At 36.3% G+C, this 57,671-nt stretch carries 49 protein-coding genes (1 of these 49 running past the window's edge); 30 read left to right on the top strand and 19 right to left on the bottom strand.

What is annotated here, in order from left to right:
* From AC27VX_RS19430 to AC27VX_RS19410, 5 genes are all read left to right on the top strand, one after another.
* On the top strand, positions 1–1,577 hold the 3' end of the coding sequence (locus tag AC27VX_RS19430) for a T9SS type B sorting domain-containing protein (RefSeq protein ID WP_488697409.1). It extends 1,822 nt beyond the left edge of the window; the window shows 1,577 of its 3,399 coding nt (coding positions 1,823–3,399); its start codon lies off the left edge, out of view; the stop codon is at positions 1,575–1,577.
* Positions 1,578–1,870: 293 nt separating this feature from the next.
* Positions 1,871–2,665 (top strand): hypothetical protein, encoded by a 795-nt coding sequence (locus tag AC27VX_RS19425; protein ID WP_236856296.1) that lies wholly within the window; start codon positions 1,871–1,873, stop codon positions 2,663–2,665.
* A gap of 288 nt (positions 2,666–2,953) precedes the next feature.
* The gene (locus AC27VX_RS19420) at positions 2,954–3,718 is read left to right on the top strand and encodes a DUF6759 domain-containing protein (RefSeq protein WP_236856297.1); all 765 of its coding nucleotides are present in this window, start codon (positions 2,954–2,956) and stop codon (positions 3,716–3,718) included.
* 96 nt (positions 3,719–3,814) lie between these two features.
* Positions 3,815–4,492, top strand: coding sequence for a tRNA (guanosine(46)-N7)-methyltransferase TrmB (gene trmB, locus AC27VX_RS19415; RefSeq protein WP_236856298.1), 678 nt, complete (start codon positions 3,815–3,817; stop codon positions 4,490–4,492).
* Positions 4,493–4,582: 90 nt separating this feature from the next.
* Positions 4,583–5,017, top strand: a complete 435-nt coding sequence (locus AC27VX_RS19410) for a DUF6759 domain-containing protein (RefSeq protein WP_488697406.1) — start codon at positions 4,583–4,585, stop codon at positions 5,015–5,017.
* A 168-nt stretch (positions 5,018–5,185) separates the two neighbouring features.
* Here AC27VX_RS19410 and rpsB read toward each other — a convergent pair whose 3' ends face one another.
* The 3 genes from rpsB to rplM all read right to left on the bottom strand — a co-directional run bounded on the left by rpsB (position 5,186) and on the right by rplM (position 6,978).
* Positions 5,186–5,947 (bottom strand): 30S ribosomal protein S2, encoded by a 762-nt coding sequence (gene rpsB, locus AC27VX_RS19405; RefSeq protein WP_047488674.1) that lies wholly within the window; start codon positions 5,945–5,947, stop codon positions 5,186–5,188.
* 182 nt (positions 5,948–6,129) lie between these two features.
* A complete protein-coding gene (rpsI, locus tag AC27VX_RS19400) occupies positions 6,130–6,516 on the bottom strand; it encodes a 30S ribosomal protein S9 (protein WP_047373582.1) in 387 nt (128 codons plus the stop codon).
* A gap of 6 nt (positions 6,517–6,522) precedes the next feature.
* Positions 6,523–6,978: a 50S ribosomal protein L13 gene (gene rplM, locus AC27VX_RS19395; RefSeq protein ID WP_047385928.1), complete on the bottom strand. Its 456-nt coding sequence runs from the start codon at positions 6,976–6,978 to the stop codon at positions 6,523–6,525.
* A 345-nt stretch (positions 6,979–7,323) separates the two neighbouring features.
* Here rplM and AC27VX_RS19390 point away from each other — a divergent pair, with 345 nt between their 5' ends.
* Complete coding sequence (locus AC27VX_RS19390; protein ID WP_236856300.1) at positions 7,324–8,427, top strand: DUF3667 domain-containing protein; 1,104 nt, start codon at positions 7,324–7,326, stop codon at positions 8,425–8,427.
* Positions 8,428–8,464: 37 nt separating this feature from the next.
* On the opposite strand, the gene AC27VX_RS19385 is transcribed toward AC27VX_RS19390, so the two are convergent.
* Positions 8,465–8,797: a hypothetical protein gene (locus tag AC27VX_RS19385; RefSeq protein ID WP_236856301.1), complete on the bottom strand. Its 333-nt coding sequence runs from the start codon at positions 8,795–8,797 to the stop codon at positions 8,465–8,467.
* 262 nt (positions 8,798–9,059) lie between these two features.
* Here AC27VX_RS19385 and AC27VX_RS19380 point away from each other — a divergent pair, with 262 nt between their 5' ends.
* From AC27VX_RS19380 to AC27VX_RS19370, 3 genes are all read left to right on the top strand, one after another.
* The gene (locus tag AC27VX_RS19380; RefSeq protein WP_236856302.1) at positions 9,060–12,407 is read left to right on the top strand and encodes a methylmalonyl-CoA mutase family protein; all 3,348 of its coding nucleotides are present in this window, start codon (positions 9,060–9,062) and stop codon (positions 12,405–12,407) included.
* Positions 12,408–12,639: 232 nt separating this feature from the next.
* Positions 12,640–13,350 carry a Dph6-related ATP pyrophosphatase gene (locus AC27VX_RS19375; RefSeq protein ID WP_300686021.1) on the top strand — a complete coding sequence of 237 codons (711 nt, stop codon included), beginning with the start codon at positions 12,640–12,642 and terminating at the stop codon, positions 13,348–13,350.
* A 358-nt stretch (positions 13,351–13,708) separates the two neighbouring features.
* A complete protein-coding gene (locus AC27VX_RS19370) occupies positions 13,709–14,815 on the top strand; it encodes a serine hydrolase domain-containing protein (RefSeq protein WP_236856303.1) in 1,107 nt (368 codons plus the stop codon).
* Here the strand turns inward: AC27VX_RS19370 and AC27VX_RS19365 are convergent.
* From AC27VX_RS19365 to AC27VX_RS19355, 3 genes are read right to left on the bottom strand one after another with little or no spacing between them, the layout of a single operon-like run.
* Complete coding sequence (locus AC27VX_RS19365; RefSeq protein WP_300686016.1) at positions 14,799–15,413, bottom strand: hypothetical protein; 615 nt, start codon at positions 15,411–15,413, stop codon at positions 14,799–14,801. The genes AC27VX_RS19370 and AC27VX_RS19365 overlap by 17 nt on opposite strands.
* Positions 15,414–15,460: 47 nt before the next feature.
* Complete coding sequence (locus tag AC27VX_RS19360) at positions 15,461–16,186, bottom strand: hypothetical protein (protein ID WP_236856305.1); 726 nt, start codon at positions 16,184–16,186, stop codon at positions 15,461–15,463.
* Entirely contained in the window at positions 16,183–16,506 is a 324-nt protein-coding gene (locus tag AC27VX_RS19355) for a PadR family transcriptional regulator (RefSeq protein WP_236856306.1), read from the bottom strand. The genes AC27VX_RS19360 and AC27VX_RS19355 overlap by 4 nt, the downstream gene beginning before the upstream one ends.
* A gap of 81 nt (positions 16,507–16,587) precedes the next feature.
* Between AC27VX_RS19355 and AC27VX_RS19350 the strand changes: the two genes are divergently transcribed.
* From AC27VX_RS19350 to AC27VX_RS19330, 5 genes are all read left to right on the top strand, one after another.
* Positions 16,588–17,115, top strand: coding sequence for a 2'-5' RNA ligase family protein (locus AC27VX_RS19350; protein ID WP_488697401.1), 528 nt, complete (start codon positions 16,588–16,590; stop codon positions 17,113–17,115).
* Between the two features lie 119 nt (positions 17,116–17,234).
* Positions 17,235–17,789 (top strand): crossover junction endodeoxyribonuclease RuvC, encoded by a 555-nt coding sequence (gene ruvC / locus AC27VX_RS19345; protein WP_236856308.1) that lies wholly within the window; start codon positions 17,235–17,237, stop codon positions 17,787–17,789.
* 366 nt (positions 17,790–18,155) lie between these two features.
* Positions 18,156–19,226: a DUF4407 domain-containing protein gene (locus tag AC27VX_RS19340; protein ID WP_236856309.1), complete on the top strand. Its 1,071-nt coding sequence runs from the start codon at positions 18,156–18,158 to the stop codon at positions 19,224–19,226.
* A gap of 165 nt (positions 19,227–19,391) precedes the next feature.
* The gene (locus AC27VX_RS19335; RefSeq protein WP_236856310.1) at positions 19,392–19,985 is read left to right on the top strand and encodes a phage tail protein; all 594 of its coding nucleotides are present in this window, start codon (positions 19,392–19,394) and stop codon (positions 19,983–19,985) included.
* Positions 19,986–19,990: 5 nt separating this feature from the next.
* Complete coding sequence (locus AC27VX_RS19330; protein ID WP_488697398.1) at positions 19,991–20,677, top strand: T9SS type A sorting domain-containing protein; 687 nt, start codon at positions 19,991–19,993, stop codon at positions 20,675–20,677.
* 132 nt (positions 20,678–20,809) lie between these two features.
* Here AC27VX_RS19330 and guaB read toward each other — a convergent pair whose 3' ends face one another.
* The 7 genes from guaB to AC27VX_RS19295 all read right to left on the bottom strand — a co-directional run bounded on the left by guaB (position 20,810) and on the right by AC27VX_RS19295 (position 27,475).
* A complete protein-coding gene (gene guaB, locus AC27VX_RS19325) occupies positions 20,810–22,270 on the bottom strand; it encodes an IMP dehydrogenase (RefSeq protein ID WP_488697396.1) in 1,461 nt (486 codons plus the stop codon).
* 183 nt (positions 22,271–22,453) lie between these two features.
* The gene (locus AC27VX_RS19320) at positions 22,454–22,960 is read right to left on the bottom strand and encodes a DUF4252 domain-containing protein (RefSeq protein ID WP_488697394.1); all 507 of its coding nucleotides are present in this window, start codon (positions 22,958–22,960) and stop codon (positions 22,454–22,456) included.
* An 11-nt stretch (positions 22,961–22,971) separates the two neighbouring features.
* On the bottom strand, positions 22,972–24,258 hold the full coding sequence (locus tag AC27VX_RS19315; RefSeq protein ID WP_236856314.1) for a DUF4252 domain-containing protein: 1,287 nt from the start codon (positions 24,256–24,258) through the stop codon (positions 22,972–22,974).
* Positions 24,259–24,274: 16 nt separating this feature from the next.
* Positions 24,275–24,958, bottom strand: coding sequence for a hypothetical protein (locus tag AC27VX_RS19310; protein ID WP_488697392.1), 684 nt, complete (start codon positions 24,956–24,958; stop codon positions 24,275–24,277).
* The gene (locus AC27VX_RS19305; protein ID WP_236856316.1) at positions 24,933–25,442 is read right to left on the bottom strand and encodes an RNA polymerase sigma factor; all 510 of its coding nucleotides are present in this window, start codon (positions 25,440–25,442) and stop codon (positions 24,933–24,935) included. Before AC27VX_RS19305 ends, AC27VX_RS19310 begins: the two co-directional genes overlap by 26 nt.
* Before the next feature lie 100 nt (positions 25,443–25,542).
* The gene (locus AC27VX_RS19300) at positions 25,543–26,703 is read right to left on the bottom strand and encodes a putative sugar nucleotidyl transferase (protein WP_488697390.1); all 1,161 of its coding nucleotides are present in this window, start codon (positions 26,701–26,703) and stop codon (positions 25,543–25,545) included.
* Between the two features lie 520 nt (positions 26,704–27,223).
* A complete protein-coding gene (locus tag AC27VX_RS19295) occupies positions 27,224–27,475 on the bottom strand; it encodes a type B 50S ribosomal protein L31 (RefSeq protein ID WP_236856318.1) in 252 nt (83 codons plus the stop codon).
* Positions 27,476–27,660: 185 nt separating this feature from the next.
* Here AC27VX_RS19295 and AC27VX_RS19290 point away from each other — a divergent pair, with 185 nt between their 5' ends.
* The 6 genes from AC27VX_RS19290 to AC27VX_RS19265 all read left to right on the top strand — a co-directional run bounded on the left by AC27VX_RS19290 (position 27,661) and on the right by AC27VX_RS19265 (position 33,225).
* On the top strand, positions 27,661–29,070 hold the full coding sequence (locus AC27VX_RS19290) for a hypothetical protein (protein WP_236856319.1): 1,410 nt from the start codon (positions 27,661–27,663) through the stop codon (positions 29,068–29,070).
* On the top strand, positions 29,070–29,396 hold the full coding sequence (locus AC27VX_RS19285) for a nucleotide pyrophosphohydrolase (protein ID WP_099768987.1): 327 nt from the start codon (positions 29,070–29,072) through the stop codon (positions 29,394–29,396). The genes AC27VX_RS19290 and AC27VX_RS19285 overlap by 1 nt, the downstream gene beginning before the upstream one ends.
* A gap of 80 nt (positions 29,397–29,476) precedes the next feature.
* Positions 29,477–30,700, top strand: coding sequence for a 3-phosphoshikimate 1-carboxyvinyltransferase (locus AC27VX_RS19280; RefSeq protein WP_488697387.1), 1,224 nt, complete (start codon positions 29,477–29,479; stop codon positions 30,698–30,700).
* An 81-nt stretch (positions 30,701–30,781) separates the two neighbouring features.
* Positions 30,782–31,267, top strand: a complete 486-nt coding sequence (locus AC27VX_RS19275) for a hypothetical protein (RefSeq protein WP_488697385.1) — start codon at positions 30,782–30,784, stop codon at positions 31,265–31,267.
* A gap of 16 nt (positions 31,268–31,283) precedes the next feature.
* On the top strand, positions 31,284–31,964 hold the full coding sequence (locus AC27VX_RS19270) for a hypothetical protein (RefSeq protein ID WP_488697383.1): 681 nt from the start codon (positions 31,284–31,286) through the stop codon (positions 31,962–31,964).
* Between the two features lie 262 nt (positions 31,965–32,226).
* Positions 32,227–33,225, top strand: a complete 999-nt coding sequence (locus AC27VX_RS19265) for a phosphatidylinositol-specific phospholipase C (RefSeq protein WP_488697381.1) — start codon at positions 32,227–32,229, stop codon at positions 33,223–33,225.
* A 195-nt stretch (positions 33,226–33,420) separates the two neighbouring features.
* Here AC27VX_RS19265 and AC27VX_RS19260 read toward each other — a convergent pair whose 3' ends face one another.
* The 5 genes from AC27VX_RS19260 to AC27VX_RS19240 form a co-directional block, all read right to left on the bottom strand.
* Positions 33,421–35,247, bottom strand: a complete 1,827-nt coding sequence (locus tag AC27VX_RS19260; protein WP_488697379.1) for an alkaline phosphatase — start codon at positions 35,245–35,247, stop codon at positions 33,421–33,423.
* A 75-nt stretch (positions 35,248–35,322) separates the two neighbouring features.
* On the bottom strand, positions 35,323–36,831 hold the full coding sequence (locus tag AC27VX_RS19255) for a RagB/SusD family nutrient uptake outer membrane protein (RefSeq protein ID WP_236856325.1): 1,509 nt from the start codon (positions 36,829–36,831) through the stop codon (positions 35,323–35,325).
* A 27-nt stretch (positions 36,832–36,858) separates the two neighbouring features.
* Positions 36,859–39,747, bottom strand: coding sequence for a SusC/RagA family TonB-linked outer membrane protein (locus AC27VX_RS19250; protein WP_488697377.1), 2,889 nt, complete (start codon positions 39,745–39,747; stop codon positions 36,859–36,861).
* A gap of 312 nt (positions 39,748–40,059) precedes the next feature.
* Positions 40,060–40,467 (bottom strand): hypothetical protein, encoded by a 408-nt coding sequence (locus AC27VX_RS19245; protein WP_488697375.1) that lies wholly within the window; start codon positions 40,465–40,467, stop codon positions 40,060–40,062.
* Positions 40,468–40,474: 7 nt separating this feature from the next.
* Entirely contained in the window at positions 40,475–41,926 is a 1,452-nt protein-coding gene (locus tag AC27VX_RS19240; protein ID WP_488697373.1) for a hypothetical protein, read from the bottom strand.
* 169 nt (positions 41,927–42,095) lie between these two features.
* Between AC27VX_RS19240 and AC27VX_RS19235 the strand changes: the two genes are divergently transcribed.
* The 10 genes from AC27VX_RS19235 (at position 42,096) to AC27VX_RS19190 (ending at position 57,522) form a co-directional block, all read left to right on the top strand.
* Positions 42,096–42,884, top strand: coding sequence for an SDR family oxidoreductase (locus AC27VX_RS19235; protein ID WP_488697371.1), 789 nt, complete (start codon positions 42,096–42,098; stop codon positions 42,882–42,884).
* A gap of 190 nt (positions 42,885–43,074) precedes the next feature.
* Complete coding sequence (locus tag AC27VX_RS19230) at positions 43,075–44,649, top strand: BamA/TamA family outer membrane protein (protein WP_300685301.1); 1,575 nt, start codon at positions 43,075–43,077, stop codon at positions 44,647–44,649.
* Positions 44,650–44,879: 230 nt separating this feature from the next.
* The gene (locus AC27VX_RS19225) at positions 44,880–48,038 is read left to right on the top strand and encodes a SusC/RagA family TonB-linked outer membrane protein (RefSeq protein WP_488697370.1); all 3,159 of its coding nucleotides are present in this window, start codon (positions 44,880–44,882) and stop codon (positions 48,036–48,038) included.
* 20 nt (positions 48,039–48,058) lie between these two features.
* Positions 48,059–49,570, top strand: a complete 1,512-nt coding sequence (locus AC27VX_RS19220; RefSeq protein ID WP_236856332.1) for a SusD/RagB family nutrient-binding outer membrane lipoprotein — start codon at positions 48,059–48,061, stop codon at positions 49,568–49,570.
* An 83-nt stretch (positions 49,571–49,653) separates the two neighbouring features.
* The gene (locus AC27VX_RS19215) at positions 49,654–51,999 is read left to right on the top strand and encodes a phosphocholine-specific phospholipase C (RefSeq protein WP_488697369.1); all 2,346 of its coding nucleotides are present in this window, start codon (positions 49,654–49,656) and stop codon (positions 51,997–51,999) included.
* A 186-nt stretch (positions 52,000–52,185) separates the two neighbouring features.
* On the top strand, positions 52,186–52,764 hold the full coding sequence (locus AC27VX_RS19210; protein ID WP_236856334.1) for a hypothetical protein: 579 nt from the start codon (positions 52,186–52,188) through the stop codon (positions 52,762–52,764).
* Between the two features lie 105 nt (positions 52,765–52,869).
* Positions 52,870–53,670, top strand: a complete 801-nt coding sequence (locus AC27VX_RS19205; protein ID WP_488697367.1) for a WxL protein host-binding domain-containing protein — start codon at positions 52,870–52,872, stop codon at positions 53,668–53,670.
* The gene (locus AC27VX_RS19200; RefSeq protein ID WP_488697366.1) at positions 53,663–56,416 is read left to right on the top strand and encodes a COG1470 family protein; all 2,754 of its coding nucleotides are present in this window, start codon (positions 53,663–53,665) and stop codon (positions 56,414–56,416) included. Before AC27VX_RS19205 ends, AC27VX_RS19200 begins: the two co-directional genes overlap by 8 nt.
* The gene (locus tag AC27VX_RS19195; RefSeq protein ID WP_488697365.1) at positions 56,413–56,940 is read left to right on the top strand and encodes a hypothetical protein; all 528 of its coding nucleotides are present in this window, start codon (positions 56,413–56,415) and stop codon (positions 56,938–56,940) included. The genes AC27VX_RS19200 and AC27VX_RS19195 overlap by 4 nt, the downstream gene beginning before the upstream one ends.
* 12 nt (positions 56,941–56,952) lie before the next feature.
* Positions 56,953–57,522 (top strand): hypothetical protein, encoded by a 570-nt coding sequence (locus AC27VX_RS19190; RefSeq protein ID WP_236856338.1) that lies wholly within the window; start codon positions 56,953–56,955, stop codon positions 57,520–57,522.
* The last annotated feature ends 149 nt before the right edge of the window (positions 57,523–57,671 follow it).

The raw sequence follows: 57,671 nt of genomic DNA, 5'->3' as shown, positions 1-57,671 counted from the left end.
ATACATTCTGCGGAAACGATCCTGATTTCCCGGATTGTGAAACAATAACAGTGAACATTACGATCCAGGCACTCACTGTAACCAATGTAACACTAAATGCGTGTGATATAAACGGGCAGGGAACATTTAATCTGACCACGGCCAATGTAACTAATAATAATCCAGTTACCATTTCCTATTACCCGACATTAGCAAATGCCCAGACTGAAAACCCGACAGCCTTAATTACTTCCCCAAACAATTATACAGCACCTAATGGAACCATCATATATGCTGTTGTAAAAAATAGTATTGGCTGTAAAAGTATTGCTCAAATCACCCTATCTTTATTCAACAAAGCAATTATCCAGGACAACTATAATGGCATTTTTTGCGATGATAATCTGGATGGAACCGTTAATATCGTGCTGCCCAATATTACCGGTATTATCCTTAATAATCCTGCTTATTTTACCAATGTAAGATATTATGCAAATCTTGCGGATGCCACCGCCGGAAATACCAACACACTTCCTAATAACTGGAGCTATACTGCTACGACTACCATTTATATCAGAGTTGATTCTCCTGATGGATGTGCTTCAGTTATTAAGCCTTTGCTATTCAGTATTGGAGCAAGAATACAACTATTAACGCAAACGGTTACAGATAGCGTATGTGATGATGATCTGGATGGAATAAAAACAGTAAATCTGACGCAGTTTATTCCTCAGTTTACGTTAGATCCGAATGTCACGTACACGTTTCATTCAACGTTATCAGATGCTCAGAATAATGTAAATGCCATTCCGGCAGCAGTCAATATTACAACTTCCCAGACCTATTATATTCGTTTTGAAAAAAGTGGAGTCTGTCCGGAAGTAGCTTCTATAAAAATTAATATTAAAATTCCTAAAAAATCTGACCTGCTAAAAGATCAGGCGATCTGTCCAAAAACCTATACTACACTGGATGCAGGACCTGGATTTGAAAGATACTTATGGAGTACCGGAGAAACAACCCCTTCTATCACAAATGTTCCCGCAGGAAGTTATTGGGTAGAACTGACATCAAACGGCTGTGTTTATAAGCAGTACGTAAATGTCACAGAATTACCGAGTCCGATGATTACTTCTATTGAGATTGACGGCACCACTGTAAAAGTTGGAGCAAGCGGCGGTACACCACCTTATGAATACTCTCTTGACGCCGTAGTATGGCAAAGTTCAAATGTATTCTACAATGTGCCAAGAGGGCCTCATAATGTATTTGTAAGAGATTCTAAACTGTGTGAAGAAGTAAAAAAACCATTTGCTATCATTAACCTGATTAACACCATCACTCCTAATGGGGACGGATATAATGAAGTTATTAATTACTCAGCTTTGATGGCTAATGATAATCTTGTATTCCGGATTTTTGACAGATATGGGGCGGAAGTATTCAGAGGGACTCCTGAAAATCAATATACATGGGATGGAAGAATAGGCGGACGCTATGTACCTACTGCTACTTACTGGTATTTTATTACCTGGACAGAATATGGATCTACCCTTTCAGTAAAATATTCAAGCTGGCTGTTGGTAAAGCACAGATAAAAGAAAAAATGGAAAGAAAAAATTCCTAAAGTTGAAACAATAATAAAAATAGATTTTTAGGGATCGGCAGTTTATTTATAATTTTTTAATTAAATGATTTCAAAAATGATTTTCAACCTATTTAAGCTCTTTTCTACCTATTGCATTGCTGTTTCAGGGGAGAGTTACATAAAAAAATTAAACTTATAACACTCCTTAACAGTTTAATCCTAAAGTTTAATATAACTTTAACCTGAATTCATTATCTTACTATTGAAAAATTGCTTTATTTCTATGTAATTTTGCCAAATTATATGAAGAAACTGTTTACTATACTGCTATTGATTTTTCTGGCAAAAATTAATGCTCAAACATACTCCGGAGAGGTATTTCTAAGAGATAATTCGATTTTATACCTGAATCAGGTATATGTTACCAATTTGAATACTCAGAAAACCGTTCTTACGGATTTTAACGGTAATTTTAATGTTCCAGCCAATCCGGGAGATGTAATTCGTTTTACCTCTATCGTTACTGAAAGAAAAGACATTAAAATGACTCCCCAGCTTCTTGCACAGAAAAACCTGGTAGAGCTTAAGATTGCCTATTATGAAATTCAGGAAATTGTACTCAGCAGATTCAAACCCACCGGAAATCTTCGGTATGATGTAAACTCACTCCGAAAAGAAGATAAGGCATATGCCCTTAAAAAAGTAATCGGACTTCCGGAACCTAAAGGAGACGGAACTCCTACAGAGCTTCCTGTTGCCGGATTTAGGGATGGTGGACTTACCTTCAGTCTGGAAAGCATCTATGATCTTCTTTCCGGGGAAAGAAAGAAAAAACAGCGTTTTAAAGCTTATGAAAACATGAATAGTTCTGTCACCCAGATTAAAAATTATTTAGGGAAGGATTACTTTTTAAGATTTAAAATTCCTGAGAATTTAATTGATAATTTCCTTCAGTTTGTTTACACCTCAGAAAATATTCAACCTTATGTATTGGCAGGAAACTTCGAAGCAGTAAAGATTCCTATTGAAAAATATTTGCCGATCTATCAGAAGAGACTTAGAAGCTCACATCTTCAGGAGGTTGTAAGCAGCAATTAAAAATTCCGATAAAAAGTAAATCATACTATACAATAATCCATGTTTCGCGCATGGATTTTTTTTTATGAAACAATAAAAATTCAGCCCAGATCTTTACTACAATTCATAAAAAAATATATTATTCAATTTTTACAGCATATATATCTATAATATTCAAAAATATATTAAATTTATCTCACTAATAAGTGTTTAAAATAAAAATACTTATCTTTCGTTATCCTAATAAAAACTAACCAGTGCAAAACGTAAATTAAATGAGAAACACCAATTCTAACTTAATATTAATTAATGAAAAAAATACTTTTATTACTTTGTTCGGTTTTGTTTTTTATCATTTCTGCCCAAAAAAAAGGAAAAGATTACAGTAACATTCTGAAGAGCAACAATATTTACGAAATCAATGCTTTTTTAAGAGATGCCCACCCGGATGATCCACGGAGATCTGTACTGAAGCCCAGGGTAATGGATATGATGAAAGAATACATTAAGAATGCCCATCCGGCAGATCAGAAAGTAAAAGACATGCAGGAAATGCTTGCCTTACTAAGAAGAAGACCATCCACAAAAATTTCTTTTGAGGAAATGAATGCGATTATCAAACAGAAGCAGATTGCGAGATATAAAGCAGAGCTGGCAGCTAAACAATACAATCCTGTTTATACCCCAAGTACTGCCCAGAATACATTTGTTGTAAACACTGCTGCAAATTCTGCAATTCCTAATGCTGAAGCAGAAGAATTCAACATGCTCATGGCTGTCTCTCCCGTAGAACATAAAAACAAAACAGTAAAAATCCTCAATTCTTTATTTGATAATGATCCTAATGCCAAAGAGTGCATTGTCATGATTCAAAATAAATCAGACTGTAATATCATTGTAAGAATGGAAGGTGTAGGTACTACCAAATACAGGCTGGCAGTACCTGCTCAGGGTGAAGGTTCCATTGTTATAGAAAAAGGCCAGTATCTTTTCTCCAGTTTGGTATGCGGAGCACAATATGCCTCACAAAAAACGATACAAAGAGCCATTATGGTAGCTTTAGGAAGCCAATAGCCTCAATCATAAACGAATTAGTTATCTGTCTTTTACCTCCAAAAGGCAGAGATTCTCCATAAATTTTCACTATTTTTGCACTCATTTTATAACTCAATGGGCAAGAATAAATTAGCAAGATTTGCAGAAAACAAAGTATTACCAAATGTAATCCAACCTACCAGAGAAGACGCCTTAAACGGCTTTGAACTCAAAGGAAAATGGAGAGAAAATTTCTTTAAAAATAACAATCCTATTGTTCTGGAATTAGGTTGTGGTAAAGGAGAATATTCTGTAGGACTTGCAAAAACATTTCCTGAAAAGAACTTTGTCGGAATTGATATCAAAGGGGCAAGATTCTGGTTTGGAGCTAAAGAAGCAGTCGACAACAATATGAATAATGTTGCCTTTCTAAGAACACAGATCGAACTTGTTGATTATTTCTTCGCAGAAAATGAAGTAGACGAAATCTGGATTACCTTTCCGGATCCACAAATCAAATATAAAAGAACGAAACACAGACTAACACATCCTGACTTTTTAGCACGTTATAAAAAGTTCCTGAAACCTGGAGGTATTGTTCATTTAAAAACCGACTCAGAGTTCCTGCATGGCTATACTCTTGGATATTTACAGGGAGCAGGATACGAAATTGTCAGCGCTCACCACGATATCTATGGAGCCCCGGAATATGATCCTAATACAGAGCATTTAAGGGATATCAGAACGTATTATGAGGAACTGTTCTCCGCTAAAGGAAAAACCATTACTTATATCAAATTTAAAATAAACTGATAAAAGATAATCCCGGTACACATCGAACGCACTTCAAAGCTTTCAGATCTGGAAAATCATTGAAAATAAAATCACAAAAATAAAAGAGGTATGAAGAAGCTATTAGTTCTTACCGGAATTTTATATGTTCTTATCAGCTGTAACGCCAACTATGGAAGTTATCCGGTAAGGAACAGATATCCTGTTTATAATTCCGGCAGCCCGGCGAATACAGAAAGAGAATACAGCGAATTGATAAAAACCTACAAACCTGAGACTGCAGAAGTTCTTACTGATCTTTTTAATAGTGACGATCCAAGTAATTCTAAAACTTCTGTTTCAGTAACCAATAAATCTCCCTGCAATATGGTACTCACTATAAGCGGGAACAATTTTTTCAAGAAGATTCCGATTGGAGCAGGAAAAATAGGATATACAATGGTTCCTAAAAACCAAAATTACAGATTATCCGGAATGCTTTGTAATTCTACTTATCAATCTACAAAGTACATAACAAGTTCCTATTCAATATCCCTTTCAAACTAAATAAAACCGCAGAATTCTGCGGTTTTATTATTTTATAACTGTTATATTCAAATTACAAATTATCAGGACCCAATAAGGGCTTAAAATACTTTTGTTCTTATGTATATATCAACAAAAAAACGCTGGACCTAAATCCAGCGTTTTTCCTATATTAAAGAAAATCTTTAATTATTCTGCATCGAAATCAGCATCTGTATCAGCAGACACCTTTTCTCCTTCTTCTTTAGATTTTTCTTTATCAGCTTTTCTTTGAGACTGACCTTCTTTGATAGATTCAGAAACTACGCTAAGGATCATATCAATAGACTTAGAAGCATCATCGTTTCCTGGGATAACGAAGTCAACTTTTCTAGGGTCAGAGTTTGTATCAACGATACCGAAAACTGGAATACCTAATTTCTTAGCTTCAGTTACCGCGATGTGTTCTCTTAAGATATCAACTACAAATACAGCAGATGGAAGTCTAACCATGTCAGAAATAGAACCTAAGTTCTTCTCTAAGTTAGCTCTTTGTCTGTCAACTTGTAATCTTTCTTTTTTAGATAAAGTTTCGAACGTACCGTCTTTTTTCATTTTGTCGATAGAGTTCATCTTCTTTACAGCCTTTCTGATAGTAACGAAATTCGTTAACATACCTCCCGGCCATCTTTCTGTAATATAAGGCATATTAAGTTCAGAAGCGTGTTTTGCAACTACTTCTTTCGCTTGCTTTTTAGTAGCTACGAAAAGAACTTTTTTACCTGCAGAAGTTAATTTTTCTAAAGCGCTGCACGCCTCATCCAATTTAACTGCTGTTTTATGTAAGTCTACAATGTGAATACCGTTTTTCTCCATAAAAATGTATGGAGCCATATTTGGATTCCACTTTCTAGTCATGTGACCGAAGTGTACGCCAGCCTCTAAAAGGTCTTTTACATTTGCTTTTGCCATGTTTTCTGTTTTTGTTAGTTTACTTTCCGTCTTTTAAACAATCAACAACTTCTTTAGATGGGAGAAGCGTTTGGATGCTAAACGTAACGGGCAATTTTTTTGTTTTGATCAATAGATTTAGAGACAAGATAACAAATTGAATAAATTCTGAAATTTGAGATCTTGAATCTGAAGTCTGAAAATTAACGTTTTGAGAATTGGAATCTCTTTCTTGCTTTTTTCTGACCTGGCTTCTTTCTTTCCACCATTCTTGCGTCTCTTGTAAGTAAACCAGCTGGCTTCAATGCTAATCTGAACTCTGCGTTAATTTCGCATAAAGCTCTTGAAATACCTAATCTGATAGCCTCTGCCTGACCTGTATTTCCACCACCGAATACGTTTACGGTAACGTCATACTGACCAACAGTCTCAGAAAGGATGAACGGCTGGTTTAATTTGTAAACCATCACGTCTGTAGAGAAATATTCTTTAGCATCTTTACCGTTTACTGTAATGTTTCCAGAACCTGGTCTTACATAAACTCTTGCTACAGAAGTTTTTCTTCTTCCGATTTTGTGAACTATAGACATAATTAATTATTTAAATTCGTTAACATTAATTGTTTTCGGCTGTTGAGCTTCATGTTTGTGCTCAGTTCCTTCATATAAATAAAGGTTCTTAAGAATAGCAGATCCTAATCTGTTTTTTGGTAACATACCTTTTACAGACTTTTCTAATACTTTTAAAGAATCTTTCTTTTGAAGTTCAGCCGCAGTCATAGACTTCTGTCCACCAGGGTATCCTGTATGCCAGATATAAGTCTTATCAGCCCACTTGTTTCCGGAAAGTGTAATTTTCCCAGCATTCAAAACGATTACGTTATCACCACAATCTACGTGAGGTGTAAAATTCGTTTTGTGCTTACCTCTCAAAATCTTTGCAACCGTAGAAGCTAGTCTTCCTAACGGCTGTCCTTCAGCGTCTACCACAACCCATTCTTTATTAGCAGTAGCTTTGTTCGCTGAAACAGTTTTGTAACTTAATGTATTCACACGTTTTAGTTAAAGATTAAACATAATTTACCCCTAAAAGGGTGTGCAAAGGTACAATTTATTTTTGTAACCCAAAAACATATTTTATTTAATCTATATAATATCTGCTATCCGACTCTCTATCAATAGATATTAAGCTTATTTATTCCTTTGGCATACATCTTGTAAATAGTTGTGCCGATGAAAAAAAAACGTTAACAGATTCTAAAAACACAAATGATAAAGCAAAGAGTTTATTCCCTCGGCTCTTTCTTTTATTAATTTTACTTTAAAGATTTTCGTAAAAGTTTGTTGATATAATTTATTTATTCATTAAATAATTATATTTGCGCCAAACCCAGAACTATGAGCCACGGAAAAATCAGAGAAGATAAAACCTGCTTAAACTGCGGGCATCAGGTCGAAGAAAGATACTGCCCGGCGTGTGGACAGGAAAATATCGAAAGACGCCAGCCTTTCCATTTTCTTTTCACCCACTTCGTTGAAGATTTCACCCATTATGACGGACAGTTTTGGGGAACCGTAAAAAATCTACTGTTTAAACCGGGGAAGCTTACCAATGTTTATCTGGAAGGTAAGAGACAGAAATTTGTACCTCCGGTAAAGCTATATATTTTTGTCAGTTTCGTTACCTTTTTTGTATTTGCTCTTTTTCCAATGGTCAACGTTAACTTTGGCAACAGAGACGACGTAGCTTCCAGCAAAGGAAAGTTTATCGAAAAAATAACATCTATTGATACTCAGCAAATGCTGGATAGTATAAAAGCAAAAAAAAATCTGACCGCAGAAGACTCCCTGACTATTAAAGGCATAAGTGCCCTTCCAGATTCTGCTAAAATAGAGAATTTGCAAGAGACGTTCGAAATGGACAAAAAAATTGATGACAATATGGGTTATGGGGCATACAAAACAAGGAAGTCTTATGATTCTGCAACAGCTAAAAGTCCCTCATTTTTTGATTTTATTCAGGTCCCGATCGCTCATAAGTTCTTTGAACTGAAAGAAAAGGGAATAACAAAAGAGGAAATTCTCAAAAATATGATGGAAAAATCATTTCATAATTTACCCAAGGCTCTTTTTATATACCTCCCTCTGTTTGCATTCTTTTTATGGATTTTCCACAGTAAGAAAAAGTGGTGGTATTTCGATCATGGAATTTTTACGCTCCATTATTTCTCATTCCTTTTAATGAATATTTTACTCATATTCCTTATTGCTAAACTGATCAGCCTGTCAAATATTGGATTTATCAATCTTCTTCTATATGTACTATTGTCTGCTCTGCTGCTATACATTATAGCCTATTTCTTCATCGCACACCGAAGAGTTTACCATGCCCATGGAATAGTGAGCTTTTTCATTGGAAGTATGCTGTTTGCCCTTAATTTCTTTACCTTTATGGTTTTAGTTGTAGGGCTTGCTCTGATAAGCTTCCTGATGATTCATTAAAATATACAACAAATCTGTTTTTTAAACATCCTCTTTTTTATTTTCTTAAGGACTTGCTTCCTCTGAAGCTGGCAAATAAATAATAAGCGACAAAAACAGTAGAAAACTTAAGAATAGACGGAATCGCCAATTCAAGCTTAAAAATTAAAGTTCCAACAAGGACTAGAATTCCCATGGCTACAAATGACAACCCTAGCTTCTGAGGCAGTGTAAAGTCCGGAGAATCTAAATAATAAGCAGTCCCCCAGGCAGAACCGAAGGCAATAGCATAATAAAAATCCAGTCCGATATTTTCCGAACTTAAAAAGAAATAATTGATAAGGAAGCTTACTACAGTTCCTAATCCGAAATACATCAAAGCTTTTTGCATATCTGTAAAATATTTTGCAAAAGTAGAGAAATTAATTCTAGAATTTTAAGATAGGATAAATTGGAAAAAAACGGTGCGATTCATTATGCCCTGCAGCTCTGAGACTTTTAAATTCTGAAACCTCAGAACTCTCAAACCGAAAAAAGGGGAGATATAATTAAATAGGCTTAAACAAACAAATGAAAATCAATACGATATATTCAAACACAAGGTTCTTTTTTTATTATTATATTTGAGAACTTAGAAACTTTCTAGAATTTTTATGGAAACCCAAAAATATACTCCAACCAACAAGGTAAGAATTGTAACAGCTGCCTCATTATTTGATGGGCATGATGCTGCAATCAATATTATGCGTCGTGTCATTCAGGGAACAGGATGCGAAGTGATCCACCTGGGACATGATAAGTCTGCAGAGGAAGTTGTGAATACTGCGATCCAGGAAGATGCTAATGCTATTGCACTGACATCATATCAGGGAGGTCACAATGAATATTTCAAATACATCTACGACCTGCTGAGAGAGAAAAACTCACCACAGATTAAAATCTTTGGCGGCGGCGGCGGTGTAATTCTTCCCGAAGAGATTAAGGATCTGATGGATTACGGGATCGACAGAATTTATTCTCCGGATGACGGCCGTGAGCTTGGCCTGCAGGGAATGATTGATGATCTGGTAAAAAGATCAGATTTTGCAACAGGAAAAGACGTTACAGCAGGTGATCTGGACTCCATCAGCTTTGAAAACTCTACAAGTATTGCCAAAATCATTTCTGCTGTTGAAAACTTTTCAGAAGAAAAACCTGATTTAGTAAAGGCTATTGACGAAAAATCAAAAGATTTAAATATTCCCATCATTGGTATCACAGGCACCGGTGGAGCGGGAAAATCATCTTTAACAGACGAATTGGTAAGACGCTTTTTACGTTCCAATACTGATAAGAAAATCGCTATCATCTCCATTGACCCTTCTAAAAAGAAAACAGGAGGTGCCCTCTTAGGTGACAGAATTCGTATGAATGCGATCAATGATTCAAGAGTTTATATGCGTTCAATGGCAACCAGAGAAAACAATGTTTCTGTTTCTCCGTTTATTCATTCAGCATTAAATGTCCTTAAGCTGGCTCATCCTGATGTAATTATTCTTGAAACTTCAGGTATTGGACAATCAGGTTCAGAGGTTTCTGATTTTGCTGATGTTTCCATGTATGTAATGACTCCTGAATATGGAGCTTCCACTCAGCTGGAAAAAATTGATATGTTGGATTATGCTGATTTAGTTGCTTTAAATAAATCTGACAAACGTGGCGCTCTTGATGCTCTTCAGGCCGTAAGAAAGCAGTTCCAGAGAAACCATTTATTATGGGAAAGCCCATTGGATGACATGCCTGTTTATGCAACAAAAGCATCTCAGTTTAATGATCATGGAACGACAGAATTATACAACAGATTAATTTCAAAAGTAAACGATAAATTTTCCGATTTAAATCTAAAAACATTTGTTGAACAGGAAATTACTGAGGAAGTAACAATTATTCCTCCAAAAAGAGTTCGTTATCTGTCCGAAATTGTTGAAAACAACAGAATATATGATGCAACTGTTGAAAAACAGGCTGAATTGGCTAGAAAAATGTATCATATTGAAGGGGTAAAGAATATCCTTTCCAATGAAATTTTAGATGCTGAATATCAAAAAGCAGAAAAAGATCTTCAACAGGAAAATATTGACTTCCTGAAAACGTGGGACGATACGAAAAAAGCCTTTCATGAAGAGTTTTATTCTTATTTCGTTCGTGGAAAAGAAATTAAAGTTGAGACCTCTACAGAATCATTATCCCATTTAAGAATTCCAAAAATTGCTTTACCAAAATATACAGATTGGGGTGATCTGATCAAATGGAAAGGCCAGGAAAACCTTCCGGGAGGATTCCCTTTTACAGCAGGAATCTATCCTTTCAAAAGAACAGGTGAAGATCCTACAAGGATGTTTGCCGGAGAAGGAGGTCCGGAAAGAACCAACAGGAGATTCCATTATGTTTCTGCAGAAATGCCTGCAAAACGTTTATCTACTGCTTTTGACTCTGTTACTTTATATGGTCAGGATCCCGCTTTACCACCGGATATTTATGGAAAAATCGGAAATGCAGGAGTCTCTATTGCAACACTGGATGATGCCAAAAAACTGTATTCCGGATTTGATCTGGTGAATGCATTGACTTCAGTTTCAATGACCATCAACGGACCTGCCCCAATGCTTCTGGCTTTCTTCATGAATGCAGCCATCGACCAGAATGTTGAGAAATATATTGCTGAACATGGGCTGGAATCTAAAGTTGAAGCTGTTTTAAAAGCAAAATTTGATGATAAAGGATTAGAGAGACCAAAATACAATGGTGAACTTCCTCCGTCCAATAATGGTTTAGGATTAAAACTATTAGGAATTACAGGAGATGAGGTAATTCCTGCGGAAGCTTATGCTGAAATTAAGGCTAAAACGATTGCGACAGTTCGTGGTACCGTTCAGGCTGATATTTTAAAAGAAGACCAGGCTCAGAATACCTGTATTTTCTCTACTGAATTCGCCCTAAGGCTTATGGGGGATGTTCAGGAATATTTCATTACAGAAAAAGTAAGAAACTTCTACTCGGTTTCTATTTCCGGATATCACATTGCAGAAGCAGGAGCCAACCCGGTTTCTCAGTTAGCATTTACTCTGGCCAATGGTTTCACCTATGTGGAATATTATTTATCAAGAGGAATGGATATCAATGATTTTGCACCCAACCTATCATTCTTCTTCTCCAACGGTATTGATCCTGAATATTCAGTAATCGGACGTGTAGCAAGAAGAATCTGGGCAAAAGCAATGAAGTTAAAATACGGAGCAGACGAAAGAAGCCAGATGTTGAAATACCACATCCAGACTTCCGGACGTTCTCTACACGCTCAGGAAATTGATTTCAATGATATCAGAACAACGCTTCAGGCACTTTATGCGATCTACGACAACTGTAATTCTCTTCATACCAATGCTTACGATGAAGCTATTACCACACCTACAGAGCAGTCTGTAAGAAGAGCAATGGCCATTCAGTTGATCATCAATAAAGAATTAGGATTAGCTAAAAATGAAAATCCATTACAAGGTTCATTTATTATTGAAGAATTAACGGATCTTGTGGAGGAAGCTGTTTATACAGAATTCGACAGAATTACAGAAAGAGGCGGTGTTCTCGGAGCCATGGAAACCATGTACCAGCGCTCTAAAATCCAGGAAGAATCTATGCATTATGAATGGCTGAAGCATACAGGCGAATATCCTATTATCGGGGTTAACACTTTCCTTGGGAAAGACGGTTCTCCAACGGTTCGTCCGGGAGAGGTTATCCGTTCTACTGAAGAAGAAAAGCAGGTTCAGATTGAGACGCTTCATAATTTCCAGAAATCTAATGAAAATAAATCTGAGGAAGCCCTTAGAAAACTGCAATATGCTGCAATCAATCAACAAAACCTATTCGGTGTGATGATGGATGCGGTGAAGTATTGTTCTCTTGGGCAGATCACCAATGCTTTATTTGAAGTGGGTGGTAAGTACAGAAGAAATATGTAGTCCATAGCCGGACAGGCAATTTGAAAAATAAACCGTTTCACGACGGGAAAAATATAAATTAACAACCTCAAAGAGTTTTCTTTGAGGTTTTTTGTATTTTTATTCAGCCGTTGCCAAGATTCAAAAACCTTGACAAGAGTTGAAATTATTAAAAACTGTTAAGCATGAAAAAAGAACTTCCAATCAAAAAACATTTTAAAACTCCTTATTTTTGGGAGATTTTTATTTTTATATGAAACCAAAAGCCCTATTCAACTGGAGCAGTGGAAAAGATTCCGCCCTTACCCTTTACAAAACACTAAAAGAAGATCAGTACGAGGTCACTACCCTACTCACCAGCATCAATCAGGAATTTCAAAGGATTTCCATGCATGGCGTACATGTATCTCTTCTGGAGCAGCAGGCTTCTGCTCTTGGAATTCCTTTAGTTAAAATGGAACTTCCCAAAGAACCTTCTATGGAGGAATATCAGGATATCATGAATGGAACTATGGCTAAGGTTCAAGCTCAGGGTGTCACTCATTCTATTTTTGGAGATATCTTTCTCGACGATCTTCGTCAATACAGAGAAGATCAGTTAAGCAGAATTGGTATGCACGCTGTATTTCCACTTTGGAAACAAAATACATCATATCTCATTCGTGAATTTTTGAGTCTTGGTTTTAAAACTATCGTAACCTGTGTAAATGGCAGCTATCTTGATAAAAGCTTTGCAGGAAGGATTATTGACCAGCAATTCCTTGATGACCTTCCTGAAAATGTAGATCCATGTGGAGAAAACGGAGAGTTTCACACATTCACCTTTGACGGACCTATTTTTAAAAATCCTATTCAGTTTGAAATCGGAGATACTGTAAAAAAAACATATCCGAAACCAAAAACTGAAGCTGCAGAGGAAGATAACGAATATATTTTCTGGTTCTGTGATCTTATTTCAAAGTAACCCTTCATCATTTTAAATAAATCACCTCTTATTTTTTTATCACGGATGCATGATTCCTTTTTATTCATGCATCCGCAGCATAAAAATATTGAGCCACTAACTTTGCTAAATTGATCTGATTTTTCAGAGTCATCCCTTGTCTTATCAATCAGATAACCAATGTATATGACGTTTTTTTTCGAATATTCTTTTATCCTTTCCAGTACATCTATTACTGTTGAACACTTCTGAAACAGCCATTAAACGGATTTAAAAGAGAAATAATTATGCTTCTTAGCATACATTTTGCATCCTGTAAGGCTCTTGAATATTTCATATATTTAAGAGTACGAATTACAATATTAAAAATAAAACACCCGTGATCAAAAATTTAGTATTCCTCACCCTTTTTCTTTTTTTGTTTTCCTGTAAAACTGAAGTTCCTCAGCCTCCGGTTGACAAAAAAGCGATTATTGATTCTACCATAACAGCCTTCCAAAAAACACTTTTGGAACAGCAAATCGATTCTGTATTTAAAAAATATAATTTCAATGGAAGCATTGCTGTTTTTAAAGATTCATTGCCCCTTTACAGAAAAGAAAACGGTTATTCTGATTTTAAAAGAAAAATAAAAATTGACAGCAATACGGTTTTTGCTATCGGATCTATAAGCAAACAATTCACAGCTGTACTCGTTTTACTTCAGATGGAGCAGGGAAAACTTAATGTTACAGATAAGGTGTCAAAATATATAAAGGAGTTTCAGATCAAAGAATATGAAAACATCACGATTCATCAGCTCCTTAACCATACTTCAGGGCTTAATATGACGGGTGGAAAATTAATGTTTAAAAGCGGTTCCGATTTCTTTTATTCCAATGACGGATTTAATACACTTGGTAAGATTGTCGAAAAAGCCTCCGGGAAATCATATGATGACAATATTCTCGAACTTTTTAAAAAAGCGGGGATGACTCATTCTTCGACGGGAGATATTTTTAAAGGAACTCATTTTGCAAGTGCCTACCTTGGTACTGCCTTCAATTTTCAGGAAGTTCCGAACATGCCCAAAAGACTGGGTGGAAAAGACATTGGAACCCCTGCAGGAGGGGTCTTATCTACCATTCAGGACCTTCATACATGGAACAACGCTCTTTATGGCGGAAAAATTTTAAAGCCTGAAACGCTTCAGCAGTTTATGGCAAAAAGTGCAGAAAGACGTCATGCGATCTTTGGAAAAATGGGCTATGCTTATGGAATTATGCTTAACATCGGCAAGCCCAATTCTTACTTTCACAGCGGATATGTAAAAGGATCTCCTTCTTTAAACATTTATTATCCTGACACGAAGACTTCGGTGATAATCCTGTCTAATATCTCGGATGAAGGAAAAGGCAAAGGGCTGGTTTTTAAACCGCATATTGAAGTAAAGAAGATTACGGATAATCTTGAAAATATTCTGGCTCAGCTTAAATCAGGACATTAGTTTTTCTTGCTTTGAAATAAAGAAGCTGGATCTTAACAGCGATAGCATATAAAAAGAAAATTTTCATCACTTCACTTCCTACTAATGTTAAATCATTGTAAAAAAGGTATATCGAAGAAAAAATTATAATACCGGCGGCTGTATTTTTAAGAATCAATGGATGAAAACTTAACTGCATATAATCAAACAGCCTCATTTTTCTGAAAATAAAATTATACCCCAGCAAGCCTGTCATTATTACTAGTAAAGAAACCTGGAAATACATAAACATATCCGGACGGATAAAGATAACGCTTGAAAAAATTAACGAAAAAACAAGTGCATACCATGTAATATTCCTAAACCTCTTCTGAAGTATTTCTTTTTCCAGTCTGGTTATTTTCCTGAACGAAAGCAAGTCTGCTCTTACCATTTCGAGCTCCTGATTCCAGCTCAGTTTGGTTTTTAGGAAAGCTTCCTGAAATCCCACCTGCCCATCATCAATAAGACCTGAGATCTGTTCTGAAAAATGATCTTTAATCTCAAAAAATAAATCTCTGCTTAAATTCTTGGATAAAAGATAATGTACTATCTCTTTTTCTTGTAGTGTAGTTATCATGGAATAATAATTTTTGATATAATTATATTTGAATGTATTGCTTATTGTTATTGAGCAGATGATGTCAGAAAATTCTGCATTTTCACCAGATTCTTTTTGTGTTCAGAAAAATTGAACAGGGTAAAAACAACTCCTGCCTGTAATATAAAAGGGATAAGTAAAGTGAGCAGTACCGGTAAAATTTCACTGTGATTATGTTCTTTAAAGAACTGATACACGTAATTGCCATTCTTCATTTCAACCTGCATCATAGAAAGGCTGCAAATAACCATTAAGCTTATGTTCTGCTGATACATAGTATAAAAGCATTTCCCTTTATATTTAAAATCGGCTCTCATGTATTTCCAGATCTTAAAATTTAAGATCCATGCACTTCCTGCAGCCAATAAAAAGGCACCATTAAGCAGTCTAAAAAAAATCGTATACTCATATTCACTTTTGGCCATAGAAATCAGCATCAGATTAACCCCAAACGACAGCAACGCGATCATTAAGGATTTTTTAAGAAAAGTATTATATTTTTCTTTTATAATTCTCCTGGCCAGTAATGGAATCTTCATCGGGAAAAACAATTGATAACTGACCATTTTAAACTCTCCGCTCCAGGACTCTTTTACTCTCGTAAAGGCTTCCTCAAAATTAAGATTAAGTTCAATCTGGACGTCTATGATCTGCTGAATCATATGATCTCTGATCTCTATGAGAATATCGAGTGAAAGATTTTGAGAAACAAGATAATCTGTAATTCTCCCTTCCTGTACTTCGCTGATCATATGCTAAAGATGGTTTGCAGATTGACAAGATAACTTTTCATTTCACTCTCCTGTTCTGCCTGTTGCTTTTTACCTTTTTCAGTCAACAGATAATATTTACGGTCACGGCCATTGATCTTTTGTATTTCCGAAGTAATTATTCCGTCACCCTCCAGTTTGTGCAATAACGGATACAATGCTCCTTCCGTCATTTCAAGTTCCCCTTCCGTAAGTTCTTTTGCTCTTTGTGTAATCTGGTATCCGTACATCTTCGCCTCTTTTGAAAGCAATTTCAAAATAATATTCTGTAAAGTACCTTTATAAAGACTATTCTTTTTCATGAAATGATTTTAATACATTGCAAACATATGCATAATTTTCTTATGTATTAAAAATTAGTTTAAAAATTTTTAAATTGTTATATGAAAAAGCTCTATTTCATAGCGATTTATCCTCCCGAGGAAATTATTGAAGAAATAAAAGTCTTTAAAAAAGACCTTGCAATGGAATATGGAAACTCCAAAGCTTTGAAAAATGATGCCCATATTACTCTATTCCCTCCTTTTTCAAGAGAATTTGAACTTGAAGATGATGTTCTGACAGCATTTCAAAAAATCAATACCGGAGTTCTTCCTTTTGAAGTTGAACTAAATGGCTTTGGCAGTTTTCCTAATCCAAAAAATCCCGTGATTTTTGTAGAGCCACAGAATAACCTGAATTTAACAGAACTTTATCATCGGGTAAACCAACAATTCAATTTCATTACCTATTCTTTTCATCCACACATTACCGTAGGATATAGGGATCTCAAATGGGAACACTACCTTAAGGCGTGGGAAAAATACAAATTCAAAGAATACAAAACTAAATTTATAGTTGATAAGATTTCTCTTTTACGCCACGATGGAAAATGGATTTCCATTGCAGAGAAAAAACTGGAGCTATCATAAAAATACAATTGACTAGCATAAAAGGTTTTAGCCTATTTATAATTTACTGAATAAGAGTGAAAAGTATTTCCTATATTTTTTCATTCTTAAAAAACTTAGAAAGCCCTATCTTTGAGGCAATGATTTCAGAGAAAATAATTTTAGGTATTGACCCGGGAACAACGATCATGGGATTTGGTATTATCTCCGTTAAAAAAGGTAAAATGGAGATGGTATCCATCCATGAACTGATCTTAAAGAAATACCCCAACCACGAAACAAAGCTCAAATATATTTTTGAAAGAACTTTATCTTTAATTGATGAGTTCCATCCCGATGAAGTTGCTTTAGAAGCGCCCTTCTTTGGAAAAAACGTTCAGAGTATGCTAAAGCTTGGACGTGCTCAGGGAGTTGCTATGGCTGCCAGTCTTTATAGAAATGTTCCCATTACAGAATATTCTCCAAAGAAGATCAAAATGGCCATCACCGGAAACGGAAATGCCAGTAAAGAACAGGTTGCAGGAATGCTTAAAAATCTTCTTAATCTAAAAGAATTTCCCACCAAATATTTAGATGCTTCCGATGGACTTGCCGTTGCGGTATGTCATCATTTTAATTCCGGAACCATAGCTGATACTAAGTCGTATTCCGGATGGGATAGCTTTCTGAAGCAGAATCCGGATAGATTGAAATAAAAAAACAATTTTTAAATTATATAAAGAAAAATAGTATTGCTTTATAAAAGATAAGACCCACCTCAATTGCGATGGATCTTATCTGCAATACACCACAATCATATGTGGAAAATTCTATTTGATTTTGGGGTTGACTTTTTCTTTAAAGTCTCGTTTTCAATTGCTCACTCTTGTCTTTGGATAAATTTATATTGATAAATCTGTAACACCTTCTAATCCTTCACTTACTTTTTTCAAAGAAAATATAGTAAAACACTCATATTTTAGAAAGAAAATAAATACTGGGAAATAATTACTTGGCAAAACATAATACTATCTTTTACATTGGTATGATTTTTAATAGTACATTTGTATAAATTTTCAGGTATGAAAACAAACCAACAAACTATAAATCAAGGAACTCACAGAATAAATTGGTTCCAAAAGTTTCTCATGGTGTGTTCCGGCGGGAACATCCATATTTTAAGAAAGACTCCGAGTGAATGGAATAAATTTGCAGGAATTGGAGGAATTGTACTTTTCACAGCAGTGTTTGCTACACTGTCGGCAGGCTATGCTATGTATACTGTATTTGATGATATCTGGATTGCAGCTGGTTTTGGAGTTCTGTGGGGATTAATGATTTTTAATCTTGACCGGTACATTGTTTCTTCTATAAAAAAGACGGGAACATGGTGGAATCAAATTCTGATGGCCATCCCCCGCTTAATTTTAGCTACATTCTTAGGAATTATCATTTCTAAGCCTTTAGAGCTTAAAATCTTTGAAAAGGAAGTCAATAAACAGCTGAATACCATTATCCAACGGAATAAAAAGCAGCTGCAAGGTGAAATGAGCGGAAGAATTCTACAACAGAGCGGCCCTTTTGAGACTGAGAAAGAACAGATATCCGGAAAGATAGCACAGTATCAGAAGTCATATGACTCTGCATCAGTAGAACTTGAAAAGGAAATATTAGGAAAACAGTCCGGGCTAACCAGTGGAAAAGAAGGTTACGGGCCGAACGCTAAACGTAAACAGGAATTAAAAGAACAACGCAGACAAGATCTTGAGAATTATCAGAAACAGGCAGCACCAAGGCTTGAATATTTAGATAGGGAAATTTCGAAAGTATACACCAATCTGGAAACAGAGAGAAAGTCTACAGAAACATTTGAAGATAAATTCAATGGATTTGCGGCTAGGCTTCAGGCATTGGATGAGCTTGGTAAAAATTCTGCAATAATAGGATTGGCTGCCACCTTTATTATGGGACTTTTTATCTGTCTTGAGATCTCTCCCGTTTTGGTAAAACTAATTTCTCATGTAGGGCCTTATGATTATCTTTTAGAAAAAACAGAAAATGACTTCAAGCTGTATGCAAAGGAAAAGATTGAAAAAGGAAATGCTTTGACTGATCACCGAATTGAAGATTTTAAAGACAATTTAAAAAATTAGCGAATCATTGCAAACGACCCCTAAATAGGTTTAGAGAAAAAATCTATAAAGTTTCGAATTTTAATTAATAAAATCTAACCTTTCATCATATTTGAAAGGTTTTTTCTTTTAATAAACTATTTATGTAAAATATTTTCTAATTTTACATAAATAAATTCTTTTATCATGAAACACTTATTTTTTGCATGTACCCTGCTGGTATGCAGTATACTTGCTCCTTCCTTAAAAGCTCAGGCATCAGAACCATTTTTAGGTCAGATTGCTTTTGTACCCTATATGTTTGTTCCAAAAAACTGGGCAGAATGTAATGGACAGTTACTTCCAATTTCTCAAAATACAGCCCTATTTTCGCTCTTAGGTACCACCTATGGAGGAAATGGCACTACTACATTTGCCTTACCTGATATGAGAGGAAGAATGCTTGTTCATAATGGCCAGGCTCCCGGAGGGCCTACAACTTATACAATGGGACAGACCGGAGGAACTGAAAGTGTAACTTTAAATATAACACAGATGCCGGCACACAACCATACTGTAAATGCTGTAACAGCAGAGGGAAATCAAAACGTACCTACGGGCAGTCTCCCTGCCAATACCAAAGTACTTGATAAGGAATATTCTGATGCACCAACTGATACTACTATGAAAAGTACCATGCTAAGCAACACGGGAGGAAACCAGCCTCATGAAAACAGACCTCCGTTTATTACTCTGAAATGTATTATTTCATTGACCGGAGTTTATCCAGTACAAAATTAAACGTTATGAAACTTCTTTACCTTGCGGGTCTTATCATCGGAAATACAGTTTTTGCGCAGACTATAAATTTTAACGGCTGCCATAATCTGTTTGATGATCAAAACTTTGTTTTTAATAAAACCGGAGTGGATGCTTTTAACAAGAACATCTATATAACAACGCCTATTGACGGACAGCAGCCTTGTGGTGGATTGGGAACCTGCGAATTTAAAATTCAATGGAACAATACCCTTACAAGATGGGAGTTTCTTGCAGATGAAGGAAACGGAACATTTACCAGTCCTTATTTAATTTATTATAACTCTACATCAAATAATTCTCTTCCCTTACCTCCAAACAACAGTGTTGGAACATGGATTGAAAATACTACGGTAACTACCGGAGCATGTGGAGGGAGTCTTACAGCTGCCAATTCTACTATGACAGGTGACGTACAAACTACAACATTGGCAACTTCAGAATTCACCCAAAATAAAATACAGATCTTTCCGAACCCCGTTTCTGATTTCATCCGTATTTCAGGGATAAATAACGGACGGACACTTGAAATCTATAATGTGGACGGACGTCTTGTGAAATCTGAAATCTTTGATTCGAAGATTGATGTTTCACAACTTACTTCCGGAGTTTATATATTAAGGATTACCACCAAAAATCTTCAGCAGCATGAATTTAAATTTCTTAAAAAATAAAACCTATTAAGCAAATAAACTACAGTAAGCTTTCGGAATTTCCGGAAGCTTTTTTACTACTGAATATTAATATAAAAAATGGGACTGTCTTAACTTTAAGACAGTCCCATTTATATTTTAATTTTTTAATTCTTATAAAGAATAGTTTGGAGCTTCCTGTGTAATAATTACATCATGCGGGTGAGATTCTTTCAATCCGCTTCCTGTGATCATTACCAATTTGGAATCTTTTTGTAAAACTTCAATATCTTTAGCTCCACAATATCCCATACCTGCTCTTAAACCTCCTGTTAACTGGAAAATCACATCTTCTAATTTTCCTTTATGAGGCACTCTTCCTTCAATTCCCTCCGGAACGAATTTCTTAGCTTCACTCTGGAAGTATCTTTCTTTTCCACCTCTTTTCATTGCAGAAAGGCTTCCCATTCCCTGATAAGATTTGAATTTTCTTCCCTGGAAAATAATTTCTTCTCCCGGGGCTTCATCTGTACCAGCTAACAGTGAACCAAGCATTACTGCTCCTGCCCCACTTGCGATAGCTTTTACAATATCACCGGAAAGTTTAATCCCTCCATCAGCAATCACGGTTACATTTTGTGATGTAGCATACTCATAAACGTTATAAATAGCAGATAGCTGAGGAACTCCTACCCCGGCAACCACACGGGTTGTACAGATAGAACCAGGCCCCACACCTACTTTTAGAACATTAGCTCCTGCTTCAATTAGATCTTTTGCTGCTTCTGCCGTTACAATATTTCCTCCCACAATATCCAGATCGGGATATGTTCTTCTGATTTCTGAAATTTTATCCAAAACCCCTTTAGAATGTCCGTGAGCAGAATCAATAGCCACAATATCAACACCAGCATTCACTAGCGCCGCAATTCTGTCCATAGTATCTTCTCCTACACCTACTCCGGCTCCTACGATAAGACGACCTTTTTGATCTTTATTTGAATTGGGATACTCCAGCTGATTGTCAATATCTTTAATCGTGATTAAACCTACAAGTTTGTTATTCTGATCTACAATCGGAAGTTTTTCAACTCTGCTTTTAAGAAGAATTTCCTTTGCTTTCTCAAGGTTCGTATTTTTATCAGAAGTGATCAGATTTTCTTTCGTCATGATCTCCTCAACCTTCATTTCAAGGTTTTCCTGATATTTTACATCTCTGTTGGTAATGATCCCGATCAGTACATTATCAGTATCTACTACAGGAAGACCAGAAATTTTATATTTGGCCATTGTTTCCTTAGCTTCAGCTAAAGTATGATCTTTTGAAAGAGTGACAGGATCAGAGATCATTCCGTTCTCGGAACGCTTTACACGATTAACTTGTGCAGCCTGCTCAGCAATCGTCATATTTTTGTGGATAAAACCTAAACCTCCAACTCTTGCTAATGCAATAGCCAGATCAGCTTCTGTAACGGTGTCCATAGCAGCGGAAACTATCGGAACATTCAGCGTGATTTTGTCGGTAAGTCTTGATTTTAATGATACCTGGTTAGGTAAAACTTCTGAATAAGAAGGGACTAGAAGAACGTCATCGAAAGTGATGGCTGTCTCTACAATTTTGTTATGAATAGACATCTTTACTTTCTTTGCAAAATTAGGTTATTTTGACGAGATATAAAAATCCTTTTCAATAGTTTAAATAAAAATTAATAATCAATAACTTAAATCGAAAAAACCGTTCTTTTAAAAAGAACGGTTCATCACAAAATAAAGTTAATATATTCGAAACTACTTGTTATCGTTATGGGGAGGCTTTAATCAGTTGTTTACAGAAACAGAATTGATCATTTTTGAAATATCGCTGGTGGTAAAGTTTCCTTTCACATCCACAAATACCAATTCTTTTTGCTTTGAGCCTACGGTAATCAACATATTTTTTATTGTTTCACCATCCTGTTTTACGCGAATATTGATATTATCGCCTTCGTGTTTAATGGTAGCCCATTCTTCGTAATGATTATCACTTAGATATTGGTTATAATCATTAATCATTTTCTCGCTTCCGTTGGCTACAGTAAGAATCTTAATTTTGGAGGCTTTTTTTACCAGATTGATAGTTTCTTCATTTTCGCCATCCTCTTTTAAAGCTTTCTTGATATAAGATTTGGCCAGAGCTGTCGGAACATTAATACTCATAAATTTAACTCCTTTGAAATCATATTTCGAATTCGTGAAGAAATCTATATTCGGTTTTTCTGAGACAACACAGGATTGAAGCACCCCTATGGTCAATATAATAAGGAAAATGTTTTTAAGAGTTTTCATTGGCTTTGGTTTTATTTGGTTTGCTTAAAGCTCCCTCCTGAAACTTTATCTACTTTAGCATCCAGTTCCGGATCACCTTTTAGCTTCACAGAAGCTCCTGAAGAGACATTTACCTTCAGTTTATCTGTCACAAGCAAAGAAAGACTTGCTCCTGAGGTGGATTCAGCGACTGCTGTCCCAATTCTGAGATCATCTGCTTTACAGGAAGCACCACTGTTAATATCAATGACCGCAGATGCTGCCTGCCCTGATAAATTAACGCTTGCTCCACTGGAGATATCCAATGCTAATTTCGGAACTATCACTTCAGCCTTCACTACTGAACCAGAATTTACGGTAACTGATACTGCATTTCTGATATCAAATTTTCCTTTAACAATAGATCCCGATTCTGCTTCAATCAGCATGTTATTTTCTTCAACAGAATTAATAGCTGTGAAAGTACTTCCTGAAGATGTTTTAATTCCATTCAGATTAGGTGAAGAAACATTGACATTCAGATTTTTAAACCTAAGATTTCGCGCTCCTTTGTTGTCTACATAAATCTTTAAAACTCCGTTTTCTACTTTAGTGATAACATTCTGAAGCTTATCAGCATCAGCAATGACTTTTACGCTTTTTGTATTTTCCTGTTTATAAATCACATTCACCCCAACACTCACATCTATTTTTGAGAATTCTCCTACATTTCGGCTGTCTCCATTCAGGTAAGAAGAAGTATTGTCTGAAGTCAGATCATTCGTCAAAGAAGTTTTCACAGAACTCGCTGTAATATCACTTGAGTTAATAATCTTGTTAACATCGGACATCTTCATTTTTCCGTTGAGGATAAAAATAATATTCTCTTCTTTAGAATCAACGTTAAAAACCAGATTTTCTAGATAGTTATCTTTTTCGTCTTCAGCCAGAAACTTCATGGAAGTTCCATCGCTGTTCATTGACATCAGCTCATTGAAATTCAGCGATTTCAATGCTCTGTTAACTTTCTCTGATCTCTGTTCGTTGAGCTTTATATTCTCAGCGTTTTCTCCTTTCAAACCGTCCGGAAAGGTCGCTTTGGGAATGATCAGAATCTTAAGACCATCCACTTCGTTTAGGATAGGTTTTATTTTCCCAACATATGCATCGTTAACATCAATAGTATTCAAAAGCTTAAACATCGGCTTTTTAATATTGATAGAAGTAACTCCGCCATTTTTCTCAAAATCCTGAAAAAGCTGGTTCAGTTTATCAGTCTGTGCAGAATAAGTTGCAAAACTGTTCAGAATTATGGCTATTATAAAAAATATTTTTTTCATGAGATTGATCTGATTTTTAGTATTCACTGTCAATGTTTTCGTTTTTCTGAGAAGAAGCTACCGTTTTTTTGAATTCATTTCCCAGTTTCATAAAGGAATATTTGGCAACATCTATAGCTTCTTTTTCACTGCTGATCCTTTTACCGTTTACCGTAACATACGAGTCATTGTAAGCTGTAGAATCACTTATTTTTTTGTTGTTGTACGAAGAATTGCTCACATACCGCGGTTTAGCTTCCTTTTTCAGCCTTCCCCGTTTTGGCAGAATCTGATCCATCACATCTTTTTCCGCTACCTGATTATCCTGAAAAAGAGAATCTTTTTTTACGCCGGAAATAGAATCAGTATGGTTTACTGCTACCTGCTCCTGATGATCTCTGTTTTCTTCTATAAATCCGGACTTTTGCTTTAAGATTTCATCTTTCACCAACTTTTCTCTGTCCTGAACACCTGTATAGGAATCTTTATTATTAAGGAAAAATCCGATACCAAAGAGCAGCATTACACTGGCTGCCATCCAGAACCATTTGGGGAAAGAAGGTTTTTTCTTTTCTTCCAGAGGAATAATCGGGGCGGCATTCTTATCCGTTTCTTCACCTTCTGCCTTTTGAAGAAAATCTTCAAAGCTCCAGTCCATTTTTTCTTCCTTTATATTCTGGAAGATCTGGTCGTATTTATCTTGTAATTGATCTTTTTTCATAGCTCATCAGTTGTGAGATTTGTTCTTTTACTTTTTGTCTTGCCCGCATAAGGTTTACCCTTACCGCATTTTCTTCCATTTCCAGCATTTCAGAAATTTCAGAAATATCATACTCTTCTACATCTTTCAAATGGATAACCATTTTCTGTTTTTCCGGGAGCTGATTGATAAATCCTACAATATGTTCCTTAAGGTTATCAACTTCCATACTGTAGAGCTCCGAGCGATGCAGCTGCATATCCGCAAAACCGATCTTTACATCGTGATGCTTCAGCCGGTTCAGGCATTCGTTCCGGACGGACTTCAGCGCATAGGACTTAAAATTCCCAAACTGCCCAAGCTCATCCCTCTTTTGCCAAAACTTCATCATGAGATCCTGTACTACATCTTCCGCTTCATCACTGCTCATGACGAATCGCTTCGCAAAACGATACATCTCGTCTTTGAGAATAAACACCGTATCCTTGAAAGTTTCGTGGGTCATGAGTTTTGTTTCTTATAGGTAAGACAACTGCCGTTTCCAATCTATTACATCAAAAATAAAAAAACTTCAAAAAAAAATTGAAGTTTTTATTATATATAGATTAATACGTATCAAAAATATGTTTCAGAATAGCCTTATCCTGATCTGTTAAAGCCACTTTTCTTCTGGCCATGGCTCGCTCTGCCACTTCATAAGCTTTATCAAGCTTGAATCTTTCATCATCTTTCAATCCTCCCCATGAAAAGTTTTCCACAAGATTTGGGGGAAAACCTGGCTTGAAAACATTAGAGGCTACTCCAATCACAGTTCCGGTATTCAATTGTGTATTGATTGCTGTTTTCGAATGGTCTCCCATGATCAGCCCTGCAAACTGTAACCCTGTATCTTCGAAAACTTTTGTTCTGTAGTTCCAGAGTTTAACGTGGCTGTAATTATTTTTAAGATTGGAAGAGTTGGTATCAGCACCGAAATTACACCATTCTCCTATGACAGAATTCCCGATAAACCCTTCGTGCCCTTTACTTGTATATCCAAAAATAATAATATTATTAACCTCTCCTCCTACTTTACAGTGAGGGCCGATAGTAGTTGCTCCATAGATTTTAGATCCCAGATTAAATTTAGAATCTTCTCCAAGGGTAATAGGTCCCCGAAGATGGCAGCCTTCCATTACTTCAGCATTTTTACCAATATAGATTTTTCCGGTTTTGGTATTCAATGTTGAAAACTCAATCTCCGCACCTTCCTCTATAAACAGATCTTTCTTATCTCCCAGAAAACCATTGGTTGAAGACAGCTCCTTTGAAGTGCGTCCTTTGGTAACCAGGTCAAAATCAAAATCCACTGCATGATTGTTGTATGTAAATAGATCTTTTGGTTTTTTAAAGAAAATAAGCTCCTCTTTGATGTCTGTCATTTTTTCAATCTGATTCAGAGAAAAACCTTTCATATTGATTTTAGCTGCGATCAGTTCATCTTCATAAACCAATGCTTCTCCCGGTTTAAGGTCTTTGATCTGCTGAATAACAGTTTCTGTAGGAAGGAAATTCGGAACCAGAAAAAGGCTTTCTTTATCCTCAGGGCTTTTAAATTTATCCTGAAGGTACATTTCCGTGAAATAAGATACTTCTGTGTTTTCCAGAATTTTCTGCCATCTCTCGGAGAAGGTAAGGATTCCGCATCGCATGGCAGCCACCGGGCGGGTAAAAGTAAGCGGAAGAAAGTCTTCCCAATATTGTGCGTCTGAAAATACTAATTGCATTTTTTAGAAATTAGAGATTAAAGGTTAGGCATTACATGCTGAAAGTTCCAGTGGAGTTTTTTGTCCGGGGTGAATTTTCAGATTTTAATTCTATCTGAACAAAAATACGAAAAGATGTGAGAAGTCAGGATAGAGAGGTAATATTAAAAACCAAGACGTCAAGGTTCAGTAAATCCTGAACAATACCATTGAATATTTTTTTTAGAATGTAAAGAGTAAGTGATGCTGAGGTTTTACCTTAAGAAAGTAAGGAAATATAAGTTTGCAAAGAATCACTTTCGCTGATCATATTTTTATGTTACAAAATGTATTGATCATCCATCTCCTTAGCCCCGATAATAACGGTTACCCCGCAGCAAAGATGGCAATTTGGAGGGTTTGAAGAGGCAAAAGTGTGGCGCGAGGAGTATGAGTGGATAGCGGGATGAAGCTCCCAAACAGGACTAAAGCTCTGAAAATAAAATCATAAAAAAAGTCTCCCAAATTATTGGAAGACTTTCATATTTTAGTTATACAAAAATTACTTAGCGAATTTTTTGTATTTGTTCATGAACTTATCAACTCTACCTGCAGTGTCAACTAGTTTTACTTTACCAGTGTAGAATGGGTGAGAACTTGAAGAGATTTCCATTTTGATCAGAGGATACTCCTTTCCTTCGTACTCGATAGTGTCTTTTGTTTCTGCAGTAGACTTGCAAAGAAACACCTCGTCGTTACTCATATCTTTGAAAACAACAAGTCTATAATTTTCTGGGTGGATTCCGTTTTTCATAATACTATTTTTAAAAAAATTTTAAGGTTTGCTTTCGAAATAGTAATGGATATTTCTCTGCTAATTTTAGGTTGCAAAAGTACAACATTTTTTCTAATTTCCAAATACTGAATTCAATTTTTTTTATTGATAAGAAAATTAAAGTATTTTCGTTAAATTTGGAAATTACTTAAACTTTAATTTCAATGAAATTCAAATTATTACTGGCTTTTTCTTTCTGGATATTACTTGCAGCAGTATCATGTAATAAGGATGATATCACGTTTGACAGTCCTTCGCAGCAGCTAAGTTTTTCAAGAGACACTGTATTTTGTGATACCGTATATCATCAGGTACGTTCAGAAACCTATGTTGTAAAAGTATATAATAATGAGGATAAAGACATTCTTATTCCAAGAGTAAATCTTGAGAAAGGCGGTTCTTCATTATATAGAATTAATGTAGATGGAAAGCCCGGGTATGATTTCAAGAATGTTCCTTTGAGAAAGAAAGACAGTCTTTATATATTTGTTGAAATTTCACCGGAGGCAACCGGCCCGGAAGCTATTGCTGAAGATAAGATACTGTTCTCAGGTCCTGCCGGTGAGCAGCACGTTACTCTTTTCTCTGTAGTACAGGATGCTGAGTTCTTTATTCAGACTCCAACTAATCCTAATGTGATCACCAGCTCTACGACCTGGAATAACAATAAAGCTAAGATCATTTACGGAGATCTTACCATTAATCCTAATATTACCTTGGATATCAATCCGGGAACGAAAGTATATTTTCACAAAAACAGCGGAATGAAAGTATCTTCCGGAGCTGTTCTTAATATTAACGGCACACAGACCGATCAGGTGATTCTTCGGGGTGACAGAAATGATTCTTATTATGATACTATTTCTAAAAACTGGAACTCTATCAGAATGGCGGCCAATTCTACCCTTAATATGAAGCATACAAGGCTTTTCGGAGGGACAAGAGGGTTGGATATGAGACAAACGAATGCTACTATTACCAACTCGTTCATTCATACTTTCTTTGAATACGGAATTTATGCTGTAGGTTCTACAGTGAATGCCAGCAATCTTGTTATGAATAACTGTGGTTTATCCTGTATTGGTATTTTCAGAGGTGGAAAACACAGCTATACACATGCTACCATCGCTAACTATTCAAGCTCAATGGGAAGCTTTGACAGAAAAGGAATCTTCGCAACGAATGAATGGAAAAATGATGCGGGGCAAACGGAACAGGGGGCTTTACAGCAGCTTAGTATAAAAAACAGTATCATCTATTCGGACAGAGATAATTCTGTACATGTGGAACCCACTCCCGGACAGCAGTTTGAGTATCTTATTCAGAACTGTCTCCTGAAATATTCAGGGACATCGGAAGCCGGCTTCCCTTTTGATAACAATACCAATGTGGTGCAAAGTATCAAAAATACGGATCCTCAGTTTGTCAATTATTTTACGGCAAAAATGAATTTAAGAGTAAAATCCACATCTCCGGCTATAGGAAAAGGCAATACAGCAGTAGCAGCAACAGTACCTTTTGATATCGTGAATGTACCGAGAACGACAAACCCAACTCTAGGAGCTTATCAGTAATGGAAATCACTCAACTGCAACAACAGGTCGATGAATGGATAAAAACCATCGGCGTAAGATATTTTAACGAGCTTACCAATATGGCCATGCTAACGGAGGAAGTAGGCGAAGTAGCGAGAATCATCGCCAGAAGATACGGTGAGCAAAGCGAAAAAGAAAGTGATAAAAGCAAAGATCTGGGCGAGGAGCTTGCGGATGTACTTTTTGTAACATTATGCCTGGCTAACCAGACCGGAGTGAATCTGCAGGATGCTTTTGACAAAAAAATGAAAATCAAAACTGACCGGGATAAAGACCGGCATCAGAATAATGAAAAATTAAAATAATCTTTCTGATATCAGATTTCAGATCACGCAATCTAAATGTTTGAAATCTGATGTCAGAATTCTGAAAAACTGAAGAAATAATGAAGCTAGAAAAATCAACATTACTCAGCAATAAAACAGTACAGATCAGCGGTTCGAAAAGTATTTCGAATCGTTTATTGATTCTGGAAAGCCTGTTTAGCAATATAAAAATCGGCAATTTGTCTAATTCTCAGGACACCCAGTTACTGAAAAAGGCATTATCTGCGGATACAGAGGTGGTAGACATTCACCATGCGGGAACAGCAATGCGCTTTCTTTCCTCTTTTTATTCTATCCAGGAGGGAAAAACAACAGTACTTACCGGTTCTAAGAGAATGAAGGAAAGACCTATTAAGAATCTGGTTAGTGCGTTAAGAGATCTCGGAGCAGAAATTGAGTATATGGAAAATGAGGGTTTCCCTCCTTTAAAAATTACCGGAAAAAAGATCACTCAAACTTCGGTACATGTTCCTGCGAATATTTCAAGTCAGTTTATTACTTCCCTGCTTCTTATTGCGGGAAAACTTGAAAACGGATTGGAAATCCAGCTGGTAGGAGATGTTACATCAAGATCTTATATAGAAATGACGCTTGATATCCTGACAAAGATTGGGATAAAAAACAGTTTTGAAGGAAATACCATTAAAGTAGAACCTTTTACTCCGGAGATTGATGCAGCCGCCATCCATTATGAGGTGGAAAGCGACTGGAGCTCGGCATCATACTTCTACTCTATCTGTGCCCTGGGAAGAGAAACCATGCATCTGAAAAGTTTTTACAAAGAGTCTACTCAGGGAGATTCTGCAATTGCAAAGATTTATGAAGATTTCTTCGGAATTAAAACCACGTTTACCGAAGATGAGCACAAGTTAACTCTGGAACCTCAGCAGGGGTTTTCTTTCCCTGAAAAAATTATTCTGGATATGAACAACTGTCCGGATATTGCACAAACTCTTTGTGTAACTGCTGCTGCGTTAAAAATTCCTTTTGAAATTTCAGGATTGGGAACCTTAAGAGTGAAGGAAACCGACAGACTTCTTGCATTATATAACGAACTGAAAAAACTGGGTACCGAAACAACATTTACTGATTTAACAATTGAATCTATCAGTTTCGGGGAGCCTGAAGACTATATTTCAATCAAAACTTATCAGGATCACAGAATGGCAATGAGCTTCGCACCTTTTTGCCTGGTGAAGGAACTTAATATTGAAGATGAAGATGTGGTGGAAAAGTCTTACCCAATGTTCTGGGAAGATCTTGCCAATATCGTTAAGAATTAATTTAAAAGTTAACATGTAGTAATTTGGAAGCAGGCATATATTTTGATTTCAAATTACTACATTTATATATAATGCTGCTTGATGAAATACCTGATCTTACTGGCTTTATCTGTTCCCACCATTCTTTGGTCACAATATCTGCGGCCTAATGAAGAAATTATCTATTCCTTTGAAACGAAAACAGGAAAGAAAATGGCATTGGTAAAGGATAAAGAGAATGAATATATTCAATATCGATTTGGAATCAGAGATCATATAGAAATGGAATTTCCTAAGGAAAGAACCAAGGAAAGCTGGAAAAAATTCAAATACAATTCTTACCTAAGAGGCGGAGGAAAGCAAAATTCAGGAATGGACCTCAACTATCTGTCATTTACCAATAATGGCTATCAGTATCAACTGTTCAAAACTTACTATGCAGAAGATGAATCCTATTCTACAGGAATCACTATCACAGACTCTAAAGGTAAGGAAACGAATATTACCGGACTCTACAAAACAATAAAAGGCTGTATGTGCTATCTGGGAGATTCAGGATTGATAGAAAAAGAAGATTCCGGGTTATAACTTCAAGAATGTCTGTATGAAAAAACTTCTTCCTCTCGCTGCCGCCTTATTCTCTGCTGTTTCTTATGCACAGGAGCTTAAAGCATTCTCATTACCAAATGGTTATACAAAGATTACAGAAATTAAAGGTGATCTGGACAAGGATGGAAAAGATGAAATCATACTTGCCTTTGATACCAATCAAAAAGCATCAGTAAACGAAGACGGTTCTGATACTAACGATTACAAGAGAGTTTTCTATATTCTAAAAAATGAAAATGGAAATCTTGTCATCTGGAAAGAAAATACATCCTTACTTTTTTCAAGCGGATACGGCTTTTACCCTTCTGATAACAATCTTGATATCTCTATTAAAAATAACTGTCTGATTATAGGGCAGCAGTTTTCTACCAACTCCAGACATACACAGGAATACAAGCATACTTTCAGATTCCAGAATGGAGATTTCTACCTGATAGGTTCTTATGATAATTTCAATGACACCTGCGATTTTAATTTTACGAATGAAATCAATTTTCCAACAGGAAAGGTTATTATTGACGATGAATATTCTACCTGTGATGATGATGCCAAAGTACCTGAAAGTACTCACAAAGAGTTTACCTACAAACTCCGGACTCTGATAAAGATGCATGATTTCAAAATTGGAGATCACAAATTCAAAATTCCGGATTCCAGCAAAGAATTTATTTTTTAAAGCAGGAAGTTCTTTTCTGTAACTTTTTTTACCCTTACTGTTTTAAATGCAATTTCATTATAAGGACGTAAAAAATAGCTGTAAAGACATCAGGTTTTATAGATATTTCTTCCTGTTTTTATTTTTCAGCCCATTTTAAATTTAAAAATTCGTCATTTTTCAGATTCTTTATTGATAACAACTTAATTATCTTTTAAAGTTAAATTAACTCCTTCTATTTTGATATATTCTTATTTTTAGATTACAATAAAAATAAAAAACTATGTTCAAACAAAGCATGAGACGCTTATCAGCAATCACTTTTGGTATTGCTGCTGCAAGTCTTTTTTTTTCCTGTTCCGATGACAACATTATCGAAAAAGATTCTAAAGAAACTACCACCTCATCTTTAGGAAAAGCAAATTTCAAAACTTCTTTGGCTCCTATTGAAATGAATAGCTGGATGGCCAGCCTGCAGGATAATATCTCACTTTCTAAAATATCTATTCCCGGAACGCATGATTCCGGAGCACGTATAGATGCCCCTGTAATAACAGGTACAGCGAAAACACAGGATCTCAGCATCAGCGAACAACTTAATGCAGGGGTTCGCTTTCTGGATATTCGCTGCAGACACATTGATAACTCTTTTGCCATTCATCATGGTGCTATTTATCAGAATTTAAATTTTGATGATGTCCTTAATGCCTGCTATGCATTCCTGCAAAGTCATCCTTCAGAAACGATCATCATGTCTGTAAAAGAAGAGTACGATGCTTCCAATACCACCAGAAGTTTTGAAAGTACTTTTGATTCGTATGTTCAGAAAAATCCTTCAAGATGGGATTTAGGAACTGCTATTTCCAACCTGGGAGACGTAAGAGGAAAAATAAAGTTGTTAAGAAGATTCTCTGCGGGAACATCGAAAGGAATCAATGCAACTTCATGGGCTGACAATACGACATTTGAAATCAACAATCCGGGAGCATCACTGAAAGTTCAGGATTATTATAAAGTGACCAATAATGATGATAAATGGAACGGAATCTCCAACCTGCTGAATGATGCAAAGAATGATGCAAACGGTAAGCTTTTCATCAATTTCACAAGCGGTTACAAGCCGGGAATCTTTGGAATACCAAGTATACCTACAGTTTCAAACAATATTAATCCTAAGCTGAAAACATTCTTTCAGAATAATACTCATGGATCTTATGGGATAATGCCAATTGATTTTGTAAGTGCAGAATTGTCTGAGCTGATCATCAAAACCAATTTCTAATTTAATTGTTTGTTAGATATATTCAGTAAGGCTGCCTCGCTGTTGGGGCAGCCTTTTTTTTACCATCAGGTTATCATTTCCTTCTTACCTTCTTGCAGATGAAGCAAAGTAAACACATAATGGCAGGAAAATCTTTAGGAGATAAAAAAGGCTGCTCCAAAAATGAAACAGCCTTCTTAGTAAAAGAATTAAAAGTTATTTCTGAATACCGTAAGCCGCCAGTATTTTATTGAAGATTTCAGTATTTTCAAAAAGTCCTGTGAACTGTTTGGAATTAGGACCATAAGCAAAAACACTGGATGGAATAGAAGTGTGATCATTGGTACTGAAGTTCCCAAACACCCAGCCTTCTTTAAGGCTTCCATCGAGAAGGGTAAGCCCTCCGGTTTCATGATCTCCTACCACAATCACTAATGTTTCTTTATTTTCATCTGCAAATTTCATTGCTTTTCCAACGATATGATCAAAATCCAGCAGTTCAGTAACAAGCTGCTCAATATTATTGCTATGCCCGCCCCCATCTGTCTGAGAAGCTTCAACCATCATGAAGAATCCTTTTTTATTATTCTTTAAATCATTTAAGGTAAGATCAAATGCATCGGCAAGCCAGTTTCCTCTCCCGTGAGTTATTCTTTGTGAAGCCAATGGGTCAATCACCAATGTCCGGTTGTTTATTTTGGTTACCGCTTTCAGATCCTGATACAAATCAATTTTTGCCTCTTTAAATTTTTGAAGGTTTTCCTGGGACAATCCGCTTGTAGGCCCACCGATCAGAATTTTTGTTTTAGAGGTAACAAAATCTTTCAGAATAGGTTCGGAGCTGTTTCTATTATCAGAATGAGCATAAAAGTCAGCGGGTGTAGCATCTGTGACATCTCCGGTAGAAATAAGCCCTGAAACCATACCTTTATCAGAGATAATATCAGGGATCTGTGCCAGTGCTTTTCCCAAATTGTCTACCCCTACAAATGTATTTTTGGTTTTTACTCCCGTCGCAAAAGCGGTAGATCCCGGTGCTGAATCTGTAATGTAAGCATTGGATGAATTGGTTTTGGACAAACCGGTTGCTTTCATATTAAATACATTCAGCTTTCCTTTGTTTGCCGTAAAGGCGGCATAATATTGCGGCAGAGAAGTCCCGTCCGGAATGAGAAGAATTACATTTTTCACCTTTTTACTGATTCCGTCTGTTTTATAAGTTGGAGTATAGGTAGCGTGCTCCTTTGTATTTTTGTAAAAGTTCTTAGGAATCGTGTTCATGAATTTTTTAAGATCCGGAATATGATCGGTATTGATGTAATCCACTCCCATATCCATAAGATTCACCCAGGCATTAGGAAAATCTGGAGCTCCGTAAAACCTCATCGGCTTTTGCTGGGTATGTGCTTTCTCTACTGCTCCTTTTATCTTTTCTGTTTCTTCATCTCTTGGAATGCCTTTTCCGTTCCACTTTACGAGCCCGGGAAGATCAGCACTGAACATTCCGACTCTCTTTAACTGATCCGAAGAATAGCTTTTATCAAGGTCTCCGTCAAAGTAAAGATAATTCGGATAATTTTTAAAATCACCTGGCTGAGGTCTTCCTCCTGTAATAACAATTTTCACCCCTGGATTGCCAGTAATTTCAGGATATTTCTTCAATATACTCACCAATGCATTCAAGGTTGTTTTATAATCCTGCTTGATATCGATTAGCAATTGTAATTTTTTATTTGCGTCAGGATAAATATTCCCTTTATTGAGTTTTATCTGCTTTGAAATATTGTCCAGATAAAGATTTTCAAGTGTTCTGTCTGCGGAAAGTTCTTTTTCTGTGTGGGCTACCCAAAGTTTGCCTTTAACCAGGAAAACATCTGCTTCAATGGATCCAAAGTTCGCATAATAAGCCTGCCAAAAAGGGATTTCCTGCATATAATCATTATGGGAATGTGCATTCCCTACATTATAATTCAAATAATTCTGTGCCTGATTTTCGGAAAAGACTGCCAAAGCCAGCAATCCCAATATTTTTGATAATTTCATAAGACCTGTTTAAAAAACCATATCATCACAGATATTTCTGCAATGACATAGTGAATACTATTTAAGATTAAAATTTTACCAACCTTCGTTTTGCTTAATTACCCCATAGCTATTAACGATTTCTGCCTGTGGAACTGCCCAAACGTTATGAATTGCAGGATTGAAGTTTCTTGCTGGCCATACTATTTTTCCGTCTATCCCGTGTAAAGGCTGAGCATAGGCTGCCTGAGCGTCTCCCCAACGTACAAGATCTCTGTGTCTGTCTGCCCATTCACCTGCTAATTCGCAGCGTCTTTCATGCTTCAGATCAGCCATTGTACATCCGGTTTTGGAAGCTAGCCCTGCACGTTTTCTAATGAGGTTAATTTCTGCGTCTGCATTTCCGCCTGACATCAACAGAGCTTCTGCCCTGATAAGGATAACCTCAGCATAACGCATAATCGGAACGGCAAGATCTGTACAAGGATAGTCTCCATTAGCACTTACATGGCCACTATTCAAGGTATATTTGAACGCATCCATGTATTTATTAAACTGATATCCTGTGAGAGAGTTAGAAGATGCATATGTTCTTTCTGTTCCGTTAAAAGTAAATTTATCTCCTAGTTTAAGAACGGTTGCTCCTCTTCTAAGGTCTCCGGCTTCATACTCGTCATACAACTCTTTGGTAGGCTGAAAATATCCCCAGCCGTTATATTCTCCCCATCCTTTATTTTCTAACATTACTCCCGGAAGAATGCTTCCCACTGAATTAAATTTTGGCGTACTTGGAATGGACCAGATATATTCTGTACTATAATTATTTTCAGCTTTGAAAACATCTGAATAATTGTTCAAAAGGGTTCTGTTTCCTTTGGTCATTACTTCATTCGCCCAGTATGCTGCATTTTGCCAATCTTTCATAAACAGATATACTTTTGATAAAAGTGCCCATGCCGCTGCTTTATGAGGTCTTCCGTAGTCTTTAGCCGGAAGTTCTGCCTGGCTTGGCAATAATTCGGCTGCTTTTTTCAGGTCATTGACAATGTAATTGTAGTTTTCCATTACATTGGCAGCTCTGGGAATTGGGTTGCTTTCTGGTTCTTTGGTACGGTCTAGAATAGGAATACCTGCCTTTTCATTTCCATAACTGTATGCCAGCTCAAAGTACATTCTGCTGCTCATAAATAAAGCTTCTCCCAAATACTTATTTTTAACCGCCTGTGAAGCCTGAATATTATTAACATTACGAATAACACGGTTTGCAACTCCAATCACTGTATATCTCTTATTCCATTGAGTTTCCAGATCACCTGCTGCGATATAATTGCTGCTAAAATTCTTCACATTATCCGCTTCGCTTTTCGATCTTCCTGTTACCATATCATCACTGGCATTGATAAACCAGAAAAAACCTCTGCCATAAAATTCACTGTCGGAAAGCGGCTTATACATAGCGTTAGCTCCGGTAACCAAATCGTTTTCAGTTTTCCAGAAGTTGGCTTCTGTTGGAGTTCCTTCAGGTTCTATATTCAATTCATTGGTACACGAGAGTAATGATGCGGATAGCCCCGTTATTACAATTATTGTATTGAAAAATTTCATCTTTTTACTTTTTAGATTTGTTTTAGATTAAAAACCGACTTCCAGTCCGAAAATAAATGAGCGCGCCTGAGGATATCTTCCGGTATCAACTCCATAGGTTTCCATTCCTACTTCAGGATCAAAGCCTGTATATTTGGTAATGGTAAACAGGTTATTGCTCGTTACATACACTCTTATTTTATTTACATCAAGTTTTTTGTAAAGCTCATGAGGTAATGAATATCCTACTGTAAGGTTCTTCAGTCTTAGATAAGACCCGTCTTCCACATAGAAATCCGAAACTTTGGAATAATTACCACTTGGATCACCTTGTACCACTCTTGGAATATTGGTATTGGTATTCTGAGGAGTCCATGCATTCAGGATATCCCTGTCCATGTTATAATTTTGCCCTGTTCCCCCTGGGTTTAATGAAATAAATTTTAATCCATTAAATATTTTGTTTCCATATACCCCCTGGAAGAAAACATTAAGATCAAAGTTCTTCCATGTCATATTGTAGGATAGTCCGTAAGAAAATTTAGGATATGGATTTCCAAGGTTTACAAAATCATTGTTATTCAATACTCCTGTATTTCCATCTTTCTTCAGAAATTTAATATCCCCCGGTTTAGCATTGGGCTGAATAAGGTTACCGTTGGCATCCTTGTAATTATCAATTTCTGCCTGGGTCTGGAAAATTCCGTCAGTTCTGTAGCCATAATAAGAATAGAGAGATTCTCCTACTTTTATGCGGGTAGGTTTCAATACTCCTCTCACGTTATTACTGTTGATAAAGATCTCATCTACACCCGCCAATTGCTTCGCCGTATTTTTTAGTTGACTAAAAGTAGCGCCTATTGAATAGGTAAAATCACCTGTTCTTTTACTGTTATAATTGATTCCTAATTCAAATCCTTTATCCTGAAATAACCCAGCATTCACATATTGATCAACGTAAGCGGTTGTACTTGAAAGGTTAACATTGAAGATCTGATCTGTAGAGTTTTTAACAAAATAATCAAACTGAAGTGATAGGCTGTTCCGTAAGAATGAAGCATCCACTCCAAAGTTAGTCTGCTCCGATTTACCCCATTTTAGATCCTGATTTGATTTTGTCGTGGCATAATAAGCAATATTCTGTGACGGGTCCTGTCCGAAAATAATATTATTATCACGTATCATTAAAGGGTTAACAGCCTGATAAGAAACACCTCCCAAATTTCCTAAAATACCGTAACTTCCTCTTAATTTCAGATTGGAAAGCCAGGAAATATCGTTCATAAAGTTTTCTTTGGAAACCACCCATCCTCCAGAAATGGAATAATAATTCGCAAACTGATTTTGTTTAGATACCAAAGAGGTACCATCTCTTCTTCCCAGCAAACTGATCATATATTTCCCTGCATAGTCATAGTTGACTCTTGCCAGATAAGATATCAGAGACTGCCTGTATTTGTAACTGTATACTTCCTTATTGGTATCTGCAGCATTCTGAAGATACCTGAAAGCTTCTGCTTCACTTCTAAAATCAAAAGCTTTTGCCCTGAATCCATCTTCAGTTGTTTTCTGAAAAGTAAAACCTGCAAGAAAATCAAAATTATGCTTACCTGTTGTTAACTTATAAGTAAGAAGCTGCTCGGCAAGAGAAGTGGATATATTATTAGATTGATATTCCAGACTATTGGTATCAAATATTTTCCCGATCTCCAATACTCTGGGAGTAAATTCTTTAACATTTCCGATCTTAAATGTCTGGGAAAAATTAGAACGGAATTTTAAATCTTTAGCTAAAGCAATTTCTACATAAGGGTTGATCAAAATCTCATGTGTTGGATTTTGAATGCTGATCCTTTTAAGATAAGCAACTGGATTGATCATATCTCCATACCCTCCTGCCACATCAATTGGTAATCCGGAAAAAGCTCCCGTGGAGGTATATACCGGAACATTGGGTGGATAATACATCGCGGCAACCAAAGCTCCTGTATAACCGTTCTTTGTGTTGGCTGTATTCCCCTCGGAGAAATTATAATACATATTCTCCCCGAATGTCAGCCAGTCTTTCACTTTATGTTCAGAGTTTACCCTGAAATTATATCTTTTTGCCTGAGTGTTCAATAAGATCCCCTCAAGATTTCTGTGATTCATACCTACAAAGAATCTGGATTTTTCGCTTCCTCCACTAAGGTTTACATTATATTCCTGGATGGTTCCTGTACGGAAAATTTCTTTCATCCAATCTGTTCTGGTGATTCCACCATCAGCATATTTGTCGGAATTGAAAGCTAGTGGAAGACTATTGAGTTTTCCTGCATTAGTATATGCCTGGCGCATCACGTCCTGGAATTCTGCTGCATTTAGAGATTCTCTCAGCCTCCATGCCTGATTGGTTCCGTATTTAACATCAAAATCAATGGTCAGACTCCCTTTTTTACCTCTTTTTGTGGTAATAAGGATTACTCCGCCGGAAGATCTTGCTCCGTAAATGGCAGCAGCAGCATCTTTAAGCACAGAAATATCCTGAATATCATTAGGATTAATGGCAGGAGTTCCGTTAAAAACCACTCCATCCACCACATAAAGAGGAGTTTCTCCGTTCACTCCTCCCAAGCCACGGATATTCACTTTAGGCGAGCCATTAGGATCTCCCCCTTCATTCACTACCGTCACTCCGGCTGCTTTTCCCTGAAGCACTTCTCCTACTCCAGATAAAGATCTTGAACTAAGCTTATCCAGCGACGCCTCTGCAACAGCACCGGATACTTTACTTTTCTTCTGGGTTCCGTATCCTATAACGACAACCTCATCGATGTTTTTTTCCTTTAAGCTGTCTTTTTTTTGAGACAGGAACATCGGCGAAGCAGATATTGCACCAATAAGTAATACCCTACCCGTTAAATAAGTTACTGAGACAGGGATTTTAAATACATTCATGACATCCTTTTTAATTAGATGCAAAATTAGACCAGCACTTCCCCTCTATTCATTAAGATTTCCTTATGTTTTTATTAAGAAATTTTAGGCTTTTTAAATCACTCTACCCAAGAGCGAAATCATAATAATCTTATTACCAACACTATAAACAAATAAAGTAATCATTCCATTTATCATCTTCAGCATGAGGAATATTAAGTTTCTTTTAAGTTTAACTAGGTAAAAAGAAGCACTAAAAAAATAACCTCTGATTTTTCAGAGGCTATTTTGAATGTAATAATGTTTATTAAGATGGATCAAGAAAAAGTAATTTTATCTATAGACAATTATATCTTTTATGATCTTACCTCCATAGAAAACTCGCTCATCATTGGTAAAATAAAAATTATTCTTCTTTTCATAATATTCTGTGGCATTTCTTTCAATTGGATCTACCCATTTGATTAATAGTGTAATTGCATTATTAAATCCCATTTCTTTATTTGCAAATTTAAATCTTGAGTCAGCAGATATTGTTTTTTTTCTACCCATTGAAAATGACCAAGCTGTTTTAGGCTGTATCAAAGTCATATCATTTAAAAGTGTTGAAAAAGGTTTATTAATATAGTTTGCTTTACTTGCTTCAAACTGTTTTAAATAGTTTAAAGTATCCAACTGAGCATTGATCAAAATATTTCCCAGTAATAATATAAATACAGTTATCATTTTATTGTTTTTCATATTTCATTTATTTTAAATTACAATCCGGTGTCTGCTTATAAGTACTTATTGATAATGGAACTCCGTTTACGTTTATATTATTTTTATTCTCTTCCACAAATATAGAACTAAAGTTTCCTGAAGAATCAGCCTGACTTAAAGTAGCTCCCACATCATATTTAGATAAAACGAATGCCATTCCATTAGCCAGTGCATCATCTTGAGAATATCCTTGATTGATAAACTGTGTCATTGCACTTTCAAAGCTTACATATATAGGGGAAGTAGTCTGCCAATGTGAGGTTGACATATCAAGATTACTACCTGCAGAATAATTTGCTACAAAATTGGCATATTTTACAGGATCAATAATTGTTAAAGCATAACCTATCCCACCGTTTGCAAAAACAAAAAAAGTTGTGAAATTTGAATTAATAGCATTCGCCCCCTGAAGCGAATAAATATCACCTGCAGAAAAACAGTTATACAAATCTACTGTATGAGTATGAACTCCTCCTTCGATGGACAGATTAGGATTATTAGCCTGGACTCCTACCTGATTTCCTGCTGTAGATGTTTTAATTGGCGTAGTATCATAATTTCCATTAGAATCTTTTCCATATGAAAAAGATTTTTCATTAGTATCTGTACTTAAAGTACCTGTGATCTCTCCTTTTGCGGCTGCAACTTTAGCTTTATTTATTAGTTCTTTAGCTTTAGTATTACTTTCAGAGGCTTTTTGGCAGGGATCTTTTGGTTCTGGAGGATTTCCACCACAATTCTGGAACATAGAACACCCTCCGGTTGGCGGTGGTGTATTTCCTCCACCGCCACCTTGTCCGGGATATATTCCTACTTCGAAACTAGGTAAGTAGGGCCCCCGTGGTGGTGGAATATTAATTTCTCCAATGTCACATGGATCTCCCGCACTTCCTCCGCAAGGTCCAGTATCTTCATCTACTCCCCCACGCGAACCATAAGCTGTTTTGTTAATATAAGCAGAACGAAACCTCTCTAAAACCATTTGATTGTATTCTTCGTTTTGAGTAAGCGTTCCAAATGTTACAAAAGTTTCCGCATTACGAAGAGCTCCTACTATGATACCTGTAACGTTTCTATTTTCTACAATAGGAAAATACACCCATATCTGTCCATCATCTAGCTTTATAGGCTGGGAGGATATACTGAAGTCAACATACTTCAATGCAACACTACTTTTCTGCAGTGTAAAATTACTTTCAGAAAGTTTTAGTCCGGTAAAATCAGAATTATGAATCCGATCATATTCCTTAAAAAGAAAAGCAAAACCATTAGGGTAATCTACTTTCCCACTAGCAGCAGGGCGGCTAAATACCTGGAATTTGTTGGAATAATATTCTTCATCTTTGGAAGATATATATTCATCATTGGTTCTGCAGGATTGCAAGAATACGGATAAAGCAATCAACAGCACAAGCCGTAAAATATTTTTTTCCTTCATAAGCATTTTGTTTTTAGCTTGTCAAATATAATATTTTTCCACAACTGATGAATTATCATAGATATTTCTGACCTATTTTAGAAAATCATGATCTATTTTCGGATATGATCTATAGCTGAGTTCATTATTCTTTTTTTACATTTGCTGAAATTAAAATCATACGAATTAAATGACCATTATCATCACAGGAACCTCATCAGGAATCGGATTTGCACTGGCCGAATATTTCGGTAAAAAAGGACACAAAGTATATGGACTAAGCCGGAAACATACAGAAAGTCAGTATTTTCAATCGATCCCGACGGATGTTACCAACAACAATGCTGTTCGGAATGCTATTGCTGAGGTGCTAAAAACAGAAACCAGAATTGATGTACTGATCAATAATGCAGGTATGGGAATGGTAGGCGCTGTAGAAGATTCTACAAAAGAGGAAATCTCAAAACTTTTCAATCTGAATCTTATAGGACCTGTTCAAATGATGAGTGCAGTACTTCCTAAAATGCGTGAAAATAAATTCGGAAAAATCATCAATGTATCCAGTATCGGAAGTGAAATGGGACTCCCTTTCCGAGGATTCTATTCTGCTTCAAAATCTGCTCTGGACAAGGTAACGGAAGCCATGAGATATGAGGTTTATCCATGGAATATTGATGTATGCTCACTTCATTTGGGAGATATCAAAACCAATATTGCCGACAACAGAGTAATTACTCAGGTTTCTCAGCCGTATAAAAATATCTTTGACAAAGTGTATGCCCTGATGAATTCCCATGTGAATGAAGGAACAGAACCACTGGAAGTAGCAGAATACATTGAAAAGCTTTTAGGAAAAAATAAATGGAAAGCTCATTATTATTTTGGTAAATTCGGGCAAAAAATTGGTGTTCCTCTGAAATGGATACTTCCCCAGGGAACTTATGAAAATTTAATGAAGAAATATAATAAACTGGACTAGTTTCAGTTTTATAAACAGTTATTTAATTATTGTATTTTTTGAACCATTAGAAAGTAATAAGCAGTTAAGAATTATTAAGATGAACTTTTTTAAAATAAGAATGATTCATTTTAACTCGATTAATTCTAAAATGATCTTAGTGGTTTAAGCAAATTGAGCATTGAAATTATTCCTTAAAATATTTTTTGTAATGTTCTGCGTTTTTACACAAGCGCAGAAGAAGCATTATTGGCTGATTGATACAGAAACTAAAGTTAGAAAAAAAGTAAAAGATTCTGTCTCCGCAGTAAAATTCCTGGACTCTCTGGCTCAGAATAATTACTTCTTCACACAGCTGAAAAATGTAAAAATAAAAGGTGACAGTACCGAAATTTTCTACGATAAAGGCAAGAATTTTAATGAAACGTATGTTGACCTCTCGGACTCTCTTGTTCAGAAATTAAATATCCGGAAAGATTTTTTTACTAAAAATTTAGATTCTACTAAGAAGAGCATTAACAAAATTTATATTGAAGACGGATATTCCTTCAGCAGAATCAAGTCTAAATATAAAGGGCAGAAAAATGGATTCCCTATCGTGGAGCTTGATATTAATAAGAATGATAAAAGAACGATCGACGGTTTTGTTGTAAAAGGATATGAAAAGGTTCCAAGAAGATTCATCAAAAATCTGGAAAAGGAATTTAAAGGAAAGAATTATGATGAAAAAAATCTTCTATCTATCAACAAGAATTTTCAGAGTCATCCTTTCTTAACACTGGAACGGCAGCCACAGACGCTATTTACCAAGGATTCCACGAATATTTACTTATTTTTGGAAAAGAAAAAAACCAATACTTTTGACGGAGTTATTGGCTTTGGAAATGATAAATCCTCCAAATTCACTTTAAATGGGACCATGAACGTCAATTTCAGAAATATGTTCAATGGTTTTGAAACGGTTAATCTATACTGGCAGCGGAATCCGGATAAAGGGCAGACTTTTGACCTGCAGGTAGATATTCCTTATCTTTTTAAGTCCAATGTAGGGATGAATAGCAAGGTCAATATCTACAGACAGGATTCTACTTTTGCTAATGTAAAATTCCTTCCTGCGTTTTATTACCATCTTAACAACCGCAATAAAATCGGTATAAGAGGAACTTTAGAGTCATCTACTATTATTGATACATTATACGTTCAGGGAAAAGATTACAACAAACAAGGGATCGGGGTCTGGTATGAAATGACTGAGCCTACAGATATTGATCTTTTTCTGTATAAAACAAAGATCACTGCCGGATACGATTTCTTAACGACCACCTATACCAAAGATAATATCAAAGCAACCCAGAATCAGTTTTACTTTTATGGTGAGCACAATTATCATATCTCCGGAAATCATTTCCTCAATATAAAAGGCGAAGGCCGGATGATGGATTCTAAAATGGAATTTTCCACCAATGAATTATTCCGGTTCGGAGGATGGAATTCCTTACGGGGATTCAATGAAAACTCTCTTGCCGCCGATTTTTATTATTATGGAAGTTTAGAATACCGGTATTTAATTGGCAATCAGGCCTTTTTTGACGTCTTTGGACAGTACGGGCAGCTCAACAACAAATCGCTGAATCTCAAGCCAAAGCTCTACAGCGTCGGGCTTGGATTCAATTTCTTTATTCCTATAGGCTTAATGAGTTTCCAGCTTTCGAATGGTAATGAGTTTGGAAATCCGTTTAAGTTTAATGATATCAAGATTCACTGGGGAATCTTAAGCAGGTTCTAAAAATTAAATTAGTACGAGAAAAGACTTCTAACTTTTCATCTACTTCTTTATCCTTTTTTCATTACTATTATTAATATGTATAATAAAGCAAAAACCCTGATATAACAGACGTTTACCAGTTTACCATTATATTAATTATATCTGTTAAAGAATATTAAAATCGTATTTTTATTGTAATACAGTATTAAAATACTGGTAATAATACACCGCTAAATTTGCCTTCAAAAAAAATGAAGAAAACACTAGCTACTTTTGCCGTTTTTTTACTTCCTCTTTATTTTACTGCCCAGGAGATTAATATTTCCGGAAATGTAAAATCTGAAAACGGCTCAAGTGTTTCCGGTGTCAGCATTACTGATAAAAACACAGGAAAGACCGCTACTACGGATAATAATGGTAATTTCACTATTTCTGCCAATCCTAAAGATATTCTTGAATTTTTTGCTCCGGATTTTTCTGTTTATACTGTTGAGGTTTCTTCAAAAAAACAATATTCGGTTGTTTTAAGAAAAGCTAATGAAAAGCAGATTGAGGGTGTTGTAATTACTGCTTTAGGAATTGCCAAGAAGAAGGAGAAAATTGGATATTCTACTCAGGAAGTAGGAACGAAACAGTTTGAAACCATTACTACTCCAAGTATAGGAAATCTATTCTCAGGGCAGGTTGCGGGTCTTAGTGTATCTAATCCAACAGGGATGCAGCAGGCCCCCCAATTTACATTGAGAGGAAATTCCAACGTGATTTTTGTAATTGATGGTGTCATTGTTGAAAAGGAAGTTTTTCAAAATTTAGATCCCAACAATATTGAAAACATCAACGTACTGAAAGGGGCTACAGCTTCTGCTTTATATGGTTCAAGAGGTCGCTACGGAGCTATTCTGATCACCACTAAAAGTGCCAAAAAGAAAGGTTTCTCTGTAGAATTCTCTCAAAATACAATGATTACGGCTGGGTTTACCAATCTTCCAAAAACCCAGACAGAGTACGGAAACGGATCTCACGGGAAGTACGAATTCTGGGACGGAGCTGACGGTGGAGTAAATGATGGAGATATGATCTGGGGGCCAAAATTTGTTCCCGGACTAAAAATCGCTCAATGGAACAGCCCTATCAGAGATAAAACGACCGGACAGGTAGTCCCTTGGTATGGAGCCGTGGCAGGCACTCAGTATGATGATAAATCAAGGTATGAAAGAGTTCCTATTGACTGGAAATATCACGATAACTTAAGTACCTTTTTAAAGCCTGCAGTAATCAACAATAATAATTTTGCAATCAGCTACAGGGACAATAAAGACACCTATCGTTTATCAGGGAACTTCATGAATTATGATGACAGAGTTCCCAATTCATATCTGCAGAAATATGGAATCAATTTCTCCGCTGAAAATCATCTTGGGGATAAATTGATTTTTAATACAAAATTCAATTTCAATCAGGCTTTTACACCTAATGTTCCCAATTATGATTATAATCCCAGCGGACATATGTATACCATTCTTATCTGGATGGGAGGTGATGTAGACGGAAAGGCTCTTAAGAATCATATGTGGATTCCCGGAAAGGAAGGAAGAGCACAGGCCAACTGGAATTATGCCTGGTATAACAACCCTTGGTTCGGGGCTGAATATTATAAAAATCAGAACAGAACCAATATCATCAATGCTCAAACAGGATTAGAATATAAAGCCACTAAAGATCTTTCGGTAAAAGGTAAAGTATCTATTGTTGAAAATCACAGCAAGGGAGAAATATTCAGTCCTTATTCTTATTTCAATTACAATGCGCCAAGAAGTGGAGGATATATTTTAAAAGATGATAAAACCTGGAACCTCAATTATGATGTCTTAGCCACTTACAAGAAAAAAATATCTGATAATTTCGATTTCACCATCAATGCCGGAGGGTCAACATTCTACTATAAAAATAATACGAATGAAACTTCCACAGACGGATTGAAAATTCCGGAATTATATACGTTTGAAAACTCTATAGGAGCACTTAAAAAGTATAAATACCTGAAAGAAAAGCTAATCTACAGTGCTTATTCAACAATCGACATCGGATTGTATAATGCGTTCTTTATTAATATTTCAGGCCGTAACGACTGGTCTTCTACGCTGCCAAAAGCCAACAGGTCTTACTTCTACCCTTCAGCATCCATCAGTGCAGTAATTTCCAATCTGGTAAAAATGCCGGAAGCTATTAATATGCTGAAGCTTTCTGCTTCATGGGCAAAAGTAGCCTATGATTTTCAGCCGTATTCTATCAGAAATTATTATCTGAACAACAAAGGAATCACTTTCAATGGTAATCCCACTTATTACTATCCTACTATACTCAATGTAGAAAATTCTTTGAAGCCTGAGCAGACAAAATCTTATGAACTGGGATTAAGTGCAGGTTTCCTGAACAACAGAATTACATTAGATGCTACTTATTTCAGAACATTGGATTATAACAACATCCTGGAGTTCCCTGCTGCTGAATCATCAGGCTTTACCTCTCAGTATGTAAATGGCAATGAATATACAACCAAAGGGTTTGAAATCTCTCTGGGGTTGGTTCCCGTAAAAACAGCTGATTTCACATGGAAAACTTTAATCAACTGGAGTACTTATGAGCAAAAGCTAACTTCTATTTACGACAATATGCCCAATTATAAGAATATTAAGCTGGGTGAAAGAATGGACAGCTACTATGATTATACCTGGCAAAAATCTCCGGACGGAAAAGTAATTCTGGATGCCAAATCAGGGATGCCAACAAGAGCGAATGCTCCAAGCAACTTAGGGCATTTCAACCCGGATTGGACGTTTGGATTCAACAACAACTTTAAATATAAAAAGTTCTCTTTAAATATTGGAATTGACGGTAGTATCGGCGGTGTCATGAGGTCGCAGGTCGTTGAAAAAATGTGGTGGGGAGGCAAACATCCTAATTCAATTGCTTACAGAGATCTTGAATATGCCAATCCCGGGAAGTACTTCTTTGTACCGGATGGTGTAAACTACAATCCAACTACAGGTCTTTATACTCCGCATACACAGGCAATAAGCTTCCAGGACTGGGCTCAGAACTACCCTTATCAGGCAAGAGTAACGGAAAGTGAAAGTAAGGAATTTGCTAACGTTTTCGACAGGACTTTCATTAAGCTAAGGTCTGTAGTTCTGGAGTATGATTTTTCTTCATTACTGAATCCAAAAGGAATGATAAAAGGTTTCACAGCCAACATCTCTGCCTATAATTTGGCAATGTGGAAAAAGTCAAAAAATCTTTATTCTGATCCTGACTTTCAAATCAGATCAGGAAGAGACGGAGATGTCAGCAACGATATTCAGGATCCTTCCAGCAGATGGTTCGGAATCGGATTCAATCTTAAGTTTTAACTAAAAAGTACGGTATTACAATGAAAAACAATATAAATAAGGCAGATAAATCAGCCAGATGGCTTACTATCAAATCTCTGATGCTTGCAGGAGTATTAGCATTAACTTCCTGTAAATCCAACTTAGATACAATCAATGAGAATCCTAATGACCCTTCAAGTGTAGATCCTACCTATCTTCTTACCTACGTTTCAAAATACACTTTCCAGGTGAATGGTGATAATATGTATGCGTCAAGAATGATGATTGGTACTGATGGCGAAAATGCCTATCAGTATATGAAATGGAATGATGCATCGTTTGAAATTTATACAAAAGGACTCCTGAATACGGTAAAAATGATGCAGGAGGCCGAAAAAAGAAATAATAAAAATTATGTTGCCATTGGAAAGTTCTTCAGAGCTTATCATTTCTTTAATATCAGCTTAAAGGTAGGCAGCATTCCTTATTCTGAAGCAGCAAAGGGCGAAGCCGGAATTACCCAGCCCAAGTATGACAGTCAGGATGCTGTCATGTCCGGAATTTTATCAGAATTAAAAGAAGCGAATGATCTTATTAATACCAATGATAAAATTGAAGGCGATATTATCTACAACGGAGATGCTTCAAAGTGGAAAAAACTGATCAATTCGTTCCGACTGAAAATTTTGATTACCTTATCTAAAAAAACGACTGTAGGAAATTACAATATTGCCACAGAATTTGCATCAATAGCGGGAAGCCAGCCTTTAATGTCTTCCATTGCAGATAATGGTGAACTTAAATTTGCAGATGCAGCAGACAGCAGGTATAGTATGTTCAACAACAGTGGATATGGTTCCAGCTTATATATGGCAGATTATTTCATTAATATGTTCAAGGACAGGCATGATCCCCGTTTGTTCACCTTTGCAGCACAGACTACAGGAGCTAAAGAAGCCGGAAAAGCAATTACCGATTTTACAGCATACAACGGTGGAAACCCTACCTCTCCTTATTCTGACAATGCGGCATTGATCACAGCAAAAAACATTTCTAAGGTAAACGATCGTTTTTATAAAGACCCTACTAATGAGCCTTCGTCTGTACTGAGCTATCCCGAATTAGAATTCATTTTAGCCGAAGCTGCTGCCAGAGGATGGATTTCCGGATCTGCAAAAACACATTATGATAATGCTATCAAAGGAAGTTTCAATTTTTATCAGACCTATGTGAAAAATCCGGGACAATATTTCTCAGGTTTTGATGTAAACCAGTATCTGGCAACCCCTTTGGTGGTTTATAATAATGCTGATCCGTTACAGGTACAATTGGAAAAAATCATGACCCAAAAATATATGACCATGTTCCATCAGGCACAGTGGACCTCTTATTATGATTATCTGAGAACCGGATATCCTAATTACCCTTTAAAGGCAGGAGTGGCTGCACCGTTCCGATTCAGATATCCACAGTCGGAATATAATTATAACAGCAGTAATTTGAAAGCTGCTCTAGCAAGCCAGTATGGAGGGAATGATAATATTAACTCTAAACCGTGGTGGTTACAGTAGAAATCTGATTATTTTTATACACAAACAAAGAAACCGCAGGAAAATCCTATTAACTTGCGGTTTCTTTCTTATTACGATTGAACATGAACAGAAGAGAATTTTTAGAAAAATCAAGTATTTTATTAGCAGGATTGGGAACTTCAAGTGTTCTGCACCCTTCTATTTTAAAAGCTTTAGCAATCGACCCGGCAGCCCAGTCTACTTTTTATGATGCAGAACATGTCGTAATCCTGATGCAGGAGAACCGTTCATTTGATCATGCATTTGGAGCCCTTAAGGGGGTTCGTGGCTTTTTGGATAAAAGAGCTTTTGTAAAGCAAGACGGACATTCCGTATTCTTTCAGAAGGAAAACTCTGGAAAATATGCTGCTCCAGCCCGTCTGGATCTGAGAAATACCAAAGCAACATGGATGAGTTCACTTCCTCATTCCTGGGAAAATCAGCAGCATGCTCTCAATAAAGGAAAATATGATCAGTGGCTTCAGGCAAAAGCTTCGGGAAATAAAGATTATAAAAATATCCCATTGACGTTAGGATATTATAACCGGGAAGATCTCCCTTTTTATTACCAGCTTGCCGACGCTTTTACGATATTCGATCAGTATTTCTGCTCTTCACTTACCGGAACTACTCCGAACAGATTGTTCCTCTGGTCCGGAACCTTAAGAGAGCAGCAAAACGGGAAGGCAAGGGCCAATGTAGTGAATGAAAATATTGATTACGACAAAGCCAGACAAGCCAAATGGAAAAGTTTCCCTGAAATTTTGGAGCAGCAGAATGTCTCATGGAGGATTTATCAGAACGAAGTAAGCCTTCCAAAAGGAATGTCCGGAGAACAGGAGGCGTGGCTAAGTAATTTTACAGATAACCCAATTGAATGGTTTTCAAAATATAATGTAAAGTTTTCAAAAGGATATTTTGAAAATATTCCCAATATCATTACCTACCTTAAACAGGAAATTGAAAAAAATCCTAAACAGAAAGAAAGACTGGAAACCCTCATTTCCGAATTGCAGGAAGATCAGGTAAAATATCACCCGGATAATTATTCAAAACTATCAAAAGAGGAGAAAAACCTTCACGAAAAAGCTTTCACTACAAACTCTAATGATCCTGATTACTGGAATCTGGAGATTGGAAAGGATGAAAACGGAGAAAGACTGGTTGTACCTAAAGGAGATGTTCTGTTTCAGTTCCGTAAAGATGTAGATGAGAAAAAACTTCCATTGGTATCATGGCTGGTTGCCCCTGAACATTTTTCTGATCATCCAGGATCACCTTGGTATGGAGCATGGTATATTTCAGAGGTTTTAAATATTCTGACCAAGGATCCTGAGACCTGGAAAAAAACAATATTCATCATCAATTACGATGAAAACGACGGATATTTTGATCACGTGCTTCCATTTGCACCGCCCATTAATCCAAGCCAACCGGTTGATATGAACGGAAAAGACGGTGTGGAGTATGTCGACAGATCGCAGGAATATATGTCTAATCCTTCTTTAAAAGATTATGAAAAAGTAGAAGGAACAGTAGGTCTTGGATACAGAGTTCCAATGATCATCGCTTCTCCTTGGACGAAAGGAGGTTTCGTAAATTCTGAAGTTTCAGATCATACTTCCGTATTGCAGTTTCTGGAGAAATTCATCATGAAAAAATTCAAAAAAGATGTTCATATTGACAACATCAGTGACTGGAGAAGGGCAATATGCGGAGATCTTACATCAGCATTCAACTCATCAAATGTAGCTGCCCCTCAGATGGATTATCTGAATCAGAAAGAGTATGCTAAAACCATTAACGCCGCTAAAAATAAACCGGTCCCTGATTTGAAATGGTATTCTGAAAGCGAGCTTAATGACGATTTGCTTGAGATTCAGGAACGAGGGTTGAAGCCTTCCAATCCATTACCATATCATTTCCATGTGAATTTAGAAGCTGGAAAAATAAAAATGGTGAATCTGAAAGAGAATGGAGTTCCTTTACTGGTTTATGACAGAACTCAATTCAGCAATAGCAATTATCATTTTTCTTATGCTCTATATTCCAGACAGGAACTAACACATGCGGTACATTCGGGAGCATATGATTACGAAGTTTTTGGTCCCAATGGCTTTTTCAGGAAATTCCAGGGAAGTATTTCACCAGAAATAGAGATGATTTTAGAGAATATGACCTCAAAAAATCAGGTAGAACTGATCATTAGAAACAACAAAAAGAAAAATATTTCTATCAGCCTGGAAGATCTGTATGGTAAAACTAACAGGACTATATCATCACAAAAGCCAGAAGATAAAATATTTCTTGATCTTAGCAAAAATAAAGGGTGGTATGATTTTAAAATCACTCACGAAGACCGGCTATGGCATTTTGCAGGAAGAATAGAAACTGGAAAAGTTTCTGTTTCTGACCCTCACTGGGCATAGAAAAAAATTAGAGTTATTTTGAAAAACCCGTACCTACCTGTACAGGTTTTTCAATAGCCAATAGTGAAATATATCTCAACTATATTGCATTACTTTAAACAAATAAACAACAATATAAAAAATATAATATATTTTTTTCACAGTAAGCTGAATTTTGTTATATTCACTTAACTAATTCTCAGCATCATGAAAAAACTAAAATTAACAATTGCAATGTCATTATTTGCAGTTGCTGTATCCGCAAGTTTAAGCGCTCAGGATACCAATACGGATAATCATACGATTACGATTTCTATCCCTGAAGTCGCTTTAGTAGATATTGAACCTTCTGCTACAAAAAACATCACACTAGGCTTCACCGCTCCAACAGAAGCAGGGAATCCTCTTCTTCCGGCAGCAGCTAATACTACATTATGGCTTAATTATTCTTCCATCAAATCTGTTGCAGATCCTACACGTAATGTGACTGTAAAAGTAAATGCCATCATTCCTGGAGTAGATATCCATGTAACTGCTGCTGCAGCCACCGGATCCGGAGCTGGTACATTGGGATCATCTGCTGGGTTATTAACTTTAAGTGCGGCTGACCAGACCATTATTTCCGGTATTGGAAGTGCTTACACAGGAAATGGTGCCAATAACGGGCATAATCTTACCTATGCTCTTGCAGCAGGAAGCGGCCCTGGAGGAGTAGCAGCTTATGCAGACTTACAGGCAACAGCCACTACAGTAGCAACAGTTACCTATACAATATCAGACAATTAGAATTTAAATAAAATTCTATTCTGCCCTTTAAAAAACAAGGAGAAATTGCATACCAGTTTCTTCCTGTTTTTGTATTACCTATAATTTAATGACAAACTTTACATGATGATAAAGCGTATTCTTCTCTTGATCACCCTGATTTTGCAGTTCAGCTTTTTACATGCCGGCATTGTGATTCTCAACGGGCTTACGCATTCCTACAAGGTAGAAAACGGAAAAGTTTATAAAGGAAAAGTTGCGATTGAAAATACCAGTAATAATCCTCAAAGTGTAAAATTATTTTTACAGGACTTTAGTTATAATGCTGATGGAATGACCCAGTACACTGCACTGCAAACCAATAAAAGAACTAATGGAAATTGGATTAAATTCAACACGAATTTAGTCACCCTGAAAGGTAAAGAAAAAACAGAAGTATTCTATGAAATTACGGTTCCCGATCAGGTTGCAAATCCTGGCAGCTACTGGAGCGTAATTATTGTGGAACCTGTAGAAGATATCAAACCCAGCGATAATAAACCGGGAGTGAGCATCACTTCTATAATACGCTATGCCATTCAGGTCATTACAGATTATGAAGGCGAAAATGCTAAACCGGAGCTTAAGTTCGAAAGTGTAAAAGTAGAAAAAGAAGAAGGAAAACAAACTGCAAAAATTGCAATATCCAACAACGGAAATCTTTATTGCAAACCTACGGCTACTATTGAGATCTATAACCGTAAAACAGGAGAAAAAATTGGAAATTATTCCAGTATAACGATGGGATTGCTGCCTTCTACCTCCAAAACATTTTATATTGATATCAGTAAAGTACCACCGGATAAATATAAGGCTACTATAATGGCCACAGACGAAGAAGAGAATGCTTTTGCGCTCAATGTGGAACTAGAAGTAAAAAATGATTAGAACCTGGACATTATTATTTATTATCCTCTTATTCCCGGTATTTACTTTTTCTCAGAATCAGTCACACCGATTGATCAGTAAAAAAGATAGCCTAATGCCGGGAATGTCTACTTCTGTTCCATTTCCATTGGAAAATATCTCATCAGAAAACAAAGTCTATGACATTGTAGTTACTACTTCGACCCTCAATATTACACCTATTTTAGCAAAGGGAGAATTCCAGATTTCCCCTCAGGAAACTTCAGTATATCTGGTTCCCTTGAGGGTTGCGGCAGAAACTGCACAGGGGGATTACTCAGTCACATTACATATTACTGACCGTTATAACGGCATGTCTTTTTCAAAAATCTCAAAAGTAACCGTTTCCGGAAACAGAAAATTATTACTTACCAAATTAGACTCCCCTGAGTTTGTAAGAGCCGGAGAAACCATCCATTCTTCATTTCTCTTAAAAAATAATGGCAATGTCACGGAAAATCTTACTCTGGAAAGTAAGAATGCTGCTCTTGATCAGGATGCATCAATTGTTTTAGGCCCTAATGAATCCAAAATAATTACGATACATAAAGTAACCAATCCTGAAATCAGGCAAAATGAATTTCAAAATCTAAATCTTTCGGTATATAGTAAGGACAATCCCAAAGAAAATCAGGATCTCTATGCAAGTACTCAGATTATATCAGTGAAACCATCGGAAAACGATATCTATCACAGAATTCCTGTTTCAGCATCATTATCTTTCATTGGAATGAAGAATATGGGGGTTTATCATGATGGATTCCAGGGTGAGATTTATGGTAAGGGAACTTTGGATAAAGAAAATAAAAATCAGATTGAATTTCATGCCGCCACACACAATCCTGTAGAATTGAATTCATTCACTCAGTACGAAGAATATTTCGTCAACTATAAACGGGACAATCTTTTTGTACATCTTGGTGATAAAACATATTCCTCTTCCTACTTAACGGAATTCGCAAGATATGGCCGCGGAGCAGAAATCCGTTATAATTTTAATAAAGTGAGCCTGGGTGGATTTTACAATCATCCCAGATTTTTCAGGGATATTAAAGATGAAATTAATATTTATTCAGCTTTCAAGATCAGAAAAGAATCAGAAATTTCTGTTGGATATCTGTACAAAACTCCAAGAAAAGAAGAAATTAATTACGGAGATGTAAGATTAGATTCAGATGCTCATCTTCCCTATGCTAAAGGTAAATTCAAGATTTCAAGAAATATTAATCTTTCTGGAGAATTTTCCTACAGTGCTACAAAAAAAACAGAAGGAACGGCTTATATAGTACAGGCTGAAGCTATCTTTCAAAAGTTCAATGGAAATTTAATGTATATGAAAGCAAGTCCTGACTTTGCAGGATACTTTACCAATACCAATACTTTTAACGGTAACATCTATTATAATATCACGAAAAAAATCAGTGTCTTTGCCAATTATATGCAGGATGCCCGAAATTTCCAAAGGGACACTCTATTACTTGCCGCACCTTACAGAAAATACTTTCAGTATGGGCTACAATACAAATACCATCTTAATGGTTTTATTACACTCAATAACGGTTATCAAAAATATCAGGATCGCTTAGAGCCCCGACAGTTTGACTATTATGAGCGGTATCTCAAAATCAGTATTAACCAGCAGATCGGAGTATTTCAGATCAATCTTGACGGGCAGTTTGGTAAAACAGACAACTATCTTACCCAATTTAGTGGGAACTCCAGTCTTTATTCTGCTAATCTTTCATTTCAAAAATTCAGAACTTCATTTAATGTATTCGGAAGCTATGCGATCACTTCAAGGTATCAGCTGCAAAATCAGAAAAACCTGTATTATGGAGCGAGAATATTCAGCAGATTTTCGGACAAGACTAATCTGAGCCTTTTTTATCAGAATAATTATATGCCTGAGGAATATTTCAGAGACAGGAATTTATTTGAACTTCTGTTTCATCAACAGTTATTTCCGGGAAATGATCTTGATCTTTCCGGAAGATATTCTTTACAAAGAGGAGAAATAGGAAACAAAGATTTTATATTTTCAATGCGCTATACCTGGCGTCCTAATGTCCCGGTACAGAAAGTAGCTGAATATATTACTTTATCAGGCAATATTCGGAATCTTGGAATTAAAAAAACAGACGGGATAAGGCTAATGCTGGGAAGCTATCTGTCTGTAACGGATAAAGAGGGGAATTATCTGTTTAAAAATGTAACTCCCGGTAATTATTTTCTGGAAATAGACCGGTCAACCACAGATATTAATGATATCCCGACATTGGCATTTCCTACTGCTCTTTCTCTCATAAATAAAGAAAACATCTTCAATTTTGGATTAACTACCGCCGCTGATATAAAAGGAAATATTCAATTTGCAAAAACTGAAGAAAGGAATCAGACAGATGTTTCAGAATTGTTGCATAGAAAAGAAAAAGCGAAAAAAGAAAGTATCATTGTAGAAGCGGTAAGCAATGATCAGACTTACCGTAAAATATGCTTTATAGGTGAAGATTTTGATTTTACTTATCTCCGGCCCGGTGACTGGACCGTTAAAGTTTACCGAAATGGTCTTGATAAGCGTTACAAAATCTCAACAGATAAGTTCCAGTTTACTTTACAGCCTGCGGAAACAAAAAAATTAAGTATCCATGTTGTCAAGCAGCAGATAGAAATCAAATACCAACAGGAATCCTTAAAAGTAGGATATAACGAAATAAAAAAGAAGAAATGAGTTTAATCCGTTCCATAGTATTAATAGCCTGCGTTCATTTATCCTGTTCAATATATTCTCAGGCGGGTAATGTTACGCTAACTTTACCCATCGTAACCTTAATGGATATTGAGCCCTCAGGAAATATTACATTAAATTTTACGGCCCCTACAGAAGCTGGTAATGCCTTAGTTAATCCAACTCCCAATACTACAAAATGGATTAATTACAGTTCCGCAATAGCTTCGGGAGGGCTGACCAGAAGAATAACGGCATCCGTAAACACTGTCATTGCTGGATTAAATATCACACTACAGGCTGCAGCTGCTTCCGGAGCAGGGGGAGGAACGTTGGGAACACCCTCAGCTCAGGTTACTCTTACCACTACACCAGTTACTATTATCAGCGGTATAGGAGGTGCTTACACGGGCAATGGGACCAGCAATGGCCATAGGCTTACCATTTCATTAGTTCCTAGTAGTTATGCCCTTTTAGCAAATAGAACCAATACTTCTATTTTAGTTACTTATACCATCACAGAATAAAAACTGAAAAAAATGAAGATTTACAGTCACTTCCTCAGAGAAACGCTCTTAAAAATATACCTATATCTCATTCCCTTACTAATTAGCATATATGTAAGAGCACAAACTATCACTCCTGCCGGAAGTACCTGGGCTGTAAGTGTACCTGCCATTACAGAAGCAGGAGATAATTATACAGGGACTTATCAAAGTGCAAGTAATGTTATCATTTTATCCGGAAATCTACCGGGTTCTTTTCTAAATCTTCTTTCGAGCGGTGCTGCCAGAGTAAGTACGCATTATAATGCTACTACATGGAACAGCAATCTACACCTCTATGCCAAAAGAGCTGGAGGGAGTACCACAATCAATGGAATCTGTGTTCTCTGTACCGCCACTATTAATGGCGGAACTACTTATACAGAAATACCACTGGCCACTGCCGCTTCATTTTTCACGATAAACTTTACCGGAGTTTTGGGGCTTGGTAACAGTGTAAATTTTTCGGCTATCAGTGTACAGTTACAGATAGCGGGTGTTTCCGTAACTGTTCCTGCTGCTTCATATAGTGCACAGATTGTTTTTACAATTGGCGCGAATTAATTGAAAGTGAAAAATTGAGAGTTTAAAATGGAGAATGAATCTCTCATGATGACTTATGAGTCTGAATAAGACTGTGTATGGGATAAGTACGGTTGATGGGGTATGTCAGCGTTCTTGTTGTATCATGTTCTCTAAGATTTAGAGGGGTA

The organism is Chryseobacterium sp. 14P4.3.2, assembly GCF_057799275.1.
This window is presented reverse-complemented; position numbering and strand designations above follow the sequence as displayed.

What these genes read in the sequence shown, in the direction of transcription:
- AC27VX_RS19195 (WP_488697365.1), top strand. Translation starts at nt 56,413, where the DNA reads ATGAGTTTAATCCGTTCCATAGTATTAATAGCCTGCGTTCATTTATCC.
- AC27VX_RS19425 (WP_236856296.1), top strand. Translation starts at nt 1,871, where the DNA reads ATGAAGAAACTGTTTACTATACTGCTATTGATTTTTCTGGCAAAAATT.
- AC27VX_RS19390 (WP_236856300.1), top strand. Translation starts at nt 7,324, where the DNA reads ATGAGCCACGGAAAAATCAGAGAAGATAAAACCTGCTTAAACTGCGGG.
- AC27VX_RS19255 (WP_236856325.1), bottom strand. Translation starts at nt 36,831, where the DNA reads ATGAAATTTTTCAATACAATAATTGTAATAACGGGGCTATCCGCATCA.
- AC27VX_RS19230 (WP_300685301.1), top strand. Translation starts at nt 43,075, where the DNA reads ATGTTCTGCGTTTTTACACAAGCGCAGAAGAAGCATTATTGGCTGATT.
- AC27VX_RS19290 (WP_236856319.1), top strand. Translation starts at nt 27,661, where the DNA reads ATGAAATTCAAATTATTACTGGCTTTTTCTTTCTGGATATTACTTGCA.
- AC27VX_RS19380 (WP_236856302.1), top strand. Translation starts at nt 9,060, where the DNA reads ATGGAAACCCAAAAATATACTCCAACCAACAAGGTAAGAATTGTAACA.
- AC27VX_RS19420 (WP_236856297.1), top strand. Translation starts at nt 2,954, where the DNA reads ATGAAAAAAATACTTTTATTACTTTGTTCGGTTTTGTTTTTTATCATT.
- AC27VX_RS19295 (WP_236856318.1), bottom strand. Translation starts at nt 27,475, where the DNA reads ATGAAAAACGGAATCCACCCAGAAAATTATAGACTTGTTGTTTTCAAA.
- AC27VX_RS19275 (WP_488697385.1), top strand. Translation starts at nt 30,782, where the DNA reads ATGAAATACCTGATCTTACTGGCTTTATCTGTTCCCACCATTCTTTGG.
- guaB (WP_488697396.1), bottom strand. Translation starts at nt 22,270, where the DNA reads ATGTCTATTCATAACAAAATTGTAGAGACAGCCATCACTTTCGATGAC.
- AC27VX_RS19200 (WP_488697366.1), top strand. Translation starts at nt 53,663, where the DNA reads ATGATTAGAACCTGGACATTATTATTTATTATCCTCTTATTCCCGGTA.
- rpsB (WP_047488674.1), bottom strand. Translation starts at nt 5,947, where the DNA reads ATGGCAAAAGCAAATGTAAAAGACCTTTTAGAGGCTGGCGTACACTTC.
- AC27VX_RS19225 (WP_488697370.1), top strand. Translation starts at nt 44,880, where the DNA reads ATGAAGAAAACACTAGCTACTTTTGCCGTTTTTTTACTTCCTCTTTAT.
- AC27VX_RS19340 (WP_236856309.1), top strand. Translation starts at nt 18,156, where the DNA reads ATGAAAACAAACCAACAAACTATAAATCAAGGAACTCACAGAATAAAT.
- AC27VX_RS19265 (WP_488697381.1), top strand. Translation starts at nt 32,227, where the DNA reads ATGTTCAAACAAAGCATGAGACGCTTATCAGCAATCACTTTTGGTATT.
- ruvC (WP_236856308.1), top strand. Translation starts at nt 17,235, where the DNA reads ATGATTTCAGAGAAAATAATTTTAGGTATTGACCCGGGAACAACGATC.
- AC27VX_RS19285 (WP_099768987.1), top strand. Translation starts at nt 29,070, where the DNA reads ATGGAAATCACTCAACTGCAACAACAGGTCGATGAATGGATAAAAACC.
- AC27VX_RS19375 (WP_300686021.1), top strand. Translation starts at nt 12,640, where the DNA reads ATGAAACCAAAAGCCCTATTCAACTGGAGCAGTGGAAAAGATTCCGCC.
- AC27VX_RS19220 (WP_236856332.1), top strand. Translation starts at nt 48,059, where the DNA reads ATGAAAAACAATATAAATAAGGCAGATAAATCAGCCAGATGGCTTACT.
- AC27VX_RS19350 (WP_488697401.1), top strand. Translation starts at nt 16,588, where the DNA reads ATGAAAAAGCTCTATTTCATAGCGATTTATCCTCCCGAGGAAATTATT.
- rpsI (WP_047373582.1), bottom strand. Translation starts at nt 6,516, where the DNA reads ATGTCTATAGTTCACAAAATCGGAAGAAGAAAAACTTCTGTAGCAAGA.
- AC27VX_RS19385 (WP_236856301.1), bottom strand. Translation starts at nt 8,797, where the DNA reads ATGCAAAAAGCTTTGATGTATTTCGGATTAGGAACTGTAGTAAGCTTC.
- AC27VX_RS19320 (WP_488697394.1), bottom strand. Translation starts at nt 22,960, where the DNA reads ATGAAAACTCTTAAAAACATTTTCCTTATTATATTGACCATAGGGGTG.
- trmB (WP_236856298.1), top strand. Translation starts at nt 3,815, where the DNA reads ATGGGCAAGAATAAATTAGCAAGATTTGCAGAAAACAAAGTATTACCA.
- AC27VX_RS19365 (WP_300686016.1), bottom strand. Translation starts at nt 15,413, where the DNA reads ATGATAACTACACTACAAGAAAAAGAGATAGTACATTATCTTTTATCC.
- AC27VX_RS19335 (WP_236856310.1), top strand. Translation starts at nt 19,392, where the DNA reads ATGAAACACTTATTTTTTGCATGTACCCTGCTGGTATGCAGTATACTT.
- AC27VX_RS19190 (WP_236856338.1), top strand. Translation starts at nt 56,953, where the DNA reads ATGAAGATTTACAGTCACTTCCTCAGAGAAACGCTCTTAAAAATATAC.
- AC27VX_RS19310 (WP_488697392.1), bottom strand. Translation starts at nt 24,958, where the DNA reads ATGAAAAAAGATCAATTACAAGATAAATACGACCAGATCTTCCAGAAT.
- AC27VX_RS19300 (WP_488697390.1), bottom strand. Translation starts at nt 26,703, where the DNA reads ATGCAATTAGTATTTTCAGACGCACAATATTGGGAAGACTTTCTTCCG.
- AC27VX_RS19235 (WP_488697371.1), top strand. Translation starts at nt 42,096, where the DNA reads ATGACCATTATCATCACAGGAACCTCATCAGGAATCGGATTTGCACTG.
- AC27VX_RS19280 (WP_488697387.1), top strand. Translation starts at nt 29,477, where the DNA reads ATGAAGCTAGAAAAATCAACATTACTCAGCAATAAAACAGTACAGATC.
- AC27VX_RS19360 (WP_236856305.1), bottom strand. Translation starts at nt 16,186, where the DNA reads ATGATCAGCGAAGTACAGGAAGGGAGAATTACAGATTATCTTGTTTCT.
- AC27VX_RS19215 (WP_488697369.1), top strand. Translation starts at nt 49,654, where the DNA reads ATGAACAGAAGAGAATTTTTAGAAAAATCAAGTATTTTATTAGCAGGA.
- AC27VX_RS19315 (WP_236856314.1), bottom strand. Translation starts at nt 24,258, where the DNA reads ATGAAAAAAATATTTTTTATAATAGCCATAATTCTGAACAGTTTTGCA.
- AC27VX_RS19205 (WP_488697367.1), top strand. Translation starts at nt 52,870, where the DNA reads ATGATAAAGCGTATTCTTCTCTTGATCACCCTGATTTTGCAGTTCAGC.
- AC27VX_RS19240 (WP_488697373.1), bottom strand. Translation starts at nt 41,926, where the DNA reads ATGAAGGAAAAAAATATTTTACGGCTTGTGCTGTTGATTGCTTTATCC.
- AC27VX_RS19355 (WP_236856306.1), bottom strand. Translation starts at nt 16,506, where the DNA reads ATGAAAAAGAATAGTCTTTATAAAGGTACTTTACAGAATATTATTTTG.
- AC27VX_RS19260 (WP_488697379.1), bottom strand. Translation starts at nt 35,247, where the DNA reads ATGAAATTATCAAAAATATTGGGATTGCTGGCTTTGGCAGTCTTTTCC.
- AC27VX_RS19410 (WP_488697406.1), top strand. Translation starts at nt 4,583, where the DNA reads ATGAAGAAGCTATTAGTTCTTACCGGAATTTTATATGTTCTTATCAGC.
- AC27VX_RS19210 (WP_236856334.1), top strand. Translation starts at nt 52,186, where the DNA reads ATGAAAAAACTAAAATTAACAATTGCAATGTCATTATTTGCAGTTGCT.
- AC27VX_RS19245 (WP_488697375.1), bottom strand. Translation starts at nt 40,467, where the DNA reads ATGAAAAACAATAAAATGATAACTGTATTTATATTATTACTGGGAAAT.
- AC27VX_RS19250 (WP_488697377.1), bottom strand. Translation starts at nt 39,747, where the DNA reads ATGAATGTATTTAAAATCCCTGTCTCAGTAACTTATTTAACGGGTAGG.
- AC27VX_RS19330 (WP_488697398.1), top strand. Translation starts at nt 19,991, where the DNA reads ATGAAACTTCTTTACCTTGCGGGTCTTATCATCGGAAATACAGTTTTT.
- AC27VX_RS19270 (WP_488697383.1), top strand. Translation starts at nt 31,284, where the DNA reads ATGAAAAAACTTCTTCCTCTCGCTGCCGCCTTATTCTCTGCTGTTTCT.
- AC27VX_RS19305 (WP_236856316.1), bottom strand. Translation starts at nt 25,442, where the DNA reads ATGACCCACGAAACTTTCAAGGATACGGTGTTTATTCTCAAAGACGAG.